At 69.2% G+C, this 55,625-nt stretch carries 53 protein-coding genes (1 of these 53 cut by a window edge); 28 read left to right on the forward strand and 25 right to left on the reverse strand.

The features are described from left to right. The first annotated feature begins 581 nt into the window (after window positions 1-581). Window positions 582-1,697, forward strand: coding sequence for a MerR family transcriptional regulator (locus ACZ6Z4_RS10285; RefSeq protein ID WP_465561026.1), 1,116 nt, complete (start codon window positions 582-584; stop codon window positions 1,695-1,697). Between the two features lie 933 nt (window positions 1,698-2,630). On the opposite strand, the gene ACZ6Z4_RS10290 is transcribed toward ACZ6Z4_RS10285, so the two are convergent. Further along, window positions 2,631-3,416 carry an alpha/beta fold hydrolase gene (locus tag ACZ6Z4_RS10290; protein ID WP_465561028.1) on the reverse strand — a complete coding sequence of 262 codons (786 nt, stop codon included), beginning with the start codon at window positions 3,414-3,416 and terminating at the stop codon, window positions 2,631-2,633. A 43-nt stretch (window positions 3,417-3,459) separates the two neighbouring features. Between ACZ6Z4_RS10290 and ACZ6Z4_RS10295 the strand changes: the two genes are divergently transcribed. Together ACZ6Z4_RS10295 and ACZ6Z4_RS10300 are read left to right on the forward strand one after the other, a co-directional pair. Then, window positions 3,460-4,110: an NAD(P)H-binding protein gene (locus ACZ6Z4_RS10295; RefSeq protein WP_465561031.1), complete on the forward strand. Its 651-nt coding sequence runs from the start codon at window positions 3,460-3,462 to the stop codon at window positions 4,108-4,110. A 40-nt stretch (window positions 4,111-4,150) separates the two neighbouring features. Then, window positions 4,151-4,633 carry an OsmC family protein gene (locus ACZ6Z4_RS10300; protein WP_465561033.1) on the forward strand — a complete coding sequence of 161 codons (483 nt, stop codon included), beginning with the start codon at window positions 4,151-4,153 and terminating at the stop codon, window positions 4,631-4,633. Here the strand turns inward: ACZ6Z4_RS10300 and ACZ6Z4_RS10305 are convergent. The 3 genes from ACZ6Z4_RS10305 to ACZ6Z4_RS10315 form a co-directional block, all read right to left on the reverse strand. Beyond that, complete coding sequence (locus ACZ6Z4_RS10305) at window positions 4,593-4,904, reverse strand: MazG nucleotide pyrophosphohydrolase domain-containing protein (RefSeq protein ID WP_465561036.1); 312 nt, start codon at window positions 4,902-4,904, stop codon at window positions 4,593-4,595. The two genes, ACZ6Z4_RS10300 and ACZ6Z4_RS10305, sit on opposite strands and share 41 nt — an antisense overlap. Before the next feature lie 166 nt (window positions 4,905-5,070). Further along, window positions 5,071-5,922 carry a hypothetical protein gene (locus ACZ6Z4_RS10310; protein WP_465561039.1) on the reverse strand — a complete coding sequence of 284 codons (852 nt, stop codon included), beginning with the start codon at window positions 5,920-5,922 and terminating at the stop codon, window positions 5,071-5,073. Beyond that, window positions 5,919-6,377, reverse strand: a complete 459-nt coding sequence (locus ACZ6Z4_RS10315) for an Lrp/AsnC family transcriptional regulator (RefSeq protein WP_465561042.1) — start codon at window positions 6,375-6,377, stop codon at window positions 5,919-5,921. The genes ACZ6Z4_RS10310 and ACZ6Z4_RS10315 overlap by 4 nt, the downstream gene beginning before the upstream one ends. A 94-nt stretch (window positions 6,378-6,471) precedes the next feature. On the opposite strand from ACZ6Z4_RS10315, the gene ACZ6Z4_RS10320 reads away from it, so the two are divergent. Together ACZ6Z4_RS10320 and ACZ6Z4_RS10325 are read left to right on the forward strand one after the other, a co-directional pair. Beyond that, complete coding sequence (locus ACZ6Z4_RS10320) at window positions 6,472-7,314, forward strand: LLM class flavin-dependent oxidoreductase (RefSeq protein ID WP_465561045.1); 843 nt, start codon at window positions 6,472-6,474, stop codon at window positions 7,312-7,314. Further along, window positions 7,311-7,733: a nucleoside deaminase gene (locus tag ACZ6Z4_RS10325; protein WP_465561047.1), complete on the forward strand. Its 423-nt coding sequence runs from the start codon at window positions 7,311-7,313 to the stop codon at window positions 7,731-7,733. The genes ACZ6Z4_RS10320 and ACZ6Z4_RS10325 overlap by 4 nt, the downstream gene beginning before the upstream one ends. A gap of 60 nt (window positions 7,734-7,793) precedes the next feature. On the opposite strand, the gene ACZ6Z4_RS10330 is transcribed toward ACZ6Z4_RS10325, so the two are convergent. From ACZ6Z4_RS10330 to ACZ6Z4_RS10340, 3 genes are all read right to left on the reverse strand, one after another. Then, a complete protein-coding gene (locus ACZ6Z4_RS10330) occupies window positions 7,794-8,717 on the reverse strand; it encodes an LppU/SCO3897 family protein (RefSeq protein WP_465561051.1) in 924 nt (307 codons plus the stop codon). A gap of 171 nt (window positions 8,718-8,888) precedes the next feature. Next, a complete protein-coding gene (locus ACZ6Z4_RS10335) occupies window positions 8,889-9,836 on the reverse strand; it encodes a helix-turn-helix transcriptional regulator (protein ID WP_465561053.1) in 948 nt (315 codons plus the stop codon). A gap of 26 nt (window positions 9,837-9,862) precedes the next feature. Beyond that, entirely contained in the window at window positions 9,863-10,978 is a 1,116-nt protein-coding gene (locus ACZ6Z4_RS10340; protein WP_465561056.1) for a winged helix DNA-binding domain-containing protein, read from the reverse strand. Window positions 10,979-11,246: 268 nt separating this feature from the next. On the opposite strand from ACZ6Z4_RS10340, the gene ACZ6Z4_RS10345 reads away from it, so the two are divergent. From ACZ6Z4_RS10345 to ACZ6Z4_RS10365, 5 genes are all read left to right on the forward strand, one after another. Beyond that, window positions 11,247-12,617: a PIN-like domain-containing protein gene (locus ACZ6Z4_RS10345; protein ID WP_465561059.1), complete on the forward strand. Its 1,371-nt coding sequence runs from the start codon at window positions 11,247-11,249 to the stop codon at window positions 12,615-12,617. Window positions 12,618-13,232: 615 nt separating this feature from the next. Continuing rightward, window positions 13,233-13,712 (forward strand): VOC family protein, encoded by a 480-nt coding sequence (locus tag ACZ6Z4_RS10350; protein ID WP_465561060.1) that lies wholly within the window; start codon window positions 13,233-13,235, stop codon window positions 13,710-13,712. 4 nt (window positions 13,713-13,716) lie between these two features. Beyond that, on the forward strand, window positions 13,717-14,490 hold the full coding sequence (locus ACZ6Z4_RS10355) for a MerR family transcriptional regulator (RefSeq protein ID WP_465561061.1): 774 nt from the start codon (window positions 13,717-13,719) through the stop codon (window positions 14,488-14,490). Then, the gene (locus tag ACZ6Z4_RS10360; RefSeq protein ID WP_465561063.1) at window positions 14,481-15,197 is read left to right on the forward strand and encodes a maleylpyruvate isomerase N-terminal domain-containing protein; all 717 of its coding nucleotides are present in this window, start codon (window positions 14,481-14,483) and stop codon (window positions 15,195-15,197) included. Before ACZ6Z4_RS10355 ends, ACZ6Z4_RS10360 begins: the two co-directional genes overlap by 10 nt. Then, window positions 15,194-16,039, forward strand: a complete 846-nt coding sequence (locus ACZ6Z4_RS10365) for a phosphotransferase (RefSeq protein WP_465561066.1) — start codon at window positions 15,194-15,196, stop codon at window positions 16,037-16,039. The genes ACZ6Z4_RS10360 and ACZ6Z4_RS10365 overlap by 4 nt, the downstream gene beginning before the upstream one ends. Here the strand turns inward: ACZ6Z4_RS10365 and ACZ6Z4_RS10370 are convergent, their stop codons facing one another. Then, the gene (locus ACZ6Z4_RS10370) at window positions 16,040-16,423 is read right to left on the reverse strand and encodes a winged helix-turn-helix transcriptional regulator (protein WP_465561069.1); all 384 of its coding nucleotides are present in this window, start codon (window positions 16,421-16,423) and stop codon (window positions 16,040-16,042) included. A gap of 98 nt (window positions 16,424-16,521) precedes the next feature. Between ACZ6Z4_RS10370 and ACZ6Z4_RS10375 the strand changes: the two genes are divergently transcribed. Further along, a complete protein-coding gene (locus ACZ6Z4_RS10375; RefSeq protein WP_465561071.1) occupies window positions 16,522-17,046 on the forward strand; it encodes a YceI family protein in 525 nt (174 codons plus the stop codon). Here ACZ6Z4_RS10375 and ACZ6Z4_RS10380 read toward each other — a convergent pair whose 3' ends face one another. The 4 genes from ACZ6Z4_RS10380 to ACZ6Z4_RS10395 all read right to left on the reverse strand — a co-directional run bounded on the left by ACZ6Z4_RS10380 (window position 17,047) and on the right by ACZ6Z4_RS10395 (window position 20,300). Beyond that, window positions 17,047-17,754 carry a VOC family protein gene (locus ACZ6Z4_RS10380; protein WP_465561074.1) on the reverse strand — a complete coding sequence of 236 codons (708 nt, stop codon included), beginning with the start codon at window positions 17,752-17,754 and terminating at the stop codon, window positions 17,047-17,049. Window positions 17,755-17,831: 77 nt separating this feature from the next. After that, window positions 17,832-18,425, reverse strand: coding sequence for a dihydrofolate reductase family protein (locus ACZ6Z4_RS10385; protein ID WP_465561076.1), 594 nt, complete (start codon window positions 18,423-18,425; stop codon window positions 17,832-17,834). 13 nt (window positions 18,426-18,438) lie between these two features. Further along, window positions 18,439-19,617 (reverse strand): glycosyltransferase, encoded by a 1,179-nt coding sequence (locus ACZ6Z4_RS10390; protein ID WP_465561079.1) that lies wholly within the window; start codon window positions 19,615-19,617, stop codon window positions 18,439-18,441. Beyond that, on the reverse strand, window positions 19,617-20,300 hold the full coding sequence (locus ACZ6Z4_RS10395) for a Type 1 glutamine amidotransferase-like domain-containing protein (RefSeq protein ID WP_465561081.1): 684 nt from the start codon (window positions 20,298-20,300) through the stop codon (window positions 19,617-19,619). Before ACZ6Z4_RS10395 ends, ACZ6Z4_RS10390 begins: the two co-directional genes overlap by 1 nt. A 115-nt stretch (window positions 20,301-20,415) precedes the next feature. Between ACZ6Z4_RS10395 and ACZ6Z4_RS10400 the strand changes: the two genes are divergently transcribed. Continuing rightward, entirely contained in the window at window positions 20,416-21,207 is a 792-nt protein-coding gene (locus ACZ6Z4_RS10400) for an isocitrate lyase/PEP mutase family protein (protein ID WP_465561084.1), read from the forward strand. Here the strand turns inward: ACZ6Z4_RS10400 and ACZ6Z4_RS10405 are convergent. Genes ACZ6Z4_RS10405 through ACZ6Z4_RS10415 form a run of 3 tightly spaced genes read right to left on the reverse strand, consistent with a single transcriptional unit; the run spans window position 21,194 to window position 25,852 of the window. Continuing rightward, window positions 21,194-23,968, reverse strand: a complete 2,775-nt coding sequence (locus tag ACZ6Z4_RS10405) for an ATP-binding protein (protein ID WP_465561087.1) — start codon at window positions 23,966-23,968, stop codon at window positions 21,194-21,196. The genes ACZ6Z4_RS10400 and ACZ6Z4_RS10405 overlap by 14 nt on opposite strands. A gap of 45 nt (window positions 23,969-24,013) precedes the next feature. Further along, a complete protein-coding gene (locus ACZ6Z4_RS10410) occupies window positions 24,014-24,568 on the reverse strand; it encodes a GNAT family N-acetyltransferase (protein WP_465561090.1) in 555 nt (184 codons plus the stop codon). A 42-nt stretch (window positions 24,569-24,610) separates the two neighbouring features. Beyond that, window positions 24,611-25,852 carry an MFS transporter gene (locus ACZ6Z4_RS10415; RefSeq protein WP_465561093.1) on the reverse strand — a complete coding sequence of 414 codons (1,242 nt, stop codon included), beginning with the start codon at window positions 25,850-25,852 and terminating at the stop codon, window positions 24,611-24,613. 130 nt (window positions 25,853-25,982) lie between these two features. Here ACZ6Z4_RS10415 and ACZ6Z4_RS10420 point away from each other — a divergent pair, with 130 nt between their 5' ends. Beyond that, entirely contained in the window at window positions 25,983-26,933 is a 951-nt protein-coding gene (locus ACZ6Z4_RS10420; RefSeq protein ID WP_465561096.1) for a phosphotransferase family protein, read from the forward strand. Here ACZ6Z4_RS10420 and ACZ6Z4_RS10425 read toward each other — a convergent pair. Further along, window positions 26,895-27,533, reverse strand: a complete 639-nt coding sequence (locus ACZ6Z4_RS10425; RefSeq protein WP_465561099.1) for a TetR/AcrR family transcriptional regulator — start codon at window positions 27,531-27,533, stop codon at window positions 26,895-26,897. The two genes, ACZ6Z4_RS10420 and ACZ6Z4_RS10425, sit on opposite strands and share 39 nt — an antisense overlap. Before the next feature lie 76 nt (window positions 27,534-27,609). On the opposite strand from ACZ6Z4_RS10425, the gene ACZ6Z4_RS10430 reads away from it, so the two are divergent. Continuing rightward, complete coding sequence (locus ACZ6Z4_RS10430) at window positions 27,610-28,086, forward strand: SRPBCC family protein (protein WP_465561102.1); 477 nt, start codon at window positions 27,610-27,612, stop codon at window positions 28,084-28,086. On the opposite strand, the gene ACZ6Z4_RS10435 is transcribed toward ACZ6Z4_RS10430, so the two are convergent. After that, window positions 28,076-28,846, reverse strand: a complete 771-nt coding sequence (locus tag ACZ6Z4_RS10435) for a class I SAM-dependent methyltransferase (protein WP_465561104.1) — start codon at window positions 28,844-28,846, stop codon at window positions 28,076-28,078. The two genes, ACZ6Z4_RS10430 and ACZ6Z4_RS10435, sit on opposite strands and share 11 nt — an antisense overlap. Before the next feature lie 193 nt (window positions 28,847-29,039). Between ACZ6Z4_RS10435 and ACZ6Z4_RS10440 the strand changes: the two genes are divergently transcribed. Further along, entirely contained in the window at window positions 29,040-29,747 is a 708-nt protein-coding gene (locus ACZ6Z4_RS10440) for a class I SAM-dependent methyltransferase (protein ID WP_465561107.1), read from the forward strand. Window positions 29,748-29,851: 104 nt separating this feature from the next. Here the strand turns inward: ACZ6Z4_RS10440 and ACZ6Z4_RS10445 are convergent, their stop codons facing one another. Then, window positions 29,852-30,844: a methyltransferase domain-containing protein gene (locus tag ACZ6Z4_RS10445; RefSeq protein WP_465561110.1), complete on the reverse strand. Its 993-nt coding sequence runs from the start codon at window positions 30,842-30,844 to the stop codon at window positions 29,852-29,854. Between the two features lie 315 nt (window positions 30,845-31,159). Here ACZ6Z4_RS10445 and ACZ6Z4_RS10450 point away from each other — a divergent pair, with 315 nt between their 5' ends. After that, window positions 31,160-32,116, forward strand: a complete 957-nt coding sequence (locus tag ACZ6Z4_RS10450; RefSeq protein WP_465561112.1) for a tyrosine-type recombinase/integrase — start codon at window positions 31,160-31,162, stop codon at window positions 32,114-32,116. Between the two features lie 411 nt (window positions 32,117-32,527). Further along, entirely contained in the window at window positions 32,528-33,217 is a 690-nt protein-coding gene (gene pyrH, locus ACZ6Z4_RS10455) for a UMP kinase (protein WP_465561116.1), read from the forward strand. Here pyrH and ACZ6Z4_RS10460 read toward each other — a convergent pair. Together ACZ6Z4_RS10460 and ACZ6Z4_RS10465 are read right to left on the reverse strand one after the other, a co-directional pair. After that, entirely contained in the window at window positions 33,210-34,016 is an 807-nt protein-coding gene (locus tag ACZ6Z4_RS10460) for an aminoglycoside phosphotransferase family protein (protein WP_465561119.1), read from the reverse strand. The two genes, pyrH and ACZ6Z4_RS10460, sit on opposite strands and share 8 nt — an antisense overlap. Next, a complete protein-coding gene (locus tag ACZ6Z4_RS10465) occupies window positions 34,009-34,377 on the reverse strand; it encodes a methyltransferase domain-containing protein (RefSeq protein ID WP_465561122.1) in 369 nt (122 codons plus the stop codon). Before ACZ6Z4_RS10465 ends, ACZ6Z4_RS10460 begins: the two co-directional genes overlap by 8 nt. Before the next feature lie 169 nt (window positions 34,378-34,546). Between ACZ6Z4_RS10465 and ACZ6Z4_RS10470 the strand changes: the two genes are divergently transcribed. After that, the gene (locus tag ACZ6Z4_RS10470; protein WP_465561124.1) at window positions 34,547-36,529 is read left to right on the forward strand and encodes a GTP-binding protein; all 1,983 of its coding nucleotides are present in this window, start codon (window positions 34,547-34,549) and stop codon (window positions 36,527-36,529) included. Here the strand turns inward: ACZ6Z4_RS10470 and ACZ6Z4_RS10475 are convergent. Further along, window positions 36,526-36,930 carry a VOC family protein gene (locus tag ACZ6Z4_RS10475; RefSeq protein ID WP_465561127.1) on the reverse strand — a complete coding sequence of 135 codons (405 nt, stop codon included), beginning with the start codon at window positions 36,928-36,930 and terminating at the stop codon, window positions 36,526-36,528. The genes ACZ6Z4_RS10470 and ACZ6Z4_RS10475 overlap by 4 nt on opposite strands. Before the next feature lie 102 nt (window positions 36,931-37,032). Beyond that, window positions 37,033-37,689 (reverse strand): TetR/AcrR family transcriptional regulator, encoded by a 657-nt coding sequence (locus ACZ6Z4_RS10480; RefSeq protein WP_465561130.1) that lies wholly within the window; start codon window positions 37,687-37,689, stop codon window positions 37,033-37,035. A gap of 304 nt (window positions 37,690-37,993) precedes the next feature. On the opposite strand from ACZ6Z4_RS10480, the gene ACZ6Z4_RS10485 reads away from it, so the two are divergent. The 6 genes from ACZ6Z4_RS10485 to ACZ6Z4_RS10510 all read left to right on the forward strand — a co-directional run bounded on the left by ACZ6Z4_RS10485 (window position 37,994) and on the right by ACZ6Z4_RS10510 (window position 49,362). Beyond that, complete coding sequence (locus ACZ6Z4_RS10485; protein ID WP_465561133.1) at window positions 37,994-40,468, forward strand: beta-glucosidase; 2,475 nt, start codon at window positions 37,994-37,996, stop codon at window positions 40,466-40,468. A gap of 33 nt (window positions 40,469-40,501) precedes the next feature. Continuing rightward, complete coding sequence (locus tag ACZ6Z4_RS10490; protein ID WP_465561135.1) at window positions 40,502-41,743, forward strand: ABC transporter substrate-binding protein; 1,242 nt, start codon at window positions 40,502-40,504, stop codon at window positions 41,741-41,743. A 5-nt stretch (window positions 41,744-41,748) separates the two neighbouring features. Continuing rightward, window positions 41,749-42,672: a carbohydrate ABC transporter permease gene (locus tag ACZ6Z4_RS10495; protein ID WP_465561139.1), complete on the forward strand. Its 924-nt coding sequence runs from the start codon at window positions 41,749-41,751 to the stop codon at window positions 42,670-42,672. Next, on the forward strand, window positions 42,669-43,490 hold the full coding sequence (locus ACZ6Z4_RS10500) for a carbohydrate ABC transporter permease (RefSeq protein ID WP_465561142.1): 822 nt from the start codon (window positions 42,669-42,671) through the stop codon (window positions 43,488-43,490). Before ACZ6Z4_RS10495 ends, ACZ6Z4_RS10500 begins: the two co-directional genes overlap by 4 nt. After that, on the forward strand, window positions 43,487-45,301 hold the full coding sequence (locus ACZ6Z4_RS10505) for a beta-galactosidase (RefSeq protein WP_465561145.1): 1,815 nt from the start codon (window positions 43,487-43,489) through the stop codon (window positions 45,299-45,301). Before ACZ6Z4_RS10500 ends, ACZ6Z4_RS10505 begins: the two co-directional genes overlap by 4 nt. Window positions 45,302-45,441: 140 nt before the next feature. Next, entirely contained in the window at window positions 45,442-49,362 is a 3,921-nt protein-coding gene (locus ACZ6Z4_RS10510) for a carbohydrate-binding protein (RefSeq protein WP_465561148.1), read from the forward strand. A gap of 46 nt (window positions 49,363-49,408) precedes the next feature. Here the strand turns inward: ACZ6Z4_RS10510 and ACZ6Z4_RS10515 are convergent, their stop codons facing one another. Genes ACZ6Z4_RS10515 through ACZ6Z4_RS10525 form a run of 3 tightly spaced genes read right to left on the reverse strand, consistent with a single transcriptional unit; the run spans window position 49,409 to window position 51,571 of the window. Continuing rightward, entirely contained in the window at window positions 49,409-49,870 is a 462-nt protein-coding gene (locus tag ACZ6Z4_RS10515; RefSeq protein WP_465561152.1) for a GNAT family N-acetyltransferase, read from the reverse strand. Further along, on the reverse strand, window positions 49,867-50,676 hold the full coding sequence (locus tag ACZ6Z4_RS10520) for a putative protein N(5)-glutamine methyltransferase (protein WP_465561155.1): 810 nt from the start codon (window positions 50,674-50,676) through the stop codon (window positions 49,867-49,869). The genes ACZ6Z4_RS10515 and ACZ6Z4_RS10520 overlap by 4 nt, the downstream gene beginning before the upstream one ends. Window positions 50,677-50,680: 4 nt before the next feature. Beyond that, complete coding sequence (locus ACZ6Z4_RS10525; protein ID WP_465561158.1) at window positions 50,681-51,571, reverse strand: LysR family transcriptional regulator; 891 nt, start codon at window positions 51,569-51,571, stop codon at window positions 50,681-50,683. 92 nt (window positions 51,572-51,663) lie between these two features. On the opposite strand from ACZ6Z4_RS10525, the gene ACZ6Z4_RS10530 reads away from it, so the two are divergent. The 4 genes in view from ACZ6Z4_RS10530 to ACZ6Z4_RS10545 are tightly spaced (at most 11 nt apart) and all read left to right on the forward strand, a layout consistent with a single transcriptional unit that may run on beyond the window. Beyond that, window positions 51,664-52,647 (forward strand): hydroxyacid dehydrogenase, encoded by a 984-nt coding sequence (locus ACZ6Z4_RS10530; protein WP_465561161.1) that lies wholly within the window; start codon window positions 51,664-51,666, stop codon window positions 52,645-52,647. 11 nt (window positions 52,648-52,658) lie between these two features. Further along, window positions 52,659-53,801 carry a mandelate racemase/muconate lactonizing enzyme family protein gene (locus ACZ6Z4_RS10535; RefSeq protein ID WP_465561164.1) on the forward strand — a complete coding sequence of 381 codons (1,143 nt, stop codon included), beginning with the start codon at window positions 52,659-52,661 and terminating at the stop codon, window positions 53,799-53,801. Window positions 53,802-53,812: 11 nt separating this feature from the next. Continuing rightward, window positions 53,813-55,117: an ABC transporter substrate-binding protein gene (locus tag ACZ6Z4_RS10540; RefSeq protein ID WP_465561168.1), complete on the forward strand. Its 1,305-nt coding sequence runs from the start codon at window positions 53,813-53,815 to the stop codon at window positions 55,115-55,117. A 5-nt stretch (window positions 55,118-55,122) separates the two neighbouring features. After that, on the forward strand, window positions 55,123-55,625 hold the 5' portion of the coding sequence (locus ACZ6Z4_RS10545; RefSeq protein WP_465561171.1) for a carbohydrate ABC transporter permease. It continues 436 nt past the right edge of the window; only the first 503 of its 939 coding nucleotides appear in the window; the start codon lies at window positions 55,123-55,125; its stop codon lies beyond the right edge, outside the window.

Here is a 55,625-nt window from a genome sequence, read left to right on the forward strand (position 1 = left end):
ACACCCGCGGCGGCGAGGCGCCGGCACCTCATGTCGGCGTTCCCTGCGCGCAGCGCACGCACCCCGCCCACCGCACGCTCGCCGTGCCCCGTGCTTGCCGCACACCCGCGGCGGCGAGGCGCCGGCACCTCATGTCGGCGTTCCCTGCGCGCAGCGCACGCACCCCGCCCACCGCACGCTCGCCGTGCCCCGTGCTCGCCGCACACCCGCGGCGGCCAGGCGCCGGCACCTCATGTCGGCTGCTCCCACCACGCAGCCCGCACCCCGCGCTCGCGACGCACGCCGCGCACCCCGCGGGCGCCGACCGCAGTGCCCCGCGCCCGTCACGTCCTCCGTGCCTCGCGCCCGCCAGATACTCCGCCGCTCGCCGTACACACCAGACCGAACTCCGCGCTCGCCGTACACACCGCACTCCGTGCAGACGGCCGGACACCTTGTACCCGCCGCCGCCGAACTTGCCGCGGCATCGTCGGCGTCAGGCGCCGGCTGCCTACGCGTACCCGCCGCCAGCGTCGCCGGATGCGAGCGCGGAGTCTGCTTGCCCTTGACCCTCACGTCACGTGATGCCGCATAGTCCCGGCATGGGCGAACACCTCACCGTCGGGCACGTGGCCGAGCTTGCCGGAGTCAGCGTCCGGACGTTGCACCACTACGACGAGATCGGGCTCGTCCACCCGTCAGCGCGCACAGCGGCCGGCTACCGGGCCTACTCGGCGGACGACATCGAGCGCCTCCGCGAGGTGCTCGTCTACCGGCGCCTCGGCCTCGGCCTGCGCGAGATCGCCGACCTGGTCAACGACCCGGCTCTGGACGCGGTCGCCCGGCTCCACCGCTTGCACGGACTCCTCCTCGAACAACGCGACCGAGCCGCCGCGCTGGTGACCGCCATCGACACCGAACTGAAGGAGCGCGCGATGGGACTGCGAACCACACCACAGCAACAACTCGGCCCGTTCGGCGCACAGCTGTACGACGCGATCGGCTCGGCGTACCCAGCAACCCGTCGTACCGAACCACGGATCGCCGAACAGCTCTGGGCCGCGCTCGGCGACGCGGAGACGGTGCTGAACGTCGGCGCAGGCTCCGGCTCGTACGAACCACCGGACCGCGACGTCACCGCCGTCGAGCCGTCAGCGGTGATGCGCTCCCAGCGCCCTGCTAGCGCGGCCCGCTGCCTCGCTGCGAGCGCTGAGAGTCTTCCGTTCGAAGACCAGTCCTTCGACGCCGCGATGGCCGTCAGCACCCTCCACCATTGGCACGACGCAATCGCAGGACTGCGCGAGATGCGCCGCGTCGCGCGACGCGTCGTGGTCTTCACCCACGACGCCAGCGCCGCCGGCTGGCTACACCGCTTCTGGCTGACCCGCGACTACCTCCCGGAGGTCGGCGCCCTCACCGCCGGCCGCCCCTCGATCGACGAGCTCCGCCGCTCGATCGACGCCCGCCTGGAGCCCGTCCTCGTCCCCTGGGACTGCGCCGACGGCTTCTTCGAGGCGTACTGGCGCCGCCCCGAGGCCTACCTCGAGGAGCCCGTACGCCGAGCAGTGTCGGTCTGGTCCCGAGTCGGACCGGAGGCCGAGCACCGCGCGGTCGAGCAGCTCAGCGCCGACCTGTCGTCCGACCGCTGGTCCGAACGAAACAGCGAACTCGTCGCCCTCGACGCGGCGGAGCTGGGTCTACGGTTGCTGGTCGCGTGAGGCACGGCAGCGCTCGGCGCTCGGACGCGGCGGAGCTGGGTCTACGGTTGCTGGTCGCATGAGGCATGGCAGGGCTCGGCCCTCGATGCGGCGGAGCACGGGCCGCCGTTGCCGGTCGCCTGACGCACGCCAGAGCGCGGCGATGCCTGGGCTGGGGTCGCTGGTCGAGCGATGCGCTGGAACGCCGGCGAAAGTCGTCGACCAGCGAGGTGGCTGCCCTCGACACAGCGCGGTGGGCTCCGGTTGCTGATCGCCCGCCGCGGGTGCTTCGGCTGAGCCAACCGCCTCAGCCGAAGCCGCTCACCCTCCAACCGCCTCAATAGCTGGGTGACTGCCACCGCCTCAATAGCTGGGTGACTGCCACCGCCGCAGCCTCCCGAGCCGCTCGCCCCCGACTACAGCTCGGCGACCATGCGGCCGGGCCCGGCGCCTGTGGCTGATGCCGCGGCGGCCGGGAGTGCGGCGAGGGGGCCGGCACGTGGTTCCGAGGTCGTGTGTGGCAGCGTGCTCGGCTGAGGCAACCGCTCCCGCCGAAGCCCCCACCTTCCAACCGCACCGACAGTTGGCCGACCGCGACACCCGGAGCTTCGCGAGCCCCTCTCCCGACTGCAGCTCGGCGACCATGCGGCCGGGCCCGGCGCCTGTGGCTGATGCCGCGGCGGCCGGGAGTGAGACGAGGGGTCCGCCGTGTGGTTCGGAGGAGTGAGTCGAGGGGTCCGGAGTGTGGTTCGGAGGAGGTGTGTGGCCGCTTGCTCGGCCCGGCTCAGGCTGGTGCGGCCTCACTCGGCTCGGCCGGTGTGCGGCGTCGTTCAGCTCGGCCCGGCTCAGGCTGGTGCGGCTCGTTCGGCTGGGCCGGTGTGCGGCGTCGTTCAGCTCGGTCCGGCTCACACTGGTGCGGCCTCACTCGGCTCGGCCCGGATCGCCTGGCGGCATCTAGAGCCCGGCGAGGAAGTCGTTCACCAGCGGGCTCGCGGTCTCGCGGAACTCGTGGAAGTAAGCGTGCCGCGCCCCCGCGATCAACTCCGCGCGGGCGTTCGCGATCCGCTCGGCAAGCAGCTGCGCGTTCGCGGCCGGGCTGAAGATGTCGTCGGTGCCGTGGAGGATCAGCGTCGGGGACTGGATGGTTTCCAGGCCGTCCCACGCGTCGTGGTTGTTGCTGGCGACCAGGTGACGGCCTTTGGCGTACGCCGGCATCGTGGGGTCGCCGAGTACGGGGTACGGCCCGGGGTGCTGGGCCACCCACCCCGGGGTGTACATCAGGTCGATCAGCACCGCGTCGCGTTCGGCCTGATCACGCACAGAGAGCGCTCTCCGGATTTCCTGGCTTCTCTCGAAGCCGTGGGAGCGGCCGGGGGACGTGCAGCCGAGGACCAGGGCGCGGACACGGTCGGGGTGCAGGATCGCGAGCCATTGGGCGACGCGGCCGCCCATCGACGTGCCGTACACGTCGACCTGGTCGAGGCCCAGTGTGTCGAGGACGGCGATCGCGTCCTCCGCGAAGCCGGGGGTGCTGTAGATCTCGTCGGGGCGGTCGCTGGCGCCGGTGCCGCGGTAGTCGAGCGTGATCGTCGTACGGGCCGCGGTGAAGTCGGCGCGGATCGGGTCCCACCAGTGGTGGTTGTTGGCCTGGCCGGCGAGCAGCAGGAGCGGGAGGTTGCCTGGGGCGCCTTCCTCCAGCTGGTACGCGATCCGGCACCCGTCGGTAGCTTCGGCGAACATGGCTTCAGTCTGCCGTGCTTCGGTGAAGGGTTAGGCTCCAGGTATGCGAGTCGTGATAGCGGGTGGACACGGGCAGATCGCGTTGCGGTTGACGAAGCTGCTGGCCGGTGGTGGGCACGAGATGATCGGCCTGGTCCGGAACCCGGCGCACGAGACCGATGTCGCCGCGGCCGGCGGGCAGGTCGCCGTACTGGATCTCGAGCAGGCCGACGCCGGCTCCGTCGCCGAGGTGCTGAGCGGTGCCGACGTCGCGATCTTCGCCGCGGGCGCCGGGGCAGGCAGCGGGAACGCCCGCAAGGACACCGTGGACCGCGGTGCGGCGGCGCTGTTCGCCGAGGCCGCGCAGCAGGCCGGCGTACGGCGGCACCTGCAAGTCAGCTCGATGGGGGTCGACAAGATCGCCGAGATGGACCCCGAGGAGGGGTTCACGATCTACCTGAAGGCCAAGCTCGCCGCCGAGGACGATCTGAGAGAGCGCGATCTCGACTGGACCGTACTGCGGCCCGGGCATCTCACCGACGACCCCGGCACCGATCGGGTGCTGCTCGCCGACCACACCGGCGCCGGCAAGGTCACCCGTGACGACGTCGCCGCTGTGCTCGCCGGTCTGTGCGAGACTCCGGCCGCGATCGGCCGCACCCTCGAACTGATCGCCGGTGACACCTCGGTCGCCGACGCGCTGCACCAGCTCTGATCACTCCCGTTGCCGCTGGCAACAGATTGCGATGCCTCTGATGGGTGACACCCTCCGCCAGATCCAGTTCGAGCGGACCGCGAACAGCAAGTACGTCGTACGGAACAAGCGCGGCGGCGAGCTGGTGGTCGGCTCCGGCGGTCCCGACGACACCGACTTCACCCCGGTCGAGCTGCTGCTCGCCGCGATCGGCGCCTGCTCCGCGATCGACGTCGACGTGGTCACCAGCCGCCGCTCCGAGCCGGCCGAGTTCAGCGCGACGGTCAGCGGCGACAAGGTCCGGGACGCCGAGCAGGGCAACCGCCTGGAGAACCTGAAGGTCGAGTTCACGATCACCTTCCCCGAGGGCGAGGACGGCGACAAGGCCCGCGAGGCGCTCCCGCGCGCGGTCAAGATGTCCCACGACCGGCTCTGCACGGTCAGCCGCACGGTCGAGGTCGGTACGCCGATCGCCGTCGACCTGAACGCCGGCGAACTGACGATCACCCCAGGTGAGCGTCCAGCTGATTCATCGTCCGACTGAACGCGCTCTCCAGGTCGACGTCGTAGGCGTCGGCCAGCACGAGCACCGACCACAGGCAGTCGGCCAGCTCGTGCGCGAACGCCTCGTCCAGGTCGTCGCGAGGGCGCACGCCTTCCTTGCCCTGGACGAGCTTCGCGAGATCCCCGACGTCGCCGAGGAAGCCGAGCATCAGCTCCTCACGCGTCCACTCGCGGCCGTAGCGGGCGGCCTCCGTCGCGGCGTACTTGCTGCGGATCTCGCGGGCGCGCGTGATCATCTCCGAGAACTCCATGGGGGGACGCTAGCCGGATGCGGGCTGTGTCGCAGCGGGCCCGGACGCTGGCCGGACTCGGGTGCTGTGTCCGCGTGGGGGTGCTGCGTCCGCGTGAGCCCGGACTCGGTGCTGCGTCCGCGTGCGGCCGGACGCTGGCCGGTCCCGGGTGATGCGGGGCGACCGGTCAGCGGGTCAGCGTGTGGCGGTGCAGATGCCAACCCGCTGTTCTGGTCGCTCGCAGGATCTCACCCGTCGTGCGGATCTTGCGCGGCGTCATCCAGGACTGCGACGGTTTGTGCAGCGCCCACCCCGCGCCGATCGTGACCGCCGCATGCTGAACAGCACGATCAGCCGAGCGCCACACCAGCACAGTCCCCGGTACGCCGTCCCGTCCGCCGCGCGTGGTCGACCGATCGAGCCACTCGTCGAACGGCGCCCGCTGCATCCACTCGTTCTCCGCGCCCTCGATCCCCGCCGCGGCCATCACCGTGCCGAAGCAGTTCGGCCCGCTGCGGTCGGGGAACGTCCCGGCCAGCTCACGCGCCCGGGGGAGCACACCGGCCGCTTCGCGCCACACCGCAGCAGCGACCTCCCGGTGCCGGCTCGGCCCGATGTCCTCCATCACCACCCGCGGCAGCACCGTCCCCGGATCGCCCAGCAGCGACTTCCACCACACGAACCGATGCCCGTCCGCCTGTCTCCGGATCTCGTCCCCGAGCACCCCACGCCAAGCCCGCACCGTCGGTACGGCGGCCCGCTCGTGCACCACCTGCGCCCGCACCAGCCCCGCCCGCACCTTCCGCGGGAGATCCGAGAACGCGCTCTCCGACAACCAAGAGCACCGCAGCCGCGAGTCCACGGCGTACGAGAGGAACGTGTCGCGCAACTGCCGATCCGGCTCCTCGTCCGACAGCGGCAGCTCCCACTCCCCGGCCTGCCGCGCGGTCACGTAGAACGGCTGCCGATCAGGGGCCAGCCAGTCGACCCATCGCCCGAGGAGATCATCGGAGAGCGCGATCCCGGCGACCTCGATCACGAGACCGACGGCGGCTGCGTCGGCCCGCGGTACGGCAGCGTCTCGGTGTACACCACATTCGTCGTCGTCGACCCGAACTCGGTCAGCTCGTTCACCAGCTGCTCTAGATGCGCCATCGACGCGGCCGCGATCTTCAGCAGGTAGCAGTCGTCGCCCGTGGTCCGCAGGCACTCCAGGATCTCGATCCGCTCCGCGAGCAGCCGGTGCAGCGGCTCGTGCCGGTTGCCGGGGTACTTGAGCCGGATCACCGCCAGTACGCCGTACCCGGCGGTCTGCAGGTCGATGCGCGCGCCGTACCCGCTGATCACGCCGCTGGACTCCAGCCGCTTGACCCGCTCGGTGGTCGCGGAGGCACTCAGGTTCACCCGCCGGCCGAGCTCGGTGAGGGCGATCCGCCCGTCGCGCTGCAGCTCGCCGAGGATGGCCCAGTCGGTCGTGTCGAGATCCACGGTCACCGCGCCAAGATACCGGCGGATCCACGGCCGGGCAGCCGGTTTTCCGGGAGGAATCCGTTCAGAACCGGCCCTCGCCCTGGATAGCCTGAACGGCATGCGACTCGGTGTGAACGTCCCCAACTTCGGTCCCGGTACGACGCCCGACCGGCTGCTCGCCTGGGCCCGGACCGTCGAGGGGCTCGGGTACGACCTGCTCCTGCTGTCCGACCACGTCGCGATCACGCCCGATGTCGCGGAGCAGTACCCGGCGCCGTTCTACGAGCCGTTCACGACGCTGTCCTGGCTGGCCGGGCAGACCGGTTCGATCAAGCTCGGGACCACGGTCCTGATCGCGCCGTACCGGCACCCGCTGCTGGTCGCGCGGATGGCCGCGAACCTGCACCAGCTGAGCGGCGGCCGGTTCGTGCTCGGTGTCGGCGTCGGCTGGGCGGCCCAGGAGTTCGATGCCCTCGGCCTCGATTTCAGGCGCCGTGGGCAACAGACCGACGAGCTGCTCGACGCGCTCACCACCGCGTGGCAGGACACTGCGGACTACGGCAGCAACGACATCCCGATCTGGGTCGGCGGTGTGACCGACGCGGGTCTGCGCCGGGCGATCCGGTACGGCGCCTCGTGGCACCCGCTGCGGCAGCCGATGGGGTGGATGCGCGATGCCGCCGCCCGGCTGCGCGCCAAGGCCGACGAGCTCGGCAAGCCCGATCCGGGGTTCGCACCGCGGATCCTGCTCCGGCTCACCGACCGGCCCGAGCCCGAGGCGACCCGCAAGGCCGGCGAGGGCTCGATCGACCAGATCCTGGGCGACCTGGACGAGCTGCGGCTGCTCGGTGCGCACACCGTCGTACTCGATCCTTTCGCCGGCGACCCCGCCGAGACCGAACACCCCGAGATCGCCTGGCAGGCCCTGGCGACCGTGCAGGCAGGAATGGAGAAACTGTGACCCCCGACGAACTACTACGGCGCGCGATCGCGCTCTCGGCGACCGCGATCGAGAGCGGCAACCCGCCGTTCGGATCGCTGCTGGCCGATGCCGATGGCAACGTTCTGGCCGAGGACCACAACACCTCGGTGACCGGCAACGACATCACCGCGCACCCGGAGCTGAAGCTCGCGCTGTGGGCGGCGCGGAACCTGAGCGCCGAGGCCGCGGCGAGCACGACGATGTACACGAGCTGCGAGCCGTGCGGGATGTGCGCGGGCGCGCTCGAACGGTCCGGGCTCGGGCGGGTGGTGTTCGCGATGACCGGGGCGCAGGTGAACGCGCTCAAGCCGGGCGGCGGGTTCCTGCCGGTGCCGTCGGAGGGGCCGCTGCTGCCTGATGAGGCGAGCGCTGTTGCGGCGGAGTACTACAAGAGCTGACGCGGAGTACTTCGCGAGCTGACTGGTTGGGGCCCGGCGCGGATGGCCGGGCCCCTGCTGTCAGTTCGGGCCGAGGCAGAGCGTGTAGCCGGTCGAGCCGCGCTTCTCGGTGTAGGTGACCGTCGCCTCGTCGTACATGTCGCAGGTGCTGGACACCGACGAGCTGACCCGGCCGAGCACCTTGAACTCGGCGTCGGCCGAGCTGCAGTCGACGACCTTCACGTCCGGGTCGCTGCTGGTGCCGGCGTTCATCACGCAGTCACCGGCCTTGGCCTCGGACGACGTCGTCGTGGTCAGGTTGCCGATCACGATCGCGGCGATCACCGCGATCGGGAGAAGCAGACCGAGGACCTGGGGGCGCTTGAACAGCGGCTTGCCCGGGTTCATCGGGCGGCCCGGGGCGCCCGGCGCGGGCTCGGGGAGCTCCTGGAACTTCTTCCACGGGCCGATGTTCGACAGCATCGTGAACGGGTTGATGATCGCCGAGCCGATACCCCACCAGCCCTGCCACATGCTCTTCGCGGTCATGTCACGCACGCTCGCGGTGCCGCAGGTCTTGCAGAACGGACCTTCGAGGCGCAGAAAACGCATGACGATCAGGAGGCCCATGTGGCCACGGACGGTCGCCTGCACCGCGGGGAAGGAGCCGCAGAAGCGGCACTGCAGCGCGCCGACCGGCGGCATGTTCGGCTGGAACTGCGGCTGGCCGAACTGCTGGTCGTGCTGCGGCTGCTGGTACTGCTGACCCGGCTGCTGGTCGTACTGGGGCTGTCCGTACGGCGCCTGGTGCGGCGGCGGGCCCTGGTACTCGCCCGGCTGCCCCGGCATCGGCTGGCCCGGAACCTGCTGGCCCGGCGGGAGCGTGCCCGGCTGCGGCTGCCCCGGCTGACCGGCGTACTGGGGGAACTGCTCCTGCGGGGGACCGTAGCCACCGGGCTGGCCGGCGTACGGGTTCTGGGGCGGTTGCGGCGGAGTCGTGGTCACGGATACTTCCTGTTGCTCGCTCGGGACAGCTCTGGGACAGATGGACCTTACTCACCACTGACGGTCAACACCGCGACTCCGGTTCCATCAGTTACGAAACCTTTTCCGCAGCTCCACAAGCCGTCACCGCGCCGGTGCGATCCGTGGCGGATCAGCCTGATCCGCGGCGAGTCAGCCCGCGTACCGACCGACGAGTTCCGCGCCGAGCCGCGCGAGCTCGGCCTGGACCTCCGGGGGATCGAGGACCTCGATCGACCCGCCCCACCCGGCGAGATGCTGCGCGATCATCAACGGCGTCGGCGCGGTGATCCGCGTCGTCACCCAGCCGTCGGTGGGCGGGCCAAGGACCTCGCAGTGCCTGCCGAGGCGGTCCTGCATCACCCAGAGGTGGCGTTCCTGGACCAGTACGGTGGCCGCGAGCAGCGACCGGTTGAGCTCCATCTCCTCGACGACCTGCGCCCAGGCCGCCGAGAGGTCGAAGTCGTCCGGGCGCTCGGCGGGCTCGTCGGTGACGGCCGCCTCCAGAATTCGGTCGACGCGGAAGGTGCGCTGACCCATCGCGGTGCCCGCGATCAGGTACCAGACGTCGTCCTTGTCGATCAGCCCGAGCGGCGAGACCAGTCGCTCGGACGGTTCGGCGCCCCGGCGGCCGGCGTACTGAAGTCGGATCTTCAACCGGCGTACGACGGCGTGCTGGAGATCGTTGACCAGGATCGGCCGGGCCTTGTCGTTCTCGCCCCACCCGGCTGGATCGATCACGACCGCCTCGGCCGCCGCCTCGGCGTCGCCGCGGAAGGTCTCCGGGAGAGCGCGCACCAGCTTTCTCAGCGCGGCCTTGGCATCGGGTGCGATCGCGGCCGCGGGGCCGACGAGCAGGAACAGCGCCTGCGCTTCGGTCGCGGTCAGGCCGCTCAGATCGGTGCGCGATCCGCCGAGCAGCGACCAGCCGCCGTTGCGGCCGCGCTCGGGGTAGACCGGGATCCCGGCGGTCGAGAGCGCTTCGAGATCGCGGCGCGCGGTGGCGACCGAGATCTCCAGCTCCGAGGCCAGCTCGGCAGCCGTGACCCGGCCCCGGGCCTGCATCAGCAACAAGGTCGCCACCAGCCGATCAGCGCGCATACCTACCAGTGTCGCAGGCTAAGTGCTCACCCCTTGAGCACTTTCACCTCGGCGGCGGGCAGATGCTTCCACCAGTAGTCGTAGCGGCGGTAGACCCGGGGATCGCGCTCTCTCACGATCTTGAACAGATCTCTGGCCTCGGCGCGAAGCCCCTTCCACGCCGCGGCCGGCAGCTTGCGGAACGCGGTCGCCTCGATCCCGTCCTCGACCGGCCGCCAGACCCCGGCGACGTAGCCGTCGACGAGCAGCGTGGGGAGCACGTCGCCGTTGTTCCGGGTGATGACGCGCTTGTACTCCGGCGGGACCACGCGGCCGCGGTCGTCGTACGCGAGCAGGACGCTGTCCCACATCGCCATCAGCCGCGGCGGGACCTCCAGGTCGTCATCGGGCCGGGCGCCGCCCGGTACGTCGTACAGGATCTTGCCGTCGGGCCCCTCGAGCTCCTCCAGATCGAGCGCCGCGACCGCGGTCTTCACCCGCCCACGCTGCACCTTCACGAACTGCGCGATGTCCGCGATCGACGCCGGCCCGAACCCCTCCAGGTAGCGCCGCGTCACCAGCTCCAGCCCTCGCGCCGGATCCGCCGGAGAGCTGGATGCGGCGATGAACGCCGGCCGCTGCCCGAACGACCACGGCCCACCGGTCGGCGCATGCAGCAACGGCGCGACCGCACGCATCGCCCACCACATCTCGGTTCCCCCGGTCCCGAGCCGCTCGTTCAGCCACTCCTCGAACTCCGCCCCCGGCCGAGGCTCCTTGGCGAACGCAGCCAGCTCGACACCGAGCGCGTGCGCCTCCGCCTCAGTCACCCCACCCGCCGCGAACGCCGCCTGGAACTGCGCACTGTTCATCATCGGCACGACCGCCGCCCGGAACGCCGCATGCTCCTCGGCATGCACCGCATGCAACGTCATCCGCATCAACGTCGCCTTCACCACCACCCCCGCGGTGAACGCCGCATCCAACTCACCCGGGTCGAACCCCACCACCCGATTGAACAACGCCACATACGGCGAAGCCGGATGCTGCGCCTGCACAGCCACCATCCGCTTCACCGCCTCGGCGACACTGAGGTCCTCCCGCTCGACCAACAACTGCCGAACCATCGAAGCCCTGTTCAACCCCCGCACCGAGACCGTCATCCGCAGATTCCACCACGCAGGACGGTCAGCGGGGAGAGCTGACCAGCCACAGCCCACGCGACCGCCAACGAATGTGTCAGATCGAGTCAATGGCTGCTCTGTGTGAAGCCGTAGCTCGTGAATCGAAGGATGCGATGTGACAGGGGCCGCCGGCAGTGCATGTGACTCCCGCATCGACCACCGCTGCAACCGGGGAGGCTCCTCCTTGCAGACTTTCTTCATGCGGATCGCCTGGACGCTAACCGTCAGAACCCGTAGGTTGCCCTACGTGACGACGGAAGACGCGGCAGAAGTGCAGAAGAATCTAAGAGGACTGCTTGATGAATTCCGCGCATATCGGCGTCCAGTCGGCGATGAGTGGCGCGAGGCGTATACATCCGGTCTGATTGTCCTGGACACAAATGCGATCTTAGACCTATACCGATATTCACCGAAGGCGCGACAGGACTACCTTGAAATCCTGACCAAGTTGCGCGACCGCCTGTTCGTGCCACATCGAGTGGCGCTCGAATTTCATCGACGACGCATAGATGCCGTTCGTGACCATGCAGCCAACCTCAAGACCATGCAGGGCGATGTTGAGAAGCATTTGCAACTTGCGCGAGAGGCTGTGAATCGCCTGGGGCGAACGCGGGCGAGCCAAATTGTGCTAGAAGAGGTAGCGCGCGACATTGCCTCAATCACCGAGTTCGCTGAGTTGATTGTTGCCGATTATGATCTGGATCATCGTGAACTGGCGCGCGGGAACGACCCTCTGCTGGATACCCTGGTTGAATTGTTTGAGGGTCGAGTCGGCGCTCGTCCATCCGATGAGCAAGTCCGCACCGATGTCGCTGAGGGTAAGCGGCGCATGGCAGACAAAACACCTCCCGGTTACGCTGATGCCAAGAAGGTGGAGGCTGTCAACGGCGATTACCTTTGGTGGGCTGAAGTGCTGCGTAGCCCGCTCGCTGTCGCCGGGGTCGTGATGGTCGTCACAAACGACGCCAAGGAAGACTGGGTTCTTGATCAGGGCGGCCACAAGGTCGGTCCTAGGCCCGAGCTCTATCAAGAGCTTCTTGCTGCAACCGGTAGTTCATTGCTCCTGGCGACCGTTCCTGACCTTCTCCGGCTCGCGTCTGACTTTTTGGATACAGAGCAGGTCAGTGAGGCGACCCTTGCTGAAGCGTCGGAGGTCGCCGCCGCTGGTAGTAACCGCACCTTTATCCAAGGTGCGTATGCGGAGTCGGTGCCTGACGCGATCGCTGCCTCCTATTTCCATACCTCGCCTGACGAGTTGTCGGCGATACTGGCTGGAACGGTATATCGGCAGGCGCTTCCAGGATATCTCTCTTTTAGTGATATGGTCAGAGCTGCTGCTGCGAGATTGCTGGTTAAGACTGGGCATTCGTACCCATTGATTAGGAACCTGCTAGAACAGATCCCAGACTCGAAAATGCGCGAAGCGGTGATTGTGTTCGATGAAGGCCTAGTGCGGCTAAAGTTCGGCGAGGTACTCGATATCCTCGCCGATTTGGGTATGAACAAAGCGATCTCGTTCAAATCGCTCATGGAGCGACTCGCTCCATGGTGGATCGACCAGAAGCACGTGCTGTTCTTTCCTGACTTTGGAGAAAGCCTCGACGGGAGATCGACCTAATATCGTCAAGTATCGAAGGTCGCTGAAAGAGACAGTCGCGTCTTCGCTGGCGCCTGAAACTATGAGGTCAGCACTCGTTGGCGGCCCTGCGAGTCGACCAGACTGGTGCTCACTCTCCTCGGGTGAGGAGCCCTGCTGATGGGGCGACCGCGCAGCGACCGAGGCGTGCCTCACAGCCGTCCGCGACCTCGGAATCTGCAATACCATCAGCTGCTCGGATGAGGTGTGGGAACGTCGCAGTTGCAGAGTGGTACCTCACTGCCGGTTGGCGTGGTCGATCTGAACAGGGCCGTTATGGTTGGGCTCGCCTTAGCGAGTAATGGTCGCTGGGTGATCTGGTCTCGTGAGGCATCGATGGTCGTCACATGCTCGTGTGCGTGGTGTGCTAGCAGCCAGTGGCGGCCGATCAGGTCGACTACGCCGGTGCGGAAACAGGTGCTGGTTCGCCAGGGGCGGTGTTCGATAAGAGAGCCGTTGTCCGAGGAGAGAGAAGGCTGTAGGCCTAGACCGCCTCACGGGAATCGAATCGGTCGGCGTAGCCGTGCTGACGATCTAGGTAGTCCTAGTCGTCATTCGGCTTGACCCTGACGCGGCGTCAGGCTGGAGCGTTCGGGTATGGAATTCATCAGCCCAGTACCGATGCCCGGGCCCGACGTCGTCGCGCCTGAGGTGTACCGGACCATCTATCCGATGCCGATGTTCACCATCGTGCCGACCGACGACCTGGAGGCCTCCAAGGACTTCTGGACTCGGGGGCTTGGGTTCATCGATCTGTTCAGCGTGCCTGGGCAGGTCACGCACCTGCGGCGGTGGGCGTTTCAGGATGTGTTGCTTGTTCCTGGGGAGACGCCGGCTCAGGCGCCGGGGCTTGCGGTCAGTTTCTCGTGCGTGCTGAGTCAGATCGACGAGATCGCGGAGGACTGTGAGGCGCTCACGCCGGGGCGGACGGTCGGGCCGGAGGTGAAGCTCTGGAACTCGCTGGAGCTGACCGTGTTCACGCCGGAGAACACTCGCGTGGTGATGACCGCTGCTCGGGTGCACGACGAGGCTAGCCGGGAAAATCTGCGCGCGATCGGGATCGACGTACCAGACTGAACCCATGACGGACAGCCTCACCATCGGGGGAGCGGCGGCGCTGGTGGGGATCAGTGTGCGCACGCTGCACCACTGGGACGCGATCGGGCTCGTCGTGCCGAGCGGGCGGACGAGTGCGGGGTATCGGGTGTACTCCGCTGCCGACGTCGCCCGGATCCATCGCGTGCTCGTCTACCGGGAGCTCGGGATCGCGCTCTCCGACATCGCGCAGGTGTTGGACGACCCGGCTGCTGATCCGCAGGAGCACTTGCGGCGTCAGCGGACCGAGCTCACCACGCAGATCGACCGCCTTCAGACGATGTTGAAGGCGGTCGATCGCATGCTCGATGCCGGTGGCAAGGGGATCCAGCTCACGCCCGAGCAGCAGTCGGAGATCTTCGGCGCCACGTGGCGCACGGAGTGGGTCAACGAGGCCGAGGAGCGGTGGGCCGGGACGCCGCAGTGGGACCAGTACGCCGTACGCGCGGCTGAGCGGACGGTCGCGGATTGGCAGGAGCTCACCGCTTGCGTCGAGGCGTTCAACGCTGACCTCGCGGCGGCGTTTCGCGAGGGTGTCGCCGCCGGCTCGCCGGCCGCGAACGCGCTGGCCGAACGGCATCGGGAGACGATCGCGCAGCACTTCGACTGCACGCACGCGATGCAGGTCTGCATGGTGCGCAGCTTCACGCCGGAGTACTACGACCACCTGGAGCCGGGGCTGACCACGTGGCTCCAGGCGATCGTCGACGCCAATGCCTCAGCTCACGGAATCGACCCGGAGACCGCCCGATGGGACTGACCCTCACCGACTTCCTCGCCCGAGCGACTGCCGATTTCCTGGTGCGCGCCGAGGGAATCCCCAGCGCAGCGTTCGGGAATCACACGCCCTGCGACATCTCCGTCGTGGAGGTCATGGACCACGTGGTTGCCGGCAACATCTTCGCCACCCGTCTGCTCGGCGGCGCCACCGCGGCCGAAGCCACCGCTGACCTCGACAATCCACCGGTCGATCGCCTCGCGGTCCTCCGTACAACCTGCGCAGCCCAACTCGCAGCCTTCGCCGACGCCGACCGCACTCGTCTGTTCCACCACCCGAGCCGCGACATCGACTACGCCACCTTCGCCCGCTTCCGCCTGGGCGAACTGGTCGTCCACGGCTGGGACCTGACCGTGGGCGCCGGCCAGGGCGATGCACTCGACCCGGAGCTGGCCGAGAACCTGTGGGCACTCGTCGAGCCCCACCTGGCCGAGATGCAGGCGATGGGCACGTACGGCACCAGCGCCGACGGACGGAACCTGCACGGGCGACCGGCAAACCAGCGCGCCGACGGAGGGAACCGGCGCGGGCGGCCGGCAAACCGGCGCGCCAACGAGGAGCGCGGCCGGCAGGCTCAGGTGACCGGACAGCTGCCCGACGAGGCCAAGCACGGCAGCCAGCGAGCTCAACTGGGCGGCGACTTGCTTGTCGATCGGCTGTTGGCGGCGTACGGAAGGACTCGGAGATGAGTGGGCTGAGTGGCGAGCAGCGGGAGTTGCTCGAGGGATGGTTGCCGGGGGTCTCGGTGGTGAAGGACCTCAGTTGGGGGCTGGTGGGGACGACTGTGCTTCTGCTGGAGCAGGGTGGTGAGCGGTACATCGCGAAGGCCGGTGATGCTGACGACACGAACATCGCTCGTGAGTTGCAGGCTCATCGCGAGTGGCTCCGGCCCTGGCGGGTGATCGGGCGGGCGCCTGAGCTCGTTCACGGTGATGTCGAGGCCAAGCTGCTGGTCACTGCGTACCTTCCGGGCGAGCTGGTTGAAGGCACCGGGCACGAGCGGCTTGCGGCGACGTACGAGCAGGCTGGGCAGCTGCTGGCGATGTTGCATGGTCAGTTGGCTGTTGAGGATCACGAGTTCGAGGCGGCTGAGCAGGAGCGGGCGTTCTACTGGCTGTCTCGGCCTCATCGGATCGCGCCGGCTGACGAGCGGCGGCTTCGGGTGGAGGTGGAGTCTTGGCCGACGCCACCGTCCACGCTTGTGCCGACGCATGGGGATTGGCAGCCGCGGAACTGGTTGGTGCATGAGGGCGCGGTGAGTGCGATCGACTTCGGGCGGGCTGAGCTGCGCCCGGCTTGGGGTGATTTCGGGCGGCTGAGTGCGCAGCAGTTTCGGTCGGAGGACGGCAGCGGCGCCGCGCTGGAGGGTGCATTCCTTGCGGGGTACGGGGGTGATCCGCGTGAGGCGGGCAGCTGGCGGCGGCACCGAGTGCGTGAGGCGATCAGTACGACGGTCTGGGCGCATCAGGTTGGTGCGGAGGAGTACGAGCGGCAGGGGTTGCGGATGATTGCCGAGGTGCTCGGGGGCTGATCAGAGCGCGGGTGCCTGGTCGGTGGTTTCTCGGTGGTGGCGGATCTCTTCGGCATTCTCGGTGGCCCAGGTCATCAGGGCGAGGACTGGCGGGACGAGGCTGCGGCCCAGTGGGGTGAGGGCGTACTCGACTCGGGGTGGGACCTCGGCGTACACGGTTCGGGTGATGAGGCCGTCGCGTTGGAGTTGGCGGAGGGTCAGGGTGAGCATGCGTTGGGAGATGCCTTCTGACGCCTGTTGGAGGGTGGTGAAGCGGACCGGGCGGTCGCGGAGGTTGCCGATCACCAGGAGGGTCCACTTGTCGCCGACGCGTTGCAGGATCTCGCGGACGAAGCGGCCTTCGGGGCTCTCGCAGGGTGGGCGGTCTTCGTTGTCGACGGGCACATGCGCCTCCGGTTGGGCACCTTGGTGTGCCTTTTGTACGCCTCCCAAAAGTGTCACACCATGCGGTTACGAACAAAAAGTAACCGAAAGGATCGGCTGTGACTCTCGCGGACCATCAGCAGTACCTCCAGGCCGGGATCTGGAGCCTTGACCCGCACCGAACGACGGTCGCGCTCGACTCCAGGACGACCTGGGGGCTGTCGCCGGTGCACGGTGTCTTCCGGACCGTCGCGGGGGAGGGGAGCGTGACGGCGGACGGGCGGGTCAGTGGGACGGTGACCGTCGCGGCGGGGTCGATCGACACCGATCATCAGCGGCGCGACAAGCATCTGCGGAGTGCGGAGATGCTCGGGGTGGTGGAGTTTCCCGACATCGTGTTTCGGGTGGAGAGCAGTCTGGTCGACGCCCAGGCGCGGACTGTCACCCTCAGCGGGACGTTGACGGTTCGGGATCGGACGCGTCCGGTGTCGTTCGAGGCGGCGGTCTCGATCGGGGACGGCGAGGCGACAGTCGACGCGGAGGTGGTGATCGATCGCGGTGACTACGGGCTGACGTACAACCTGTTCGGGATGGCGTCGCTGAAGAACAAGCTGACGATCCACGCGGTCTTCACGCGGGATTGATCAGCGCGCGGGGATCAGCCGGAACTCGTTGCCGTCGGGGTCGGTGAGTTCGAGGCCCGCGGCGAGCTCGCTGGTCACGGTCGCGCCGAGGGTGACCAGGCGGTCGGCCTCGGCGCGGACGTCGTCGGTGGCGAGTTCGAGGTGGAGGCGGTTGCGGCCGAGTTTCTCGGCGACGGGTGGGCCGCCCCAGGAGATCTTCGAGCCTCCGTGCGGGGACTGGATGGCGGTCTCCTCGTCCTGGTCCCAGACGAGCGGCCAGTCGAGGGCCTTGCTCCAGAAGTAGCCGACTGCTTGGGTGCCGTCGCTGGAGAGGGCGCCGATCGCGGCGGTGTTGGCGAGGAAGTTGTTACCGGGCTCAATCACGCAGAACTCGTTGCCTTCGGGGTCAGCGAGTACGACGTGCCCGTCGTCGGGGGTCTGGCCGATGTCGATGTGCTTGCCGCCGAGGGCCAGTGCGCGTTCAACTGTCGCTCGCTGGTCCTCGGCGGTCGCGCTGGTCAGGTCGAAGTGGCACTGGTTCGGTCCCCACTTCTCGTTCGGCACCGGGAGGAAGCGCAGCGCGAACCCCGCTTGGGTGTCTTGCGCCGGCAGCACCTTTCCGCCGCTCGCGTCGTCGGCGACCTCCAGCTGCAGCACGCCGGCCCAGAACCGCGCGAGCAGCTCGGGGTTGTTCGCGTCGAAACAGAGCGCCTGCACCCAAGTCGTCATCCGGCCACGCTAGGCGGGCGGCAATCAGCCCCGCAACGCGATAAACGCGCAGTTGCATCGGCCGAGGGCATGCACGTCTAGGTCTTCGGTACGTCGTACAGCAGGTGGGTGACCCCGTGCCCTTGCGCGACAACCGACGGACCAGCGAGTGTCACCTCGCCCGTGGCCTCGCCGAAGAACGGGCGGCCTTCGCCGAAGACGACCGGGACGACGTTCATCGCCACCTGGTCGATCAGGCCCAGGCGCAGCGCTTGGCCGCCGACGTTTCCGGCGGCTACGTCGACGACCCGGTCGCCGGCGACTTCGCGGGCCTGGGCGATCGCGGAGGCGACGCCGTCGGTGACGAAGGTGAACGGTGCCTTCCCGGAGTACTCCCAGTCGGTCGGGGGCTTGTGGGTCACCACGAAGACGTGGTCGCCGGCGACGGCCTCGCCGTCCCAGCCGTTGGTTTGGTCGAAGACGTAGCGGCCGACGACCATCGCTCCGATTTCGGGCTCGTAGACCGTGCGGAGGAAGTCCGCGGTCGCCTGGGCGGTGCGCATCTCCAGGCCGAGCCAGTTCCACGCGACGTCGCCGCTGCCGAACCAGTCGAACAGTGGGCCGATGCCGCCGTCCGGGAGACCGACGTAGCCGTCGGCCGAGACCGCGGCGTACAGGACTGTCTTCCCCATCAGCGTTCTCCTGTCAGACGAGCTTTTCGACAGCGTCGGCCGCGGCCTCGGCGTTCGGCAAGGACTCGGCCTCGGTCTGGAGCGAGCGAGCCGCCTCCCGGTAGGACACCGTGGTCAGCACGTCGTTCACCGACGCCGCCACCTCGGCGGGCGACACCGTCAACGGATCGAGGACCTGGCCGACGCCGAGCGCCTCACAACGATCCGCGTTCCAGGGCTGATCGGCGCCGAGCGGAAGCAACACCAGCGGTACGCCGCACGCCAGCGACGACACGACCGTCCCCGACCCGGCGTGGGACACGACGGCGGCAGCCTGCGGGACCACCGCGCCCTGCGGCACGAACCGCTCGACGAGCACGTTGTCCTTCCGCGTGCCGAGCTCGGCCGGGTCGACCTCGCGGCCGACCGTGACGACCACGTTCGCGTCGAGCTGCTCGAGGCCGGACAGTACGCGCGGGAACAGGTCGCCGGACTCCTGGTGGAAGATCGTGCCGAGCGTGAAGTAGACCAGCGGCCGCTTCGGCTGCCTCTCCAGCCACGACGTGAGTCCCGAGTGTGTCTCGGCCGAAACCTCCGGCCGGATCACCAGCGCCGACGGAGCACCTGCTGGACCGGCACCGGAGGGAACGCGCTCCTGCTGCCCTGGCAGCGGCGCGCCCCGGAACGAGGGCATCACCGGTGAGATCGTCAGATATCGGTTCAGGAACCCGTGATCCGGCGCCAACCCCAGCTCGCCGCGCAGAGTCTGGAGCGGCTCGTCGACAAGCTCCGGCGTCAACATCCCACCCGCTGCCAGCACGATCACCGACGCATGCGGAATCCCCAGCCGCTCCGCCGCGACCGCCGCACCGAAGTCGACCTCGTCCCGCACCACCACCTCTGCACCGAACGACTCCCCGGCCGCCACGATCCGAAACGCCCGCTGCCCGGCGATCCGCCCCGCGAAGCCCGTCCGCAGGACCTCACCCTCGGCAGTCCGATCGACCGGAACCAGCGGACCGCGGTACTCCGAAGAAGTCAGCGAGGGACCACCGCTGTCCACAGCCTCGAACCCGGCCGCCCGGACCGTGTCGAGCATCGCCGTCTGACACGTGAACAGCACCTCGTGCCCACGCGCCCGCAGCGCCCGGGCGATCGGCATCAACGGCAGCGCGTGCCCGCTGCCACCGGTGAAGGAGAACAAGCAGCGCATCAGCCGTTGAACAACTTCCAGTCGCCTTCCGAGATCACCTCGACGGTCCCGTCGACGACCTTGATCGCGGTGTCGTCGTCGATCGCGTACGTCGGCGCCGGAATCCCCGACGCCCACTTCTCGATGTTCGCCGGCGTCGTGTCCTCCATGTCCGGGTGGTTGAGATGCGGGTAGAGCGTGAAGTCCACCAGCCCCAGCGACTTCTCCGCGCCGAGCGCCATCTCGTGGCCGTCCGGGATGAACTGCAGGTTGAACTCGGCGTCGCAGTTGTACGGCGTCATCGCGATCGACCCGGCGCTCACCCCGACGTACACGCCGTCCCACGACGGCAGCAGATCGGCCAGCCCGGACTGCCGCATCCAGTACGTCAGGTAGCGCACGTGCCCGCCCCAGACGAGCAGCGCGTCGGCCTCCTGGACCATCGGCACCCAGTTCTCCTCGCGGACGGTCGGCAGCGCCGTCAGCTCCAGGACACCGAGCGACTTCCAGCCCAGCCCGCAGACCCGATCGGCCCGGCTGCCCGTCATCGCGTCCCACACCGACCGGCCGCTGCCTGGGAACGGGTACATCGCGGAGGGCACGAACAGCGCGGTCGACTCCGCGACCGGCTTGCCCAGCAGCTCGGTGAGCGCGGTCGAGATGCTCTGGTTGCTGATCCCCGACGACGTGAGCAGTAGCTTCACAGCCGGCCCCTTCCTGGTGAAATTGCCCGAGTCCAAAGCCTTTCACAGACCGCCGACAAGCTGTGGCGTTCATCCACAGGCCGCGGTTAGCCTGACCGTGAGGAAGGCAGGCGCCATGAATCCACTTCTCCAGCAGCACTGCGACCAGCTCCGCGCGCTGCACCGACCTGGTGATCCGCTGCTGCTCGCGAACGCCTGGGACGTCGCCACCGCCAGAGCCACCGTCGCGGCCGGCTTCCCGGTGGTCGCGACGACCAGCGGGGGAGTGGCCGCCACTCTCGGGTACGACGACCAAGAGAACGCGCCGGCCGACGAGATGTTCGCTGCGGCGGCCCGCATCGCGCGCGGCGTCGACGTACCGGTCACTGTGGATGCAGAGGCCGGCTACGGCCTGCAGCCGACAGAACTCGTCGCCAAGCTTCAGCAGCTCGGCGCAGCCGGCTGCAACCTGGAGGACACCGACTACACGGCCGCCGGAGCGCTCCGCCCGCTGCAGGAGCAGGCGGACTGGCTGGCAGCAGTACGCAACGCAGCAACGGACGCCGGCTTCCCGCTGGTGATCAACGCTCGCATAGACCTGTTCGTCGGGCCGTTCCTCGGCGGCGCAGGCCCAGAGCAGCTGGCCGAACTCATCCCAGCAGCGATCGAGCGCGCCCATGCCTACCTCGCAGCGGGCGCCGACTGCGTCTACCCGATCCTCCTGTGGGAGCAGGACTCACTACGCCGCTTCACAGAAGCAGTCGACGGCCCGGTGAACGTCCTCCGCCTCCCACTCACGCCTCCACCGGACGAGCTGGCCACGATGGGCATCGCACGGGTGAGCTGGGGAACGCTCCTGCACGGCGACGCGATGACCCGCTTCCAGGACGAGCTCTCCACCCTGGCCGGCGAGCTCAAGCCGAGTTGAGCCGGTTCGCCGGCAGGTCCACGAGCTGCTTACGCGAGTTGATGCCGAGCTTGGTGAACACCTTCCGCAGGTGCCACTCCACCGTGTGCCGGCTCAGGTAGAGCTCCGCACCGATCGCCGGGTTCGTCAGCCCCTCCCGCGCGAGCCGCGCGATCTGCGACTCCTGACGCGTCAGCACACTGCGGCTCACGTCGCCGCGCCCGCGCGCGATGTCGCCGACCCCGGCCAGCTCGCGCCGCGCGCGTTCGGCGTAGGACTGAGCTCCGATCCCGACGAACAGCTCGTACGCCGTGCGCAGCTGCTGCCGTGCATCGACCCGCCGGTTCGAGCGCCGTAGCCATTCGCCGTACACGAGGTGCGCCCGCGCCAGCTGCACAGTCACCCGAGTCCTGCCCAGCCGAGTCAGCGCCTCCCGGTAGCTCTCTTCAGCTGCGTCGCCATCGCTCAGCAGCGCCCGCGACCGAGCCTGTACGCCGAGCGCCCAGTCCGTCCCCGCCGCACTCGTCCGCTCCTCCAGCCGCCGCAGCGCGTCCTGCGCCTCGTCCGGCACTCCGCTCCGGACGGCAGCCTCGACCAGCTCGATCAGAGCGAAGCCGTAGACGCCCAGGTCGTCGTACTCGCAGGCAGAGCGAGCAGCAGCCAGCGCAGCGTCGTACTGGCCGAGCCCGTTGTACGACGCCGCGTTCGCGTACCCAGCGCCGCCGTACAGTCCCCGGCCCTCACCGCGGTCGGCCAGCCCCTCCAGGTCGTGGTCGTACATCTCCCGCAGCACATCGGGCGCCACCCCACGCCAGGCGGTCAGCAGGTACAGCGGGTACCGCACCGCCGGGCTTCCGGTCGCCTTCACGATCGCGTCGCTCTCGTCGAGCAACACAGCCGCCGCCGCGAACTCCCCAGCGTGCACCCGCACGACAGCCTCGTACCCGAGCGCCAGCGGCAGCGTGGCGAGCGCACCGGACCGCCGGCACAGCCGCACCGCCCGCGTCGCCAGCTCCTCCATCCGCACCTCGTCCCACAGGTCCGCCGCCGCGATCCAGCTCAGGTAGCACCAGCGCAGGAACTCGTGGTCCTGCACACCGGAGTCCGGCCCGAACGCCTCCAGCGCACGCCGCAGCGGCGCGATTCCGGCGTCGTAACCGTCTGTCACCCGGATCGCCAAGCCCTCGAGCAGCAGGTCCGTCGGGCGGAGCGGCTCCTGCCCACCCGGCGCCTTACGCGCAGCGGTCGCGACCTCCAGCGAACCGATGCCGCGATGCAGGCGACCGGCGTAGATGGTGGCGCCGAGCGCCTCCAGGTAGCACTCGCGCGCAGCCTCAGCGTCGTACGGCGCGAGCTTGTCGGCCGCCTCGATCAGTAGTGGCGGCGCATCGATCCCACGGTTGCGCGCGAACACCAGCTGCGCGCGCAACCGAGCCAGCTGAGCACGCCCGAGGTCGTCCTGCGGGCACGCCTCCGCAGCAGCCAGCAACCGGTGAGCAGCCTCCAGCGCACCCGACTCGTTCCTGGCTCGTGCTGCGGCCAGCGCACGCCGGCCACGGCGCGCCGGGTCCGGAGTCAGCTCGGCCGCGCGTTCCAGGAACTGCGCGGCCGCGGCGATCCCACCACGAGCTTCAGCACGTCCAGCAGAGCGCTCCAGCTCAGCGGCGACCGACTCGTCCAGCCCGTACGTCGCGTGGCCGCGGTGCCAGGCCCGGCGATCGGGATCACGCTCGGCGTCGGTCGCATCGGCCAGCGCGCGGTGCACCTTCAACCGGTCGACCACACTGGCCGCCCGGTACACACCGGAGCGCACCAGCGGGTGCCGGAACCGGACGTGGGCGCCGAGCTCAACCAGCCCAGCAGCCTGCACGACAACAGCGGCCTGCTCGTCCAGCTCAAGCAGCTCCGCTGCACGCAGCAGCAGCCCGACGTCACCGAGCGGCTCGGCAGCAGCAGCCAGCAGGAGCAGCCGCGCATCGTCCGGCAGCGACTCGAACTGCCGTACGAAGCTCTGCTCGATCTGTGCCGTCAGTGGTGCTCCACCGGGCAGCTCGAACCCACCGGCCAGCTCAGCGGGGCTCAGCCCGCGGGGGAGTTCCAGGAGCGCCAGCGGGAGCCCGCCAGACTCAGCGATCACCCGGTCCCGTACCTGCTCGTCCAGCCGACCAGGCCAGGCCGCGTCGAGCAGTGCCCGCGCATCTGTTGCGTCCAGCCCACCGACGGGCAGCTCCGTGAGTCCCACCAGCTCCTGTCCCTGGCTGGGACGCACAGCGATCACCATGCCCACCGGCTCGGCCAGCAGCCGCCGGGCGATGAACGCGATCGTCTGCACCGACTCCCGGTCCAGCCACTGCGCGTCGTCGACCACACACAGCACGGGTTGCTCGTCGGCCGCCTCGGAGATCAGGCCGAGCACCGCCAGCCCGACCAGGAACCTGTCGGCCGGCGCCTGCGGGCCCAGGCCGAACGCCGCCTCCAGCGCGGCGCGCTGCGGCTCGGGCAGCCGGTCACGCAGCGGGAGCAACGGCGCGCACAGCTGGTGCAACCCGGCGTACGCCAGCTCGATCTCGTACTCGACACCAGTCGCCCGCAGCACCCGAAGACCGGAGGAGCGCCGCAGCGTGTACTCCAGCAGCGCCGACTTCCCGACGCCCGGCTCGCCGCGCAGTACGAGAACCTGGTGCCGCCCGGACCGCAGGTCGCGCAGCAGCCGATCGAGAACGTCGCACTCGACGTTCCGGCCGCGCAGGCCGTACTGCGGTGTTCCCGGTGACGTCGGCATCGACGCTACTGTCGCGCCGGAACGATGCCCACCGCAAGAGGTCTCTCAGCGTGACGCGGTCCATTCCCGCCGCAGCAACCCGTAGACCCACGAGTCCGACACGTCACCGTTCACGATGCAGTCCTCGCGCAGCGTGCCCTCGCGGACGAAACCGAGCTTCTCCAGCACCCGCGCCGACCCGAGGTTGCGGGTGTCGGCCTCGGCCTGCACCCGGTTCAGGTCGAGGGTGCCGAACGCCCAAGCCAGTACGGCGCCCGCCGCCTCGGTGGCGTAGCCGTGACCCCACGACGACTCGGTGTAGCAGTAGCCGAGCGAGGCGCTGCGGAACTCCGGGTTCCAGCTGGTGAAGCTGCACCAGCCGATGAACGTGTCGTCGTCGGCGAGGTCCACCGCCAGCCGGATACCGGTGCCGTCGGCCACCATCTGGTGGCAGGCCGCGACGAACTTCGCCGGCCGCTCGCGGTCGGTCCACGGCGGCGAGTCCCAGTAGCGCAGGACGTGCGCGTCGCTGTGCAGCGCCCAGAGCGCGTCGGCGTCGGACTCGGCGAACGCGCGGAGCCGGAGCCGGTCGGTGCGCAGCGTGGGGGAGAGGAAGGACATGCCCCAACCCAACCGCCGCGGCAGGCTGCTGGCAACGGAGTTTCAGACGGTCTGGGGGAGGCGGCGCAGTGATCGCAGTGGGCTGAGCAGCGCGAACGTCGTACCGATCAGCATGATCACGCTGCTGATCACCAGCGTCGCGCGCAGTCCGAGCAGGCCGCCGAGTGTTCCGCCGAGCAAGGCGCCGATCGGCTGCATGCCGAAGACGAGGAACCGCCAGGTCGCCTGCGTCCGGGCCAGCAACTCGGGGCCGATCAGGACCTGGCGGATGGTGACCTGGTTGATGCCGTAGAGCGTCGGGCCGGTGCCGCGGAGGAGCTGGGAGAGCACGACCACGGCGTACACGAGCGCGGTTGGTCCGGTGGCTGCGGCCAGCACGAGGCCGGCCAGGCTCGACAAGGTCATGCCGAGGACGAAGGTGGGGCCGCTGCCGAGACGGTCAGTGACCGGTACGCCGACGGAGGCACCGACGATGCCTGCGAGTCCGGAAACGGCCAGGACGACTCCGACCAGGCCGGGCGAGAGCTGCAGATCACGCACGAGGAAGAGGACGACGATCACCGCCTGCATCTGACCGGCCAGCGCGCCGACCGTGGCGGCGATCGTGGTTGCGCGGAGTACGGGATGTTCGACGACGGCACGGACGCCGGCCCAGATTCCCCTGCCAAGGGACTCTTTGGGGCGATCGACGGTGCCGGAGGTGATGCTGATGCGTGCTTTGGCCGCCGCCGACAGGAGGAACGTGCCGGCGTCCACCGCGATCGCGACCGGCGCGGTGAGGATCTGCACGAGGAGGCCGCCGAGAGCGTTGCCGCTGGTCGACACCACGGAGTTGCTGAGCGCGAAGGCACTGTTCGCCGCGAGAAGCTCGTGCCGAGGGAGCAGCAGCGGAGCGAACGACTGGGCGGCGATCGCGGAGAACAGAGCACAAGTGCCGGTCACCAGTACGACGGCGTACAGCTGCCAGATCCTCAGCAGGCCGGTCACGGCCAGGATCGGGATCGCGGCGAGCGCGGCGGCGGCCAGGAGATCGGTCGCGACGATCACGCGGCGGTACGGCAACCGGTCGACCCAGACTCCGGCCGGCAGTCCCAGCACGAAATGCGGCAAGAACGACGCGGCGCCCAATAGACCCATCTGCACCGGCGACGCACCCAGTACGACGACCGCCGTCAACGGCAGCGCCACCGACGTCACGCTCGAGCCCAGCAGCGACACCGAGCTGCCACCGAACAGCCGGCGAAAGTCGGGGTACTCCCGGAAGAAGCGCCACTGAGCTTTCACTGGCTCCAGCATGACCGCGACGAGCTGGTCCCGCTCGGACAGCGCGCGTCGTTTCGCTATCTGCGGAAATGCGGTGCCGCCCGGCGGAAATGCGGTGCGGCGGCCGGTTCGCGGGCTCTAGATTGCGGCCGTGGATCTTTCGTTTCTCGGGGAGCCGGTCGGGCCCGCGGTACGGGTGCACGGCGGGTACGCCAACCGGATGTACCGGCTCGACACCGACCAGGGGTCGTTCGCGGTGAAGGAACTGAACGTCGTCGACCGGCGCTGGGCCTACCGGGTCGACGACGTGTTCCGGTTCGAGAAGGCAGCGTTCGCGGCCGGCGTACCGATGCCGGAGCCGGTCGCTGCTGACGAGACCACGCTGGTGCACCGGTGGGTCGAGGGCGAGAAGGTGCCGGAGGCACCGGTTTCGGCGGCGTACGGGTTCGAGGTCGGGGAGATCCTGGCGCGGATTCATCGGCTCGATGTCGAGTGGCCCGACGAGGCTGTGGAAGAGCCGGCGCCGGGGGATTGGGACGAGCTCGCTGTGCAGGCCGTGGCGACCGGGCAGCCGTGGGCCGACGAGTTGGCTTCGCGGGTGGAGACGTTCCAGGCGATCGCTCAGTTCGTCGAGACCTGTCCGCGGCCGGGGCCCGTCGTACTGACACACAAGGACATCCAGCCGTGGAACCTGCTCGCGCGCGACGGGCGCCCGGTCGTGATCGACTGGGAGCTGTCGGGGAAGCTCGATCTGTCCGGTGAGCTGGGGTCGACAGCGCTGAGCCTGTGCAAGGGACCTGGCTTCGACGACATTCAGCCGGAGATCTTCCGCGCGGTTCTCGACGGGTACGTCGCCGGCGGGGGAGAGCTGCCCGAGCCGGGGCCGAGTTGGTTCGTGTATCTGATCGGCGGCTGGCTTGGCCACACGAGGTGGAACGTTCTGCGCTGCCTGGCCGGCGTCGAGGCGAGCACCGGGCCTGAGCTGGCGCTGTCGCAGGAGTCCGCGGGCAACGGGATCCGCGGGTTGCCCGAGCTGTTCGATCGCCTTCCGGAGTTGGAGAGGCTAGTCGCGGCGCTTGGTACGGGTGCCCTGGACCAGTAGGTCGAGGCTCCACTCGAAATAGTCGTCGTGCTCGCGGCATCGCGCCAGCGCCGCGGCCGCCGCGACCACTCGCGGATAGCGGTCCTGGGGGAGAGCCGCCAGTTCGTCCTGCTTGGAGAGGTGGGTCGCTGTGCCGGTCTGCGCCGGGTCGGACGCGGCCAGGGCGATCACTGAGCAGATCAGGAACGTGCCGGTCTCGGCCGCACGATGCGGCGCGTAGCCGGCTTCCTCGAGCAGGCCCAGGATCCGCTCGGCGATCGTCAGGCCCTCCTCGGCGCTGAGGATCCGGCGGAGGGTGAGACCCGCGACCTCCGGATGCGGGCGGATCGCCTCCAGGAACGCGTCGAGGATGGCGCGCAGCTCGCGATCCCACTCGGTGTCCGGCTGGGGGAGTTCGACCTGCTCGAGCAGGCGGTCGGCGAGGGCGTCCAGCAGGCCGTCCTTGTCGGTGAAGTGCCAGTAGAGCGCCATCGGCGTGACGCTGAAGTCCTGCCCGAGGCGGCGGATCGTGACCGCCTGCAGGCCCTCGCGGTCGGCCAGCGCCAGGGCATGGGTCACGAACACGTCCTTGCTGAGCCGCGGCGGGCGAGTGGTCACCACGTGTCGATCGTACGGGATGGAGAATTTGCCTATACGGCGTATAGTGAAATCATCAGATCAATCAAAGGAGCAAGTGATGGGTGACAGGCGAGTGACCGAGCGCTCGATCGAGATCGGCGTGCCGCAGCAGACGGTCTTCGACTTCGTGACGGACTACACGAAGGACCCGCTGTGGCGGTCCGAGGCGACGTCGTTCGAGGTGGCGCAGCCGTTCGAGGTCGGGGCGTCCCTGGTCGAGCACGCGACGTTCGACGGGCGGTCGATGGCGACACGGCTGGTTCTGGTCGAGTACGACGCGCCGCGGCTGAGCCGGATCCGGACGGCGCCCGATTTCCCGACGTACCTGGAGAACACGCGGATCGTCGAGCCGATCACGGGGGAGACGTCGCGGTTCACCCACCGGCTGGAAGCAGATCCGGAGCTGTTGCGGTCGGTGCTGCCGGATCTGCCGCCGGTCGACGAGCTCGTCGCTTGGTACGGGGGACTGGTGGAGAGCTACCTGGCGAAGGTGAAGGTCCTCCTGGAGGAGCAGCTCCTCGGCGCTACTGGATGACCTTCGCGCGGCCGGCGACCACCAGGTAGTTGTCGTTCTCCGGGGCGAAGGTGGTGGACTGCAGCGTGAGCCCGACGGTCTGCAGGTGCGCCAGGAGGTCGTCGTACCGGTAGGGCCAGATGGACAACCGCTCCGAGGACGCTCGGACCGACCCATCCGGCCCTAGCTGGGCGACCACGATCTCGAGGAAGTGTTCATCCTCCCAGCGCTGCGCGATCTGCCAGTAGTAGCTGATGACCGCATCGCGGTCGTTGCGGCGGATCAGTCGGTCGCGGACGTCGACCCGTGAACCGGCGGAGCGCACCAGCTCCCAGTTGCGCGACGACAGGACAAGGCGTCCGCCAGGCTTCAGCAACCGCGACATCGCTTCCAGCGCGGTCTGGCGCCCGGCGGCGCCCTCCGCGTGCCCGAGCGAGTTGCCGACGCAGAACACCAGGTCGAACGTGGAGTCCTCCAGCTGCCCGGGCAGCTCGTCCCAGCTCGCGCGGAGGGCTCGAAGCGAGACACCGTGCTCACCGGCGAGCCCCGCCGTACGGCGAACCATCTGATCGCTGGCGTCGGTTGCGGTCACGTCAAGGCCGAGACCCGCAAGGCCGACGGCGAGCTGCCCGGTTCCACAGGCGCAGTCGAGGACGCGGGCGTTCGGCGGCAAGGAGTCGACGACATCGCTGGAGTACGCCGCGGCCGCGTCGGCCGGCGTCAACTTGTCGTCGCCGATCAGCCACTCGTACACGTCGGACAGCGCTCCATAGCCGGCCATCACGATCACCTCCGTCACTCGATGACACGCGGATCGGCCCGCGCGTCCTCCAGCAGGAGGGGATCACGACCAGCCTCCGAAACTCCATCGGATTTCCCGCGCCGGGTGATGGAACCGTGTGCGGAGCGGTCTGGTCGGGGCGCTAGGTTGAATGGCTGTCCGTGCCTACCTGTCGTCGGAGAGGTGTGACCGCATGTCCACGATCAGCAACTCAGAGGCGATCGCAGCCTGGTCGGCGCTGCCGATTGACGCGATTGAGGCGTACGACGATCAGGGCGACTTTCCCAAGCGCCATCTGCTGAATGCGAACCTGCTCCGAATGCTGGGGCCTGTCGACGGTCGGAAAGTCCTCGATGCAGGCAGTGGCGAAGGCTATTTGAGTCGGCTGTTGGCCGACGGGGGAGCTGAGGTGGTTGGCGTGGAGCCGGCTGCCGCACTGCTGGCGCGCGCTCAGAAGCTGGAGCAGGAGCGGCGTCAGGGGATCAGGTTCGTGCATGCTGATCTCTCGATGTTGCCGGAGGTCGGTCAGCCGTTCGATGCGGTGGTCTGCAGCATGGTGCTGCTCGCCATACCGGCCTGGCGGCCGGCGATGGCGGCATGCGTCGGCGCGCTGAAGCCGGGCGGCCGGTTCGTGTTCTCGATCAATCATCCGGCGTTCGAGAATCTCTACTCGACGTGGCGGGATCACGGTCATTACCAACTTGATCGGTACTTCGATGAGTACGAGATGACAGGAGGCCGTGCACCTGACTTCCATCGCCCGCTGTCGGCCTACCTCAACGAGGTCATCGGTCTCGGGTGCCGAGTGACTGAAGTGTGCGAGCCGAGACTGGACCCACAGGTCGCACGAGACACGGAATCGAAGCGATCGAGTCCTACGTCGCGCTGCCGAACTTCCTGATCATCAGCGCCGAACGTGACAGGTGAGCTATCTGGGGTAGTGGCTCCGCGGCTGCGGGCTGCTTCATCTGGTGGCGCGCCCTCCGCTAGTTGACATAATGTTCATTATCGGCGCAATACGACGATGCGGGGATGGAGGCCTGCGAGGCTCAGTTCGTGGACGTCTGCGGTCGTCCAGGCTGGGTGTCGGGTCAGTGTTGCGACCTGGTGGTTGTTGACGATCGCGACGACTGTGTCGATGCTGCGCCAGCTGTTGAGGTACGGCGTGAGGTCGCCGATGGACAGCCGGACATCCCAGGGTGGGTTCGTAAGGATTCTGTCGGCGGCGATCTGCGGGCGCTGGGCGTCGCCGAGTTGCCAGTGGATTCCGGTGGCGTTTCTCTGAGCGGCTCTGAGAGACGCCTCGGCGTGGTCGGTCCCGACGTACTGGGCGCCGGGTTCGAGCTGTTGGGCTTCCACGAGGATCGTGCCGGCGCCGCAGAATGGATCCAGGACAACTTGACCCGGCTTGATCGCTGCGAGCTGTGCCATGGCGGCGGCGACTGGTGGGTGCAGGCTGCCTGGGACGGTTTGGTGGCGCCAGGCGCGCCGGTGCAGCGGCGCTGGGAACGGGCGGATGCCGATGTGGGCTGAGGTGCCGTCCAGGATGACGCGCCAGTCGATCCGGGGTTCTGGTGGCTTGGTTGTACGGCGCGAGTGGTACGGCGTACCGGTGTGATCAGCGATGACTGCGCCGACCAGGTCTTCAACGTCGTACCGGTTGAAGGTGCGGCGGCCGGCGTACGAGGCGCTGACGGCGAACGGTTGTCGGTGCGGCCATGGGATCTCGAGGCTGCGTTGGAGCTGCTTGGTGAGCGTCGCGAGGGCGGATTTGGTGTGGCCGGGGTCGTCGAGCTGAGCGGCGAGCAGGAACAGGTCGTCGGCGATTCTCGGTGGATCGGTGAGGATCGATGTGGTGGCGTCGACGACGAGCTGGCGCTTGGAGATGTCGATCACGTGATGGCCGGCGGTGGTCAGCTCGGCGGCAGCCAGTTGCTCCAGGCCCGTGACGGTGCGCACGAGGACCCGGATCGACGCGCTGGAGCGCGTGGAGGGCATGGCGGTTCTTCCCGGTAGCTGTCGGGAACCGCCGAACGGCTGGATCCCGCCTCGCTAGCCGCGGGCGAACGCCTCGTACTGGCCAGCGGGACGCTAGGCCAGTCGGAAGAAACTGTACATACGGGTGATCGTGGCACAGGTGGGCGTCGGGGCGCCTGTGCTTTTCGGCGTCCTGCGGTAGGCGGTCCCCCAGGGGGTGTTGGCGGCCTCTTCTCCCCCTGTTCTGTCATGCATAATCACCATTATGCAGCAGTTATAGTTGCTCGTGGCAACGGCTTCGGAAACTGTCGGTGGGTGGCGGTATTAGTAGCGCTCATGAAGGTGCTCGAAGCTCAGGCCGCGTTCTTCGCCGCGCGGCGGCCGCGCAAGGACTCCCCGCACACCACCGACGCCTACCGTCGCGACCTGGCCGGGATCACTGCCCTGCTCACCGACTCCCCCGAGTCGTTCGAGGTCGACGAGCTGACGGCGTCAGCTTTGCGTACGGCGTTCGGTGCGTTCGCGGACGATCATGCGAAGAGCTCCGTACTGCGGGCGTGGTCGACGTGGAACCAGTTCCTCACCTTCTGCGTGTCCGACGGATTGCTCGCCGGGAACCCGATGGGCGCGGTCGCGCGACCGAAGACCCCTCCCCTGTCCCCCAAGCCGCTGCGTGGCGAGGACACTCCGGAGAAGCTGCTGAAGTCGGCGGCCGACGGTGATCGCCGGGCTCGCGATCCTTGGCCTGAACGCGATCTGCTGGTGATCGCGCTCGGCCTGGTCGCCGGGCTTCGCTCGGCCGAGATGCGCACGCTGACCGCCGACTCGCTCGCCGGCCGGCCCGGTGAGATGCGCTTGCACGTCCACGGCAAGGGCAGTCGAGATCGGTCGATCCCGGTGGAGCCGATCATGGAACGCATCATCGAGTCGTACGCCGACTCCTGCGATCGGCGTTTCCCGAGCCGGCGTACCACGCGGTCGACCAAGCTCTTGCTGGATCGCAATGGTGATCCGATCGGGCGGGGTGGGCTGGAGTACTTGGTGAAGTCTTGCTATCGGTGGGCTGGGCTCCATGACCGGGTTCCTGTCGGGGCCAATCTGCACGCTCTTCGGCATACGTTCGCTACGCGGCTCGCGGAGGACGGTGCCACGGCGTCGGAGATCATGGCGCTGCTGGGGCACGCGAGCCTTGCGACGAGTCAGAACTACATCGAAGCCACCGGGCGAGAGCGCCGGGCTGCCACCGCGAGCAACCGTACGTACCAGACGCTCGACAGAGTGCTCGACCCGTAGGGCTTTCTGGCTGGTCGCCGCATTCCCGCCGGGGCACGTTGTTTGAGCTTCTCGCCGCGGCCGGCCGAATGAGCGTTAGGTGGCGCCTGTGAGTTGGCGACGTGGGTGGGCCAGGTGCCGGTGTGCCGCTGTACGGGTGTGCGGGTAGGCGGTGGGCGGGTGGTGGTGGCGTGCCTCTGTGTGCCTGGGCGGTTGGAGTGGTGGCCGTTGGGTGAGTTCGACGGCGGCCGCGGGTGCTCCCCCGCTGGAGTGCGTCAGTTGCCGGGGGCGGGCGGGCGGACGAGCGGGCTGGTGCGGGGTGATCTGCCGGCGTTGGTGGGCGTGGAGGAACTGGGTCGTGATGCCGCCTGAGGTGCGGCAGAATGCGCCGCGACCGTGAGCTTGGAGGAGGTTGTGCTGAAGCGTCTTGTTGTGAAGTTGTCCGGAGCGGCGATTGCTGGGGACGGTGAGTTCGGGTTCAGCAGTGAGCGGTTGACGCACTTGGCCACCGAGGTGCTGGCGGCGCAGGCGACCGGAGTACAGGTGGCTGTGATCGTCGGTGGCGGCAATGTGTTTCGTGGGAATCGGGCCGAGGAGTGGGGTATCGATCGGGTCGAGGCGGACAACATCGGGATGTTGGGGACGGTGATCAACGCCGTGCTGCTGCGGGGGCGGATCGCGGCGCTGGGTGACGTGGACGTGCGGTTGATGACGGCGATTCCGATCGACAACCTGGCGGAGCCGTACATCCGGTTGCGGGCGATCCGGCATCTGGAGAAGGGGGCGATCGTGCTGCTCGGGTGTGGGAACGGGCAGCCGTTCACGACGACCGACTATCCGGCGGTGCAGCGGGCGGTGGAGCTCGGGGCCGATGGGTTGCTGGTCGCCAAGAACGGGGCCGACGGCATCTACGACGCGGACCCGAACAAGGTGCCGACGGCGCGGCGGTTCGAGCGGCTGGGGTATCAGGAGGTGATCGAGCGGGAGTTGCGGGTGATGGATCAGTCGGCGTTCATCCTGGCTCGGGATCACGGGCTGCCGTTGCATGTGTTCGACATCGACGCGGTGGGTGCGGCGGCGGCGATCTGTCGGGGTGAGCGGGTGGGGACGTTGGTCAGCTGAGGTAGTTCAGGTCTTCGGCGATGCGTTGAAGGTGGGTGTCGAACCAGTCGCCGTTGGCTTCGAGTTCGGCTCGGCAGACGATGGCTGACCAGAGAGCTCGGTAGAGGGCGAAGGTTCTCTGCAGGGCTGGGGTGAGGGTGAGGTTGTAGCCGTCGAGTACGGCGTGGGTGGCGGTGGGGCCGGCGATGGAGAAGCGGGCCAGGTCGTAGCGGGGGTCGCCGTACAGGGCGTCGCCCCAGTCGATGATGCCGGTGAGGGTGTTGTTGGCCGTGTAGAGGTGGCGGGGGTGGAGGTCGCCGTGGAGGAGGACCGGGTGGTGGGGTTCCAGGTCGGTGGCGTGGGTGTGGAGCAGGTCGATGAGCTGGGTGCGGTGCGCTTCTGGGAGCAGGCCGGCGGTGACCAGGCCGTCGAGTGCGTTCACCTCGGCGAGAAGGAAGCTGGACCAGGTGGTGTGGAGGGAGCCGGCGAGCGGGCCGTAGGCGTCGCCGGGTGATTGGTGGAGGGTGGCCAGGGTCTGGCCGGCTGCGGTGAGGACCTGTACGTCGGACGGGTCGACGGCGGTGCCGGGGACCTCGCGCAGGAGGAGCTGGTCGGTGTCGACGGCAACGACCTCGGGGGCCGGGACGCCGGCGTCGGTGGCCTGGCGGCAGGCTCGGGACTCGGCGACCACTCCGCGGCCGGACTTCAGGTAGTAGGTCTCCCCCGTGGTGCGGACGCGGAAGGTTTCGTTGCCTACGAAGCCTTGGGCGGGATCCAGGGACTTGATGGTTTCGGGGATGTGCCGGGACAGGTCAAGCATCGGTTCTCCGGGCCAGCAGGTACGCGTGCTCCTGCGGGATCTCCTCGTCGGCGGGGCGGGTGCCTTGGAACACGAAGGAGAACCCTGGGTAGTCGCGGCGGGCGACCTCGACCATGCCGGGTGAGAGGTCGACGCCGTACGGCGTGAGGCCGCGTCCCGCGAGGTACGGCGCGAGGCGGCCGGTGCCTGAGCCGATGTCGGCTACGTCGGCGCCCAGGGCGGCGCTGAGCACGTAGTCGCTGAAGAGGTCGAGCATCGCGCGCTCGGTCGGCATTCGGTCGAGGGCGCCGCGGACTGCCTCGACGTAGACCTCCGCGAGGGTGTCGTGGGCGGCGCGCAGTTCGTCGGTCTTCGAGTTCACCGGGCGAACCCTAGCGGCGGCCGCCGACAGCCGAAAACCGTTTGCCGCGGTCACCCGTGGCTGGTGTACTCCAAGGACTGTCCCGCAGCGAAGGAGTGCCGAGAGATGCGACCTCAGTTCATGTCCACCTCGTTCCGCACCCCCACCTGCACAAGGGACATGAAGCTGCGTGAAAGCACTGAACCTCGGAATTCTGGCGCATGTCGACGCCGGTAAGACCAGCCTGACCGAGCGGCTGCTGTACGCCGCCGGGGTCATCGACGCGGTCGGTAGCGTCGACGACGGCAGCACCCAGACCGACTCGCTCGCGCTCGAGCGGCAGCGTGGGATCACGATCAAGTCGGCCGTGGTCTCGTTCGCGCTCGGCGATCTCACCGTGAACCTGATCGACACCCCCGGCCACCCGGACTTCATCGCCGAGGTCGAACGGGTGCTCGGCGTGCTCGACGGCGCCGTGCTGGTGGTGTCGGCGGTCGAGGGTGTGCAGGCGCAGACCCGGATCCTGATGCGGACGCTGCAACGGTTGCGGATCCCGACGCTGATCTTCGTGAACAAGATCGACCGGGCGGGGGCTCGAAACGAGTCGCTCGTCGAGGAGCTCCGGGCGAAGCTGTCGCCGGATGTGGTGGCGATGGGGACGACCAACGCGATCGGGACCGCAGCGGCGGGCTTCACGCCGCAGCAAAGACCCGAAGGACTCGTCGACGTGCTCGCCGAGCACGATGAGCAGTTGCTGGCGGCGTACGTGGAGGACGAGAACGCGCTCTCCGACGACACGCTGAGGGTCGGGCTCGCCGAGCAGACGCGGCGGGCGGTGGTGCATCCGGTGTACTTCGGGTCGGCGATCACCGGCGCCGGGGTCGAGGCGTTGATCGACGGGATCCGGGAGTTGTTGCCTGCGCCGGAAGGAGATCTGGAGGCGCCGGTGGCCGGGTCGGTGTTCAAGGTCGAGCGCGGCGCGGCGGGTGAGAAGGTCGCGTACGTGCGGATGTTCAGCGGCGAGGTGCGGACGCGCGACCGGCTGCGGTTCCGTGGTGATCGGGAGGCGAAGGTCACGGCGATCAGCGTGTTCGACGGGGGTACGACGAGTACGCGGGCGAGCGTCGCGGCGGGGCAGATCGGGAAGCTGTGGGGGCTGGCGGAGGTCCGGATCGGCGACGAGCTCAGCACCACGTGCACCAGCGGTGAGAAGAGCAGGGAGAGCGCGTTCTTCGCTCCCCCGACGCTCGAGACCGTTGTGCTGCCGGCGAAAGCGTCCGATCGTGGGAACCTCCAGAGCGCGCTCTCCCAGCTCGCCGAGCAGGACCCGCTGATCAACCTGCGTCAGGACGACGTCCGCCAGGAGACCTCGGTCTCTCTCTACGGCGAGGTGCAGAAGGAGGTCATCCAGACCACCCTCGCCGCCGAGTACGGGCTCGACGTCGACTTCCGCGAGACCACCACGATCCACATCGAGCGCATCGACGGACCAGGCGCGGCGGTCGAGTTCAACAAGGTCGATCCGAACCCGTTCCTGGCGACCATCGGCCTCCGCGTCGAGCCGGCGCCACCAGGCGGAGGAGTCGACTTCGCCCTCGAGGTCGAGCTCGGGTCGATGCCGTACGCGTTCATCAAGGCGGTCGAGGAGACCGTCAAAGAGACGCTGCAGCAGGGATTGCGCGGCTGGGAGATCCCTGATGCCCGCGTCGTGATGACCCACTCGGGGTACTCAGCACGCCAGAGTCACGCCCACGCCGTCTTCGACAAGAGCATGTCGAGCACCGCCGGCGACTTCCGGCTGCTGACGCCGCTCGTCCTGACGACCGCGCTCCGCCAAGCCGGTACGACGGTGCACGAGCCGATGCACCGGTTCCAGCTGGAGCTCCCGACCGACACCGTCCGCGGTGTGCTGAGCGCCTTGGCCAAGCTGCGCGCGATCCCGCGGGTTCCCGCGCTCGACACCAACACGTCAGTGCTGGAGGGCGAGATCCCAGCGGCCGCGGTCTACCAGTTGGAGCAGCAACTTCCGGCGTTGACGAGGGGTGAGGGAGTGCTGGAGTCGGCGTTCGAGAGGTACCAGCCGGTGACCGGTGCGGTCCCGCGCAGGGAGCGCACCGATCACGATCCGCTGAACCGCAGGGAGTATCTGCTGCACGTGCTCCGGAGGGTCTAGACGAACAGGCAGAACGGGTGACCGGCCGGGTCGAGCAGGACCCGGACAGTCTCCTGCGGCTGGTACTCCGCGAGAACGGCGCCCTGGGCAACGGCGTGCTGCGTGGCCACGTCCAGGTCGTCGACCGCGATGTCCAGGTGCTGCGTCGCGTTCTGCGCGCCGGCGTCGGCCGGCCAGCGGGGTCGCTTCCACTGTTCCTCGTACTCGAAGTTCAGGGTGACCTCGCCGGATCCCTCGGCGGCGCGGATCTGGGCCCAGCCGTCGGCGGCCGGGTGTCCTTCGCGCGGTCCCTCGCTGGTCGTCACCGGCCGGCCGAGGAGCCGGGCGTAGAACACCGCGAGCGCCCGCGGGTCGGGCGCCATGATCGTCACCGAGGTGACCTGAAGACTCAGTCCGCTCATTGCCCAGACGCTACCAACGCCCACGGACAGTCCCGGCCGACTCTCAACCGCTGGAACAGCCGTCCACCAAGCGATCAGTCCGGTGTACGGCGACCGGTTGCGTCAGGCAATCACGTCGGCCGGCTTGGTCAGCTCCCGGACCAGCGCCCGGATGGTCAGATCGACCACCGCCCGCATGTTCACCGCGTCCTTGTCGAGCAGCCACTGCGTCTGCAGCCCGTCCATCGTCGCGATCACCGCCGAGGCCGCCCCGATCACCTCGGGATCGTCCATCGACCGATCCGTCGCATCCGCGACAGCACTCGTGATCATGTCCCGCAGCCCGGCGAACCGCCCGGCGAAGAAGTTCCGCGCCGGGTGCTTGTCGGTCACCGACTCCCCCAGCAGAACCGTGTAGGTCTGCACGATCCCCGGCCGCTTGCTGTTCTCCTCGGCGGTGTCCACCAGGTGCTCGAGCAGCGGCGCCCCACGCGGCGCGTGGTGTCCTTCGAGCTCGGCGACGTCGGCGTCGTCGCGGTACTCCAGCAGCGCGATCAGCAGCTGCTCCTTGGAGCCGAAGTGGTGCAGGACGCCGGCGTGCGTCATCCCGACCCGGTCCGCGATGTCCTGCAGCGAGCCGTTCGCGTAGCCGCGTTCGCCGAAGACCGTCATCGCCGCGTCGAGGATCTCCGCGCGGCGGCGGCCGGACCGTTTCTGCGGTCGTTGCGCCCGTCCGGCGCCCGACGCGGGCGGTGCCGGCCAGGTCTGCTCGTCGCTCATCCAAGACCTCCCGACCAGTCAGTAACCCTCGGCCCGAGCTTACGGCTCCGGCCCGATCGTCGCGCGCTCCCCCAGCACAGCCCGTGTCGGCCGCCGGCCCCCGCGCAGCCTCCCAGATCACCCTCCGCGACCGAAATCCGGCCTGGGAAGCCGTTTTCCTGACCGCATGCAATCAGATCAACTTTCTGAGCGGTAAGTAACGTTACCAAACAGTGATCTTTCAAGAACTTGCAAACCAGTAAGTAAGTCCTGCTTACTGTGCAGGACACGGCCCGGAACCACGCGGGCCGCAGGAGGAGAACCGATGACCGTTCAGACCGATCTCCACGGCACCGCCGGGAGCCACGGTGGTCCGTACCGCAGCCGCGTCACCCTGCTGACCGGCGCGACGTCCTGGACCCTGCACGCGCTCCCCGAGCGGATGCTGCGCCCGATCGTCGTCTCGGACGGCCCGATCGGCGTCCGCGGTGTCGACGAGGACACCCGCCCGTCGGCGCAGCTGCCGAGCCCGACCGCGCTGGCCGCCACCTGGGACCCGGCGCTGATCGCGCGGCTCGGCACGCTGATCGCCGGCGAGGCCCGCCGCAAGCGCGTCGACGTGGTCCTCTCCCCCGTGGTGAACCTCCAGCGCACCCCGTACGGCGGCCGCCACTTCGAGGCGTTCTCCGAGGACCCGCTGCTGACCGGCACGATCGCCGCGGAGTTCATCCGCGCGGTGCAGGCGCGTGGTGTCGCGGTCTGCGTGAAGCACTTCCTCGGCAACGAGTCCGAGACCGAGCGCACGTCGTACCTGGCGAAGATCGGTGAGCGGGCGCTGCGCGAGGTGTACCTGGCGCCGTTCGAGAAGGCGGTCCGCGAGGCCGGCGTGTGGAGCGTGATGGCCGCCTACAACGGCATCGACGACGGTTACGAGGCCTCGCCGGCGACCGAGCACTCGCGGCTCCTGAACGACGTTCTCAAGGGCGAGTGGGGTTTCGACGGCGTCGTGATCAGCGACTGGCTGGCGACTTCCTCGACGGTCGAGTCGGCGCTCGGCGGGCTCGACCTAGTGATGCCCGGTCCGGGCGGTCCGTGGGCCGAGGGGCTGGAGAAGGCGGTCGAGGAGGGACTCGTCCCGGAGTCCCTCCTCGACGACAAGGTCGACCGGATCGTCCGGCTCGGCACCCGCGTCGGAGCCGTCCCCGGTACGCCGGTCAGCGTCGACGCCGTCCAGCGGAACCTCCCGGTCATGCAGTCCACCCGCGAGCTGCTCCGCGAGACCGTCGCCCGCTCGATGGTTGTTCTGGGCAACAACGGGCTGCTCCCCCTGCCGGTCTCCACGGTCGGCACGGTCGCGCTGATCGGCCCGAACGCGCTCGACCCGTTCGTCCAGGGCGGCGGCAGCGCGTTCGTGACCGCGCCGTACCTGGCCTCGGTGCAGCAGGCGCTCCAGGACGTCCTCCCGTACGCCGTGGTCACGGCGGACCGCGGCACCTCGGCGTACGCGCACGCCCGGCCGATCGATCCGAGCCTGGTGACCACGCCGGACGGCGACCCGGGCTACTCGCTCACCTTCGTCGACGAGCACGACGTGCCGGTCGGCGAGGAGCGGATCGTCCCGGCCGACGAGAGCTGGAACCGGGAGGCGCCGCTCGGCGCGACCCGCGCCCGGATCCGCGCGGTCGTCACGCTGGACCGGCCGGGCGATCACCGGATCGGGGTCGGCGTCTCCGGGGCGCACACGATCCGTTTCGACGGCGAGGTCGCCTCGACGTCGACCACCTGGGCCGACCACGACGTCATCCTCGACTCGTCGGCCAACCACCCGAACGGCCCGGCGGCCGTCCTGTCCTCTGACGGCGGCCGCCGGGTAACCATCGAGTCCAACCAGCAGGTCGTCGACGCCGGTGCCTACGGCCGGTTCGTCCGGTTCCTGCTCCGCCACGACCTGCCCGGGCTGCCGCCCGACGAGGAGATCGAGCGGGCAGTCGCGGTCGCACAGGCCGCCGACACCGCGATCGTTGTCGTCGGCACCAACGAGGAGACCGAGTCCGAAGGCTGGGACCGGCGCGACCTCCAGCTGCCCGGGCGGCAGAACGAGCTGGTCGAGCGCGTGATCGCGGCCAACCCGCGCACAGTGGTGGTTGTGAACGCAGGTGCTCCCGTGATCCTCCCCTGGCTCGACAGCGCCGCCGCGGTCCTGTGGTGGTGGCTGCCGGGTCAGGAGGCCGGCAACGGCTTGGCGGACGCGCTGCTCGGGGTGACCGAGCCGAGCGGCCGCCTGCCGTGGACGCTGCCCGCGGCCGAGGCCGACGTACCGGTGAAGGAGACGACGCCGGTGGACGGCGTGCTCGACTACACCGAGGGCATCGACATCGGCTACCGCGGCTGGGAACGCCTCGACCGTACGCCGGCGCGCGAGTTCGGCTTCGGCCTGGGCTACGGCACCTGGCAGTACGACGGCATCGAGCTCCACGGCGGACCGGACGACCTCGTCGTCCAGGTCGCCCTCACGAACACCGGCTCCCGTCAGGCGCGGGAAGTCGTGCAGGTCTACCTCGAGGCACCGGACTCGCCGGTCGAGCGCCCGGTGCGCTGGCTGGCCGGTTTCGCGGCCGCCGAGCTCGCCGCGGGCGAGTCGGCGACGCTGCGGGTCCCGGTCGGGCGCCGTGCTCTCGAGACCTGGAACGTCGCACAGCACCGCTGGGAGATCCCCGAGGGGCGCTACGTGTTCCGCGCGGGCAGGTCCAGCCGTGATCTGCGGCTGTCCGCGACCGCATCCCTCAAGGACGCAGGCTGAGCGGCCGGTCCCAACCCAAGGAGGTACCAGGAAATGAACCGAACCGGAAAGCGGCTGACGGCGCTGGCCGCCGTGCCGCTGCTGCTCGCGGCGTTCGCCGCCTGCGGGTCGTCGGACGACTCGTCCGGCGGTAAGGCCGGCGAGAAGGTGGAGATCACCTTCCAGGAGCAGTTCAGCGACGCCGAGACGGCCCAGTTCGAGAAGCAACTGGCGAGCTTCTCGCAGGCCAACCCGAACATCACGGTGAAGCTGGTCCGTGACAACGACAAGAGCTACTACGACAAGCTGACCACGCAGATCGCCGGGGGCAAGGGGCCGGACGTCGTCCGGGTCGAGCCGCCGCGCGCGACGCAGTTCATCGCGTCGGGCTGGGCGCTGCCGCTGGACGACACCGTCCAGGCCAAGGAGTACTTCCCGGCCAGCCTCGAGCCGATCACCAAGGACGGCAAGCTGTACGGCGTACCGGCGGACCTGTCGGCGCTGGCGCTGTTCTACCGCACCGATCTGCTCAGCGCCGCCGGCATCAGCACCCCGCCGGCGACCTGGGACGAGTTCAGCGCCGCGGCGAAGAAGCTCACGAACGGCAAGGTGAAGGGCGCCGGTCTGTTCGGTGGCTGGGGCGGCTTCGAGTTCTACCCGTGGCTGTGGCAGTCGGGCGCGGACGTGCTGGACAAGGACCAGAAGACGGCCGTGTTCAACTCGCCGGAGGCGGTGAAGGCGCTGCAGCTGTGGGTCGACCTGCAGAAGGACGCGATGCCGGCCGGGATGGCGAGCGCGACCGAGGACGACCTGAAGGGCCCGTTCGTGTCCGGCACGCTGGGCATGATGACGTCGGGTCCGTGGATGATCCCGTCGCTGAAGTCGGCCGGGATCGACGGCAAGTGGGCGGTCGCGCCGCTGCCGAAGGACCAGCAGGAGGCGACGGTTCTCGGTGGGCTCGATCTGCTGGTGCTGAAGAACAGCAAGCACGCCGACGCCGCGAAGACGTTCGTGAAGTGGCTGATGGACGACGCGGTGCAGAAGGAGTGGGCGAGCGCGCTCGGCTACATCCCGGTCAAGACCGCCCTGTACGACGACCCGGTGTTCAAGGACGACAAGTACGTGAGCGCGTTCTCCGCGGTCCTGCAGCAGGCGCGGTCGCGCCCGTCGGTCCCGCAGGCCGGTGACATCGACACCGCGCTGGGCAACGCCGTCCAGGCGGCGCTGTCGGGCAAGAAGTCGCCGAAGGACGCGCTCGACGAGGCCGTCGAGGCGTCGAACAAGGCGCTGCAATGACCTCTGTGACACCAGCTCTCGCGGGTGGGGCCCACCGGTCCCACCCGCGGAGGCGGCGCCGCCGGGAGGCGCTCGCGCCGTACCTGTTCCTGGCTCCGGCGCTGCTCGCGGTCGCCGCGTTCGTCGTGTACCCGATCGGCACGGTCGCCGTGCAGAGCCTGTTCGACGTGAACCCGGTCAAGCACGAGGGCTGGGAGTTCGTCGGGGTCGAGAACTACACCCAGGCGTTCGGTGACCACCAGGTCTGGTCGGTGTTCGGCAACAGCGTGATCTGGACGGTGGGGTCGGTGGCCCTGCAGCTCGTGGTCGCGATGGCCGGAGCCCTGCTCCTGCAGCAGCTGGCCGGGGCCCGGATCCTGCGCGCGATCTTCGTGCTGCCGTGGGCGACGCCCGTGGTCGTCGGTGCGCTGGCCTGGAAGTTGCTGTACCAACCGGACTACGGGCTGATCAACCAGCTGCTCGGCGTGTTCGGTCTGTCGGGTCTGCAGGAGGCCTGGCTGTCCAACCCGAACACCGCGCTGGCCGCGGTGGTCATGGCGAACGTCTGGCGGGGCTTCCCGTTCATCATGGTCCTGCTGATCGCCGGGATGGCCTCCATCCCCGGTGAGGTCTACGAGGCCGCGGGGGTGGACGGGGCGTCCTGGACGCAGACCTTCCTCCGGATCACCGTGCCGCTGCTGAAGCCGATGCTGATGACCAGCACGCTGCTGGCGCTGATCTGGACCTTCAACAACTTCAGCTCGATCTACGTGATGACCGGCGGTGGGCCGGCCGGCTCCACCGACATCCTCACCACGTTCGTCTACAAGAGCGCGTTCTCCAGCTTCGACTTCGGCTACGCCTCGGCGCTGTCGATGATCCTGTTCGCGATCGTCGGCGCCGGCTCGGCCGTCTACATCCGTGCGTTCGGCAAGGAGGCGCTGTCGTGAGGCCGAAGCGCCTGCTGCTCTGGCTGGGGGCCGTGATCCTGGCGGTCTTCGCGCTGCTGCCGATGCTGGGGATCGTCGCGGACGCGTTCAAGACCCGTGAGGAGCTGTACCAGAGTCCGCACGCGCTGCTGCCGTCGCACCCGACGTTCGAGAACTTCACGTACGTCGTGAGCCGCGGCAACTTCGTCGCCTGGCTGGGCAACTCGCTGCTGGTCAGCGTGTGCACGGTCGCGATCGGGATCCTGATCGGCGTGATGGCGGGCTACGCGCTGTCGCGGTACCAGTTCCGCGGCCGGCTGGCGATCGTGGTCGGGCTGCTGGCCACCCAGATGTTCCCGTCGGTGCTGCTGATCATCCCGTTGTTCAGCATCGTGTCGAAGCTGAACCTGATCGACACGCCCTGGGCGCTGGTGCTGGCCCAGGTGAGCGCGTCCGCGCCGCTCGGGGCGTGGCTGATGAAGACCGCGTTCGACCAGGTCCCGAAGGAGATCGACGAGGCGGCCCGGATCGACGGCGCCGGCCAGTTCGGGGCGATGTGGTACGCCGCGCTGCCCGCGGCGCGGCCCGGTGTGGTTGCTGCCGGCATCTTCATCTTCATCGGGTCCTGGGAGGAGTTCACGTTCGCGCTGACGTTCACCAACAGCGACGAGCACCGGACGCTGCCGGTGGGCCTGTCGCAGCTGTCGAGCGCGTACGAGGTGTCGTGGAACCAGCTCGCGGCGATGTCGATCCTGGTCGCCATCCCGAGCATCGTCCTGTTCAGCGTCATTCAGAAGTGGCTGGTCGCGGGCAACGCGGCGGGAGGGGTGAAGGGATGAGCACGGTCACCGTGGCCGGCGGTCTGCTCCGGGTCGGCCGGGACGAGCTCCCGCTGATCGCCGGGGAGATCCAGTTCTGGCGGATGGAGCCGGAGACCTGGGAGCCCGCTGTGCGGGCCGCCCGGGCGGCCGGCGTGACGCTGATCAGCAGCTACCTGTCCTGGCGGCGGCACGAGCCGGAGCAGGGCCGGCTGGACTTCACCGGGCGCGACGACCCGCGGCTCGACGTACGGCGGTTCCTGCGGATCTGCGCCGACGCCGGTACGCTGGTGCAGCTCAAGCCCGGGCCGTGGATCTGTGCCGAGGAGCCCGGCGGGGGTTATCCCGACTGGTTGCTGGAGCGCACCGAGCTGCTGGTCCGCGACGACCAGGGCGAGATCGTGCTCGGGTACAACCCGCCGTTCCAGCACCCGATGCCGAGCTACGCCGACGAGCGCTACCTGTCCGTGGTCGAGGACTGGTTCGCCGCGGTCTGGGAGGCGATCGGCGACCAGGTGCACCCGCACGGTCCGGTCGTCGCGCTGCAGCTCGACAACGAGCCGAGTCTCTGCTTCCAGGACTCGCTCTACGGCTCGGACTACAGCGAGGCCTCGGTCACGGCGTACCGGGAGTGGATGCGCGATCGGCACGGCGACACCGGCACCGTCTGGCCGCCGCGCCGGCCGAGCCTCGACGGGCCGCCGTCGGCGCAGAGCCTCGAGGACTGGATCGCCTTCAAGACCGCCTCGACCACGCGCTACCTGGCGACGCTGAAGGCCATGCACGAGAAGCTCGGCGGCCAGGACCTGCTGTACACGGTGAACCTGGTGACGCATCCCGTGCACGACGTCCCGGTCGCGCACTCCGCCGTACGGCGTGAGGTCGGCGCGGCGACCGGCGAGGACCACTACTACATCCCGCCGCTCGACACCGCCGACATCCACCGCCTCGCGCGCTCGGCCGCGACGGCCCGGGCGGCCGGGGAACCGCTCCCGTGGATCCCCGAGCTGCAGGCCGGGATCTGGCGCTCCCCCGGCGAGCTCGTCGAGTACCCCGACCCGACGCCGCTGGAGCAGGAGGTCTGGTGGGGTGCGGCGGTCGCGCTCGGCTTCGCCGGGTTCAACCTCTACATGCTCGGCAACCGGGAGAACTGGGAGCTCGCGCCGCTGGAGAACGACGGCCGCCGGTCGGATTTCTTCGCGCCGATCGACCAGCTCGTCGGCCTGGCGCACCGGCGGCCCGAGGCGCTCACCGCGCCGGTCGTCCCGAGCGTGGTGGTCGCGTGGCACCGGCCCGACGCGCACGCGGCGTACTCGGTGACCGGGACGTCGCGGCTGCCCGACGTCGACTGGTACGACGAGGAGACGGCGGCGCCGTACCGGCTCTGGGAGCGGACGCTGCTGCAACTCACCGAGCGCGGGATGCCGTACGACCTGTGGGACACCGCGACGGAGCTGACGTCGCCGGTCGGGGTCCCGGTCGTGATCCCGCCGCGCTGCGGTGTCGACCCCGACCAGGTGGCGCGGTTGCGGGCCGAAGGCCGCACCGTCATCGAGGTCACCGATCAGCTGCCGGCCCTCCCCTCGCCCGCGCTGATCGGACCGGGCGGGCGGATCCCGAACACCCTGATCGGGATCCGCCCGCTGCCCGGGGAGCTGATCGTCCACGTCGTGCACTGGGGTGACGGCTTCGACGACTCCCTGCTCTACCTGCCCGGCGTACCGAACGGGACGCTGACCGACCTCACGTCTCCGCAGTCCACCCTGTTCCGTTTCGAGCACGCACCGCTGAAGCTCGTCCCCGGCCACCGCGTGTACGCCGTCACGGCCTGACCCCGCAGCACTCCGTCCGCCAGAGCGCCGAAGCGCTCCGGCTGCTCCGCTCTGCCCTGTTTCGCAGTCACCCACGTTGATAGTCAGCCTCACTGACTATAGTCACAGCCCGCTCCGGCGGGCCCGCCACTGGGAGGACCATGAAGTCACGATGGGTGGTCGCCGCCTCGGCAACCATCGCAGTCTCCGCAGCTCCACTGATCGCCCCCACGTCCCCAGCCCCGGCCTACGCCGCCCCGACCGGTACGCCGGTCGCGGTCACGGCGACCTCACTGGCCGGCGACCAGCTCACCGCGAAGGGCGGGCTGAACTTCACCGCGCTCTCGACCGTGCCGGACGTCCGGGTCGACGCGACCCGGCAGTTCCAGCCGATCGAGGGCTACGGCGCGACCTTCAACGAGGCCGGCTGGGACACGCTGAACAAGCCGAACGTCAGCTCGGCCCAGCGCACCCAGGTGATGTCGAAGCTGTTCAACCCGACCTCCGGCGCCGGGTTCACGATCGCCCGCACCCCGATCGGGTCCAGCGACTTCGCGCTGACCCACTACTCCTACGACGAGACCGCCGGCAACGTCGACGACTTCGCGCTGAGCAACTTCTCGGTCGCCCACGACGACGCCAACCTGGTGCCCTACATCCAGGCCGCCAAGGCCCAGGGCGCCTTCCGCCTGATGGCCTCGCCGTGGACGGCGCCCGGCTGGATGAAGGACAACAAGTCGCTGCTCGGCCAGAACCCGCTGATGCCCGGCGTGCTGCCCTACCTGGTCAAGCCGTCGGTCAACCCGCAGTACTACACGGCCTACGCCAACTACTTCCAGAAGTACGTCGCGGCCTACGCGGCCCGGGGCATCACCATCGACGACGTGTCGGTGCAGAACGAGCCGGAGAACCCGGCGGCGTTCGAGGCGACCAAGTGGGACTTCGACCAGATGTCCGACTTCGTCGGCAACTACCTCGGCCCGAGGTTCGCCGCGACCTCGACGAACACCAAGATCCGGATCTACGAGCACAACCAGGACCACTGGTACTACCCGGCCGACATGCTCCTCGACGCGGCCACCCGCGAGTACACCGGCGGTGTCGACTTCCACCCCTACGAGTGCGACTTCGGCCCGGCCGGCAACCGCCCGTACTGCGTCAACGGCAACGTGAACTTCCTCGAGCAGGTGAAACCCGGCTACTCGACCTGGATGAGCGAGCACACCGACCTCGGTCAGGCCGAGCCGGACAACTACATCCGCGACGAGAAGTGGGGTCGCGAACTGGTGGCCCAGACCAACGGCGGCCGGAACGCCTACATCTACTGGAACATGGTGCTGGACCAGAACGGTGGCCCGGTGACGCCGCTCAGCGCGCCGCAGGAGCCGCTGGTCGAGGTCGACACCAGCACGAACCCGGCGACGATCTCGTACCTGCCGAAGTACTACCAGCTCGGCCAGTTCTCGAAGTTCGTCAAGCCCGGCGCGCACCGGATCGCCGCCGAGGGCGGCAAGACCGGGTCGACCGTCGTCCAGACCGCGTTCGAGAACCCCGACGGGCAGCGGGTGCTGGTCGTGGTGAACAGCGGGCCGCAGCAGAACCTCACGGTCGGCGAGGACTCGGCCGGTTTCACCGCCACGCTCGCGGAGCACTCGACCACGACGTTCACCTGGAGCGGCGCCCGGACGTCGTACGCGATCGACGCCGGTGCGACCACCGGGTCGACCGACCACTCGGGCACCAAGTTCGATGCTGACGGCAACTTCACCGGCGGCTCGATCGCCAGTACGTCGGCCGCGATCGCGAACACGCCGGACGACGCGCTGTACCAGAAGACCCGCGACGGGAACTTCAGCTACGCGCTCACCGTGCCGAACGGGCGCTACCGGGTGACGCTGCAGCTCAGCGACAACACCTCCACCGGCGTCAACCAGCGCAAGTTCCAGCTGGCCGCGGAGGGCACGACGCTCCCCGACGTCATCGATCCGTGGGCCCTGGCCATGGGCGGCAAGACCGCGACGAGCAGCAAACCGGTCGAGGTGGCCGTCACCGACGGCACGCTCAACCTGTCCACGGTCGCGGTGACCGGGACACCGACCGTCGCGGGGATCATGGTGAACCCGCTGCCGGCCGTCGGGCAGCCGTTCAAGTCCACGGCCGTCGGGGCCGCCGGGTTCTCGCCGCTGAACACCGGGGTGCTCCCGGGCACGCTGTTCGGGGCCGACTACAACGACGGCGGCCAGGGTGCCGGGTACCAGATCGCGACCCGGACGATGTCGAACGTGTACCGGGACAAGGGCGTCAACACGGTGACCTCGACCGGGGACGGTGACTTCCCGACCGCGCCGGGCATCAACAACCTCGCCACCGGTGACCGGGTCAACTACACCGCGAACGTGCTCAGCGGCGGCAACTTCGACGTGCACGCCCGGGTCTCGTCGACCGTGAGCGCGCAGTTCCGGGTCGAGCTCGACGGGGTGTCGCTCGGGTCGCAGAGCTTCGCGAGCACCGGCGGTGGCTGGAGCACGATGTCGCTGTACGGCAAGCAGATCCCGGCCGGCGTGCACACGCTGACCTTCGTGGTCGAGTCCGGGACCGTCGCGCTGCACTACCTGGAAGGTTCCCGCGTCAACGAGATCGCCGCGGGCGCGGTGATCGAGGCCGAGGACTACGGGCCGGGCGGCTACGACACCGGGGCCAAGGACTCCAAGGGGTTCAACGACAACGCGACGTACCAGGGGCTCCCGCTGTACGGCTACTACCGCGGCGGTGACGTCGACCTCGAGCCCAGCTCGTCCGACGGCACCAAGCTGGAGAACTACGACATCGGCAACACCGAGAACGGGGAGTGGCTGCGCTACGACTTCTACACGCCGAACGCCGCGTCGTACACGATCAGTGCGCGGGTGGCCAGCGAGTTCACCTCCGGGCGGATCAGGTACGCCGTCGACCACCCGACCAATGTCGCGAACGTGGTCAGCCCGGCGCAACTCACGGTGCCGAACACCGGAGGCTGGCAGACCTGGATCGACATCGCCCAGCCGGTGAACCTGCCGGCCGGTGCGCACGCGCTGTACGTCCGGATCGAGACCGGCGGGTTCAACTTCGACCGGCTCACGATCACCCCGACCGGTCAGGGCTGGGCCAAGACGGTCAACCTCGGCGACAACTTCTCCGCCGGGCCGGGTGTGACGCAGTCGTCGTCGCCGAACTCGCGCGGCTACGTGAAGTCGGGGACGACGGTGACGATCAAGTGCGAGCGGGCGCGCTGGAACCAGGTCCAGTACCTGGCCGACACGCAGGGCCGGCGGGACACGACGTACGACGCGTCCTGCCCGGGTGACAAGAGCGAGAGCATCGCGAACGCGACCAACCCGACCGGGACGACCAGCACCGACGGCGACGAGATCGCCGAGGCGGCCAACGGGTACTCCGGCGGAGCCCCCGGCACCGGCGCCCTTGGTTCCGGCACTGACACGGTCACGGTCACGATCGGCGCCAACGACACCTACACGTCGACCGACACGCTGTGGACGGGCACGGTGCTCGGGCAGATGACGGCCTGCATCGCGCTCACGACCTGCGTGGACTCCGGTGGCAACCCGACCAACCACGGTCCGCGGGCCGGTGACATCTCGGCGACCGACACCACGCGCAACCTGCGCGCGGTCGTCGACCGGATCCGCGCGTACGCGCCGTCGGCGAAGATCCGGTTCGTCAGCTACCCGTCGGTCTTCGGCACCGGTTCGAGCGTCTCCTGCTCGGGCGGTACGGCGGCCTCCGGCAGCAAGCCGGACACGCGGTACAACCTGCAGACCAACGAGACGCAGTACCTGCAGGGCCTGCTGAACGCGCTCACCACGGCGCAGCAGACCGCACTCGGCAACATCCGTACGGCGCTCGGCCTGAGCACGACGCAGCTCAGCCTGGTCGACATCCGCACCGACTCGCAGTCGCACGGGGTCTGTGCACCGCTCAACCAGCGCTGGGTCGCGATCGGCGACGACACCTCGGCGGCCGTGCTGACGCCGAACCTGTCGATGTTCGCCCTGGAGGCGAGGAAGGTGAAGGGCACGCTCTGAGTTGACCGCGCTCGGCCGGGGTGGCGTTGCCCCGGCCGGGCGCCTTTCAGTCTGTGGTGAGCTGGATCGAGTGCGGGCGGAAGCCGTGCCGCTCGTACACGCGCAGGGCCCGCTCGTTGGAGGCGTAGGCGTCGACCTCCAGACGGGCGGCGCCGCGCTGCCGGGCCCAGTCGGCGAACGCCTCGATCAGCTGGCCGGCGCCTCCGCCGCCGCGGACCTCCGGGCGGACGTACATGCTGATCAGCTCCGCGCGGGGTGCGATCCACATCTCGCTCGCGGGGAGGAACTTGCCGATCAGGTGGCCGACGACCGCGTCGTCGGTCGTTGCCACGAGCACCAAGGACTCGGGGTCGGTGAGCAGGCCGCTCGCCCAGCCGCCGGCGTACGTCGCGGGCCAGGACTGGTTGCGGAGCGGGTCGCGCTGGGCGGCATCCTCGGCGAACAGCGCGGTGCAGGACGCGACGACGCCGTCCAGGTCGGCGGCGGTGGCGGTGCGGACGGTGATCATGGTCTCCTGCCGATGAGGGTGGTGGCGAAGTCGTCCTCGTCGGTGGTGATGGTGGGTTCCAGGCCGGCGTCCGCGAGGATCTGCGCGGCGACGGGTGCTTGGTCGGCGCTCGCCTCGGTGAAGAGGTGGCCGCCGGTCGACAGCCAGGTCGGCGCTTCGGCGGCGACCCGGCGCAGTAGGGAGAGGCCGTCGGGGCCGCCGTCGAGGGTGAGACGCGGTTCGTGGAGCCGGGCTTCGGCGGGGAGGAACTGGACGTCACCGGTCGGGACGTACGGGACGTTCGCGAGCAGGATGTCGATGCGGCCGTGGAGGCCGGTGGGAAGGGCGTCGTAGAGGTCGCCTTCGAGGACCTGTGCGGTGGGGAGGTTGCGGCGGGCGTTCCGGACGGCGGCCGGGTGCAGGTCGGCGGCGTAGAGGTCGACGCCTGGTACGGCGGTGGCGACGGCGAGCGCGAGGGCGCCGGAGCCGCAGCACAGGTCGACGACGACCGCGTCGGGGGTGCAGCGGGCGATGGCCTCGTCGACGAGGTGCTCGGTGCGGCGGCGGGGGACGAAGACGTCGGGGTCGATCAGGACGCGGACGCCGTGGAAGGAGGCCCAGCCGAGGACCTGTTCGAGCGGGAGGCCGGAGGTGCGTTGAGCGACCATTTGAGTGATCTGCTCGGGTGAGGTCGCGGTCGAGAGGATGAGGTCGGCCTCGTCCTCGGCGAAGACACAGCCTGCGGCGCGGAGAGCGGCGACCACCGGACTCAGGTCGGTGGTCGGGACTTGCTGGCTCGCGCCGGGCGGGAACTGCGGGGTGGGCAAGGGGCTACTCCTCCAGCTGTGGCTGCTGACGTAGCGACTCTGCCAGACGTTGGAGGGCAGGGTTCGGGCTGTCGGGGCTCCAGCAGGCGTGCAGCGTCACCGAGTGCGCGTCGGCGGCGTCGAGCTCGCGGTAACGCACGCCGTCGACACCCATCGCCATGATCGAGCGCGGCACCAGCGCGCACCCCAGCCCCGCGCGGACCAGCGCCAGCATCGTCGGGACCTGCGAGGCGAGCTGGCTGACGGCGTACCGGTTCATGCCGATCATCGCCGCGCAGATGTCGTGCAGGTAGCGCGAGCCCTCGGGGCTGTACCCGATGTACTCGTCGGTGACGTCGGCGAGCGTGACCGGCGCCGACCCGGAGGCGAGCTTGTGATCGGCCGGGACGGCGAGCACCAGGTCCTCGGTGTGCACCAGCAGCGACTCGAACCCGTCCGGGATCGGCGGCCGGACCAGGCCGAGGTCGATCTCCAGGTTCGCCAGCGCCTCGAACTGATCGGGGCTGACCAGCTCGGTCAGCTCGACGCTGACCGCGGGGATCCGCCGGTTCACCATCGCCAGGAAGTCGGCCAGTACGGCGTACGCCCCGATCGCCGTGAACGCGAGCCGCAGCGTCCCGGTCTGCCCGTCGGCCGCGCGCCGTGTCGCCTCCGGTGCGACCTCCAGCAGCGCGAGCACCCGGTGGCTGTGTTCCAGGAACACGCCGCCGGCCGCGGTCAGCCGCACTCCCCGGCCGGTCCGGTCGAACAGGTTCACGCCCAGAGAGCGCTCCAGCGCCTGGATCTGCCGGGTCAGCGGCGGCTGGGTCATGTTGAGGCGCTGCGCGGCGCGGCCGAAGTGCTGTTCCTCGGCGACCGCGACGAAGCCTTTGAGCTGCTGCAGTGACAGGTCCATGCGCCCTCGGTATCGATCGATGCGGAATCGGGCTTGGACGAGCATAACGGAAAGCCTTTACCTTCGAGCCAACCGACAGGTGAGGAGCCCAAGTGAGCAAGCTGGCCGTGGTGATGACGCCGGAGCGCGCCGAGGACGTGATCGACCCGGCGACCCGGGCGCTGATCGAGCAGCGGTTCGAGGTGACCTGGGCGCCCGAGATCAGCCCGGAAACGGTGGCCGCGCTCTCCCGTGACGCCGACGTCGTGCTCACCAGCTGGGGTACGCCGCACCTGAGCAAGGACATCTGGGCCGACGGCGCCGGGCCGAAGGCCGTCGCGCACGCGGCCGGGTCGGTCAAGAAGCTGGTCGACCCGGTGATCTTCGACCAGGGGGTCGCGGTCTTCACCGCCGGCGGCCGGATCGCGTGGTCGGTCGGCGAGTACTGCCTGGCCGCGATGCTGACGCTCGCGCGCCGGCTCCCCCGCTTCGACGGCGCGATCCGCGCCGGCGGCTGGAAGCAGACGGCGTACCGGGGTCACGAGCTGGCCGGCGCGAAGGTCGGCATCCTCGGCGCCAGCTCGACGGCCCGCGCGCTGATCACCCTGCTGAAGCCATTCGGGTGCGACATCGTCGTCTACGACCCGTACCTGAGCGACGAGCGCGCCGCCGGGCTCGGCGTCCGCCGGGCGGAGCTGGAGGAGACGCTGCAGGCGCGGTTCGTCAGCCTGCACGTGCCGAACGTTCCCGAGACCCAGGGCATGGTCACCCGCAAGCTGATCGAGCAGCTGCCCGACGGCGCGGTGGTCGTGAACTCGTCGCGTGGACCTGCGATCGACCAGGCGGCGCTGCTCGAGCACGCACTCGACGGCCGCATCTACGCCGCCCTCGACGTGTACGACCCGGAGCCGCCGACGTTCGACCAGAAGGTGCTGGAGGCACCCAATCTGCTGCTCACCCCGCACGTTGCCGGAGACACCGAAGAGGGCCACCTCGCGCTGGCCGGTCACGTGGTCGCCGACGTGATCCAGTACCTCGACCACGGCACCCACGGCCCGAGCTACGTCGACCCCGCGTCCTGGGCGATCCAGGCGTAAGGAGCCCGAAGATGTCACGAATCAGACAGGTCGAGGTGTTCGCCGTCGCGGTGCCGTTCGCGCGGCAGTTCGTGCTCGGCAGCGGCGCCGTCGGCAGCCCGGACCAGCGGCCCGACCAGGCCGGCGCGGTCGTGTTCGTGAAGCTGACCACCGAGGACGGCGTGGTCGGCTGGGGAGAGCAGAGAGCGCTCCCCAGCTGGAGCTACGAGACCGCCGAGACGATCGCGGTCGTGATCAGGCGGCACCTGACGCCGATCCTGCTCGAGCTCACGCCGTACGACGTGGAGCTGTTCCACCAGCAGGCGGCCAAGCGGCTCAGCCCGGCGGTGTCGAACGGCTTCCCGTTCGCCCGCGCGGCGGTCGACCTGGCGATGCACGACGCGGCCGGGAAGCTGGCCGGCGTACCGGTGCACGCGTTGCTCGGCGGGAAGGTGCACGACGAGATCCCGCTCTGCTCGGCGATCGGGGTCGGTGCACCGGAGACCGTGCGCGAGCACGCGCAGCAGTCGTCGGACTATGCGGCGTACAAGGTGAAGATCGGGGGTGACCCCGACCAGGACGCCGCGATCATCGAGGCGGTCGCCGAGGTCGCGGGCACCAAGCCGCTGTGGCTCGACGCGAACCAGTCCTACCGGCCGAGCGCGCTCAAGCAGCTGCTCGACCGGACCCGGGACATCCGCACGATCCACTGCGTCGAGCAGCCGGTGCCGAGCACCGACCTGCTGGCGATGCGCCGGCTGCGCGGGCTGATCGACCTGCCGGTCGCGATCGACGAGGGCAGCTTCACCGCGCAGGACCTGGCCCGGGCGATCCAGCTCGACGCCGCGGACCTGGTAGTCGTGAAGGTCTGCAAGTCCGGTGGTCTGCGGGCCGCGCTGAAGACCGCGCAGGTCGCGCTCTCCGGCGGTCTGGAGATTCTCTCCAGCGGCCTGACCGACTGCGGGATCGGCTTCGCGGCCGCGCTGCACGTGTTCAGCCAGCTGGAGCTGGCACTGCCCGCCGAGCTGAACGGGCCGGAGCTGCTGTCCGACCTGTACGTCGAGGGCCTGACCATCACCAAGGCCGTCGCGACGGTCCCCACCGCCCCTGGCCTGGGCGTCGTGGTCGACGAGGAGCGGATCCGCGCCGAGTCGATCGACCTGCTCTTCACCTGAGGAGTCCCCTGATGCAACCCCAGCTGTCCCGCCGCAGCGTGCTCAAGCTGACCGGCCTGGCCGGACTGGGAGCAGCAGCCGCCGGCTGCTCCTCCGGTCCACGACAAGGCGCCGCGGCCTGGGCCATGTGGTCCAGCAGCCCGGCCGAACGCAAGGTGTGGGACGACTTCAGCGCGTACGTCGAACGCGAGCTGAAGGTCGAGTCCGTGCCCACCCTGACCCCGTCCGGCGGTTACCCGACCAAACTCGACCTGCAGCTGGTCAGCGGCACCGCGGGCCTGGTGACCGCGCTGAACGGCTGGCTGATCCCGACCTACGCCGCGCGCGGCGCGCACCGGCCGCTCGACGACCTGATCGAGGGCGACCCCGACTTCGACCTCGACGACTTCTACCAGCCGATCCGCGACATCAGCTCGTTCAACGACCAGACCTACGCGATCGGCTTCGACGTCGCGCCGACGGTGATCTACTACAACAAGACCCTGCTGGCGAAGAAGGGCATCCCGGCACCGTCGCCGACCGTGCCGATGTCGTGGGCGACGTTCCGCGACCTGGCCAAGGAGCTGACCGGTCCCGACCAGTTCGGCTTCACCTGTGCGCCGTCGATCGACGACCTGGTCTCGTGGATCTACTGCGCCGGCGGCAACGTGATGAACGAGGCCTGGGACAAGAGCGCGCTGAACGCTCCCGAGGCGATGGAGGCCGTGCAGTACGTCGTCGACCTGTTCGTGAAGGACAAGGTGACGCCGCCGATCGCGAACCTGGTCACCGAGAGCTCGCTGGCCAACTTCATGGAGGGCAACGTCGCCTTCATGCACAACGGGCCCTGGCAGGTCGTGAACGTGCGGAAGGCCAAGTTCGACTGGGACATCATGCCCTTCCCGGCCGGCGCCGCCGGCAGCACGCCGCGGGTCTCCGGGTCGAGCTTCGCGATCCCGGCCAAGGTCAAGGGCGCCGACCTCGACCTCGCCTGGAAGCTGCTGAAGACGCTCACCAGCAAGGGCGCCCTGGACATCTACGCCAAAGCCGGCCGCAACAACCCGGCCCGGTTGTCGGCGGGCAGCGCGTTCAAGCCGCCGCCGGACAATCTCGGCATCGTGCAGGACATCCTGGCCGGCAAGATCGCCGGCGGTCACCCGTTCGACGTGACCACGAACTGGAACCAGGTCAAGCAGCTGCTCGGCCAGGACCTGCCGCGGACGTTCCTCGGGCAGGTCCCGGTCCGGGAGGCGATCGACGGGCTGACGCCGCGGCTGGACGTCCTGATGCAGCAGCACCAGGACAACGTCCGCCAGGCCTCGGCCAGGAAGGGATGACCGGCATGGCTGTCGACACACTCCCTGCCGCAACAACAACTCGCCGGCCGGACCAGCGGGCCGCGAAGAAGCCGAAGAACAAAGAGGCGCTCACCGCCTGGTTGTTCATCCTGCCCAGCCTGATCGGGTTCCTGATCTTCACCGCCGGCCCGGTGCTCGCGGCCGGCGTGATCAGCCTGCTGAACTGGAACCTGTTCAGCTCCCCCACCTGGGCCGGGCTGAAGAACTTCGCCCGGCTCGGCCCCGACCCGACGTTCTGGTCGGCGCTCGGCAACACGGCGTACTTCACCTTCGTCAGCGTCCCGGTGACCATCGTGGTCAGCCTCGCGCTGGCGCTGCTGCTCAACGAGGGCGTCCGCCGGATCGCGGTCTTCCGCTCGCTACTGCTGTTGCCGTACGCAACGATCACGGTGGCGGTCGCGTTCGTCTGGATCTGGCTCTACATCCCGCACGACGGCCTGGTGAACGCCGTGCTCGGGCTGGTCGGGATCGACGGCCCGAAGTGGCT

The sequence above is a fragment of the Kribbella sp. NPDC104740 genome (assembly GCF_055583505.1).

What these genes read in the sequence shown, in the direction of transcription:
- ACZ6Z4_RS10285 (WP_465561026.1), top strand. Translation starts at nt 582, where the DNA reads ATGGGCGAACACCTCACCGTCGGGCACGTGGCCGAGCTTGCCGGAGTC.
- ACZ6Z4_RS10290 (WP_465561028.1), bottom strand. Translation starts at nt 3,416, where the DNA reads ATGTTCGCCGAAGCTACCGACGGGTGCCGGATCGCGTACCAGCTGGAG.
- ACZ6Z4_RS10295 (WP_465561031.1), top strand. Translation starts at nt 3,460, where the DNA reads ATGCGAGTCGTGATAGCGGGTGGACACGGGCAGATCGCGTTGCGGTTG.
- ACZ6Z4_RS10300 (WP_465561033.1), top strand. Translation starts at nt 4,151, where the DNA reads ATGGGTGACACCCTCCGCCAGATCCAGTTCGAGCGGACCGCGAACAGC.
- ACZ6Z4_RS10305 (WP_465561036.1), bottom strand. Translation starts at nt 4,904, where the DNA reads ATGGAGTTCTCGGAGATGATCACGCGCGCCCGCGAGATCCGCAGCAAG.
- ACZ6Z4_RS10320 (WP_465561045.1), top strand. Translation starts at nt 6,472, where the DNA reads ATGCGACTCGGTGTGAACGTCCCCAACTTCGGTCCCGGTACGACGCCC.
- ACZ6Z4_RS10335 (WP_465561053.1), bottom strand. Translation starts at nt 9,836, where the DNA reads ATGCGCGCTGATCGGCTGGTGGCGACCTTGTTGCTGATGCAGGCCCGG.
- ACZ6Z4_RS10340 (WP_465561056.1), bottom strand. Translation starts at nt 10,978, where the DNA reads ATGACGGTCTCGGTGCGGGGGTTGAACAGGGCTTCGATGGTTCGGCAG.
- ACZ6Z4_RS10350 (WP_465561060.1), top strand. Translation starts at nt 13,233, where the DNA reads ATGGAATTCATCAGCCCAGTACCGATGCCCGGGCCCGACGTCGTCGCG.
- ACZ6Z4_RS10355 (WP_465561061.1), top strand. Translation starts at nt 13,717, where the DNA reads ATGACGGACAGCCTCACCATCGGGGGAGCGGCGGCGCTGGTGGGGATC.
- ACZ6Z4_RS10360 (WP_465561063.1), top strand. Translation starts at nt 14,481, where the DNA reads ATGGGACTGACCCTCACCGACTTCCTCGCCCGAGCGACTGCCGATTTC.
- ACZ6Z4_RS10365 (WP_465561066.1), top strand. Translation starts at nt 15,194, where the DNA reads ATGAGTGGGCTGAGTGGCGAGCAGCGGGAGTTGCTCGAGGGATGGTTG.
- ACZ6Z4_RS10380 (WP_465561074.1), bottom strand. Translation starts at nt 17,754, where the DNA reads ATGACGACTTGGGTGCAGGCGCTCTGTTTCGACGCGAACAACCCCGAG.
- ACZ6Z4_RS10385 (WP_465561076.1), bottom strand. Translation starts at nt 18,425, where the DNA reads ATGGGGAAGACAGTCCTGTACGCCGCGGTCTCGGCCGACGGCTACGTC.
- ACZ6Z4_RS10390 (WP_465561079.1), bottom strand. Translation starts at nt 19,617, where the DNA reads ATGCGCTGCTTGTTCTCCTTCACCGGTGGCAGCGGGCACGCGCTGCCG.
- ACZ6Z4_RS10400 (WP_465561084.1), top strand. Translation starts at nt 20,416, where the DNA reads ATGAATCCACTTCTCCAGCAGCACTGCGACCAGCTCCGCGCGCTGCAC.
- ACZ6Z4_RS10405 (WP_465561087.1), bottom strand. Translation starts at nt 23,968, where the DNA reads ATGCCGACGTCACCGGGAACACCGCAGTACGGCCTGCGCGGCCGGAAC.
- ACZ6Z4_RS10410 (WP_465561090.1), bottom strand. Translation starts at nt 24,568, where the DNA reads ATGTCCTTCCTCTCCCCCACGCTGCGCACCGACCGGCTCCGGCTCCGC.
- ACZ6Z4_RS10430 (WP_465561102.1), top strand. Translation starts at nt 27,610, where the DNA reads ATGGGTGACAGGCGAGTGACCGAGCGCTCGATCGAGATCGGCGTGCCG.
- ACZ6Z4_RS10435 (WP_465561104.1), bottom strand. Translation starts at nt 28,846, where the DNA reads ATGGCCGGCTATGGAGCGCTGTCCGACGTGTACGAGTGGCTGATCGGC.
- ACZ6Z4_RS10440 (WP_465561107.1), top strand. Translation starts at nt 29,040, where the DNA reads ATGTCCACGATCAGCAACTCAGAGGCGATCGCAGCCTGGTCGGCGCTG.
- ACZ6Z4_RS10445 (WP_465561110.1), bottom strand. Translation starts at nt 30,844, where the DNA reads ATGCCCTCCACGCGCTCCAGCGCGTCGATCCGGGTCCTCGTGCGCACC.
- ACZ6Z4_RS10450 (WP_465561112.1), top strand. Translation starts at nt 31,160, where the DNA reads ATGAAGGTGCTCGAAGCTCAGGCCGCGTTCTTCGCCGCGCGGCGGCCG.
- ACZ6Z4_RS10460 (WP_465561119.1), bottom strand. Translation starts at nt 34,016, where the DNA reads ATGCTTGACCTGTCCCGGCACATCCCCGAAACCATCAAGTCCCTGGAT.
- ACZ6Z4_RS10475 (WP_465561127.1), bottom strand. Translation starts at nt 36,930, where the DNA reads ATGAGCGGACTGAGTCTTCAGGTCACCTCGGTGACGATCATGGCGCCC.
- ACZ6Z4_RS10480 (WP_465561130.1), bottom strand. Translation starts at nt 37,689, where the DNA reads ATGAGCGACGAGCAGACCTGGCCGGCACCGCCCGCGTCGGGCGCCGGA.
- ACZ6Z4_RS10485 (WP_465561133.1), top strand. Translation starts at nt 37,994, where the DNA reads ATGACCGTTCAGACCGATCTCCACGGCACCGCCGGGAGCCACGGTGGT.
- ACZ6Z4_RS10490 (WP_465561135.1), top strand. Translation starts at nt 40,502, where the DNA reads ATGAACCGAACCGGAAAGCGGCTGACGGCGCTGGCCGCCGTGCCGCTG.
- ACZ6Z4_RS10505 (WP_465561145.1), top strand. Translation starts at nt 43,487, where the DNA reads ATGAGCACGGTCACCGTGGCCGGCGGTCTGCTCCGGGTCGGCCGGGAC.
- ACZ6Z4_RS10510 (WP_465561148.1), top strand. Translation starts at nt 45,442, where the DNA reads ATGAAGTCACGATGGGTGGTCGCCGCCTCGGCAACCATCGCAGTCTCC.
- ACZ6Z4_RS10515 (WP_465561152.1), bottom strand. Translation starts at nt 49,870, where the DNA reads ATGATCACCGTCCGCACCGCCACCGCCGCCGACCTGGACGGCGTCGTC.
- ACZ6Z4_RS10525 (WP_465561158.1), bottom strand. Translation starts at nt 51,571, where the DNA reads ATGGACCTGTCACTGCAGCAGCTCAAAGGCTTCGTCGCGGTCGCCGAG.
- ACZ6Z4_RS10535 (WP_465561164.1), top strand. Translation starts at nt 52,659, where the DNA reads ATGTCACGAATCAGACAGGTCGAGGTGTTCGCCGTCGCGGTGCCGTTC.
- ACZ6Z4_RS10540 (WP_465561168.1), top strand. Translation starts at nt 53,813, where the DNA reads ATGCAACCCCAGCTGTCCCGCCGCAGCGTGCTCAAGCTGACCGGCCTG.